Annotated in this window: 52 protein-coding genes (1 of these 52 only partly in view); 13 read left to right on the top strand and 39 right to left on the bottom strand. The window is 64.2% G+C overall.

Features of this window, described 5'->3' with window-relative positions; translation table 11 throughout:
- The 4 genes from U3648_RS07260 to U3648_RS07245 form a co-directional block, all read right to left on the bottom strand.
- Positions 1–587, bottom strand: the 5' portion of a protein-coding gene (locus U3648_RS07260) for an ABC transporter ATP-binding protein (protein WP_420858583.1). It extends 385 nt beyond the left edge of the window; 587 of the gene's 972 nt are visible here — the first part of the coding sequence; its start codon is at positions 585–587; the stop codon falls past the left edge of the window.
- Positions 587–1,465 (bottom strand): ABC transporter permease, encoded by an 879-nt coding sequence (locus U3648_RS07255; RefSeq protein ID WP_420858582.1) that lies wholly within the window; start codon positions 1,463–1,465, stop codon positions 587–589. Before U3648_RS07255 ends, U3648_RS07260 begins: the two co-directional genes overlap by 1 nt.
- Positions 1,466–1,475: 10 nt before the next feature.
- Positions 1,476–2,420: an ABC transporter permease gene (locus U3648_RS07250; protein ID WP_420858581.1), complete on the bottom strand. Its 945-nt coding sequence runs from the start codon at positions 2,418–2,420 to the stop codon at positions 1,476–1,478.
- Between the two features lie 76 nt (positions 2,421–2,496).
- Positions 2,497–4,065 carry an ABC transporter substrate-binding protein gene (locus tag U3648_RS07245; RefSeq protein ID WP_420858580.1) on the bottom strand — a complete coding sequence of 523 codons (1,569 nt, stop codon included), beginning with the start codon at positions 4,063–4,065 and terminating at the stop codon, positions 2,497–2,499.
- 174 nt (positions 4,066–4,239) lie between these two features.
- Here U3648_RS07245 and U3648_RS07240 point away from each other — a divergent pair, with 174 nt between their 5' ends.
- The 4 genes from U3648_RS07240 (at position 4,240) to U3648_RS07225 (ending at position 9,074) form a co-directional block, all read left to right on the top strand.
- Positions 4,240–5,019 (top strand): helix-turn-helix domain-containing protein, encoded by a 780-nt coding sequence (locus U3648_RS07240; protein WP_420858579.1) that lies wholly within the window; start codon positions 4,240–4,242, stop codon positions 5,017–5,019.
- Positions 5,020–5,206: 187 nt separating this feature from the next.
- Entirely contained in the window at positions 5,207–6,556 is a 1,350-nt protein-coding gene (locus U3648_RS07235) for a glutamine synthetase family protein (protein ID WP_420858578.1), read from the top strand.
- On the top strand, positions 6,553–7,932 hold the full coding sequence (locus U3648_RS07230; protein WP_420858577.1) for an aldehyde dehydrogenase family protein: 1,380 nt from the start codon (positions 6,553–6,555) through the stop codon (positions 7,930–7,932). The genes U3648_RS07235 and U3648_RS07230 overlap by 4 nt, the downstream gene beginning before the upstream one ends.
- Entirely contained in the window at positions 7,929–9,074 is a 1,146-nt protein-coding gene (locus U3648_RS07225; protein WP_420858576.1) for an iron-containing alcohol dehydrogenase, read from the top strand. The genes U3648_RS07230 and U3648_RS07225 overlap by 4 nt, the downstream gene beginning before the upstream one ends.
- A 39-nt stretch (positions 9,075–9,113) precedes the next feature.
- On the opposite strand, the gene U3648_RS07220 is transcribed toward U3648_RS07225, so the two are convergent.
- From U3648_RS07220 to U3648_RS07190, 7 genes are all read right to left on the bottom strand, one after another.
- The gene (locus U3648_RS07220) at positions 9,114–9,458 is read right to left on the bottom strand and encodes a RidA family protein (protein ID WP_420858575.1); all 345 of its coding nucleotides are present in this window, start codon (positions 9,456–9,458) and stop codon (positions 9,114–9,116) included.
- Positions 9,459–9,468: 10 nt separating this feature from the next.
- The gene (locus U3648_RS07215) at positions 9,469–10,860 is read right to left on the bottom strand and encodes an FAD-dependent oxidoreductase (RefSeq protein WP_420858574.1); all 1,392 of its coding nucleotides are present in this window, start codon (positions 10,858–10,860) and stop codon (positions 9,469–9,471) included.
- A complete protein-coding gene (locus U3648_RS07210; RefSeq protein ID WP_420858573.1) occupies positions 10,853–11,149 on the bottom strand; it encodes a (2Fe-2S)-binding protein in 297 nt (98 codons plus the stop codon). The genes U3648_RS07215 and U3648_RS07210 overlap by 8 nt, the downstream gene beginning before the upstream one ends.
- Positions 11,130–12,224 carry an NAD(P)/FAD-dependent oxidoreductase gene (locus U3648_RS07205; protein ID WP_420858572.1) on the bottom strand — a complete coding sequence of 365 codons (1,095 nt, stop codon included), beginning with the start codon at positions 12,222–12,224 and terminating at the stop codon, positions 11,130–11,132. The genes U3648_RS07210 and U3648_RS07205 overlap by 20 nt, the downstream gene beginning before the upstream one ends.
- 61 nt (positions 12,225–12,285) lie before the next feature.
- Positions 12,286–13,284, bottom strand: a complete 999-nt coding sequence (dctP, locus tag U3648_RS07200; RefSeq protein ID WP_420858571.1) for a TRAP transporter substrate-binding protein DctP — start codon at positions 13,282–13,284, stop codon at positions 12,286–12,288.
- A gap of 53 nt (positions 13,285–13,337) precedes the next feature.
- Positions 13,338–14,648 (bottom strand): TRAP transporter large permease, encoded by a 1,311-nt coding sequence (locus U3648_RS07195; RefSeq protein ID WP_420858570.1) that lies wholly within the window; start codon positions 14,646–14,648, stop codon positions 13,338–13,340.
- Positions 14,645–15,115 (bottom strand): TRAP transporter small permease, encoded by a 471-nt coding sequence (locus tag U3648_RS07190; protein WP_129680452.1) that lies wholly within the window; start codon positions 15,113–15,115, stop codon positions 14,645–14,647. The genes U3648_RS07195 and U3648_RS07190 overlap by 4 nt, the downstream gene beginning before the upstream one ends.
- Before the next feature lie 109 nt (positions 15,116–15,224).
- On the opposite strand from U3648_RS07190, the gene U3648_RS07185 reads away from it, so the two are divergent.
- A complete protein-coding gene (locus U3648_RS07185; RefSeq protein WP_420858569.1) occupies positions 15,225–16,154 on the top strand; it encodes a LysR family transcriptional regulator in 930 nt (309 codons plus the stop codon).
- Here the strand turns inward: U3648_RS07185 and U3648_RS07180 are convergent.
- Both U3648_RS07180 and U3648_RS07175 read right to left on the bottom strand, forming a co-directional pair.
- Positions 16,151–17,764 (bottom strand): alkaline phosphatase family protein, encoded by a 1,614-nt coding sequence (locus tag U3648_RS07180; RefSeq protein WP_420858568.1) that lies wholly within the window; start codon positions 17,762–17,764, stop codon positions 16,151–16,153. The two genes, U3648_RS07185 and U3648_RS07180, sit on opposite strands and share 4 nt — an antisense overlap.
- A 20-nt stretch (positions 17,765–17,784) precedes the next feature.
- On the bottom strand, positions 17,785–18,564 hold the full coding sequence (locus tag U3648_RS07175; RefSeq protein WP_420858567.1) for a class II aldolase and adducin N-terminal domain-containing protein: 780 nt from the start codon (positions 18,562–18,564) through the stop codon (positions 17,785–17,787).
- Between the two features lie 122 nt (positions 18,565–18,686).
- On the opposite strand from U3648_RS07175, the gene U3648_RS07170 reads away from it, so the two are divergent.
- Positions 18,687–19,181, top strand: a complete 495-nt coding sequence (locus U3648_RS07170; RefSeq protein WP_420858566.1) for a flavin reductase family protein — start codon at positions 18,687–18,689, stop codon at positions 19,179–19,181.
- On the opposite strand, the gene U3648_RS07165 is transcribed toward U3648_RS07170, so the two are convergent.
- The 7 genes from U3648_RS07165 to U3648_RS07135 form a co-directional block, all read right to left on the bottom strand.
- Positions 19,167–20,141, bottom strand: coding sequence for a nitroreductase family protein (locus U3648_RS07165; RefSeq protein ID WP_420858565.1), 975 nt, complete (start codon positions 20,139–20,141; stop codon positions 19,167–19,169). The genes U3648_RS07170 and U3648_RS07165 overlap by 15 nt on opposite strands.
- Positions 20,131–21,330: a hypothetical protein gene (locus U3648_RS07160; protein ID WP_420858564.1), complete on the bottom strand. Its 1,200-nt coding sequence runs from the start codon at positions 21,328–21,330 to the stop codon at positions 20,131–20,133. Before U3648_RS07160 ends, U3648_RS07165 begins: the two co-directional genes overlap by 11 nt.
- Positions 21,327–22,199, bottom strand: a complete 873-nt coding sequence (locus tag U3648_RS07155) for a ThiF family adenylyltransferase (RefSeq protein ID WP_420858563.1) — start codon at positions 22,197–22,199, stop codon at positions 21,327–21,329. Before U3648_RS07155 ends, U3648_RS07160 begins: the two co-directional genes overlap by 4 nt.
- The gene (locus U3648_RS07150) at positions 22,200–23,174 is read right to left on the bottom strand and encodes a hypothetical protein (protein ID WP_420858562.1); all 975 of its coding nucleotides are present in this window, start codon (positions 23,172–23,174) and stop codon (positions 22,200–22,202) included.
- 78 nt (positions 23,175–23,252) lie between these two features.
- Complete coding sequence (locus U3648_RS07145; protein ID WP_420858561.1) at positions 23,253–23,744, bottom strand: Imm63 family immunity protein; 492 nt, start codon at positions 23,742–23,744, stop codon at positions 23,253–23,255.
- Positions 23,741–24,946: a DegT/DnrJ/EryC1/StrS family aminotransferase gene (locus tag U3648_RS07140; protein WP_420858560.1), complete on the bottom strand. Its 1,206-nt coding sequence runs from the start codon at positions 24,944–24,946 to the stop codon at positions 23,741–23,743. The genes U3648_RS07145 and U3648_RS07140 overlap by 4 nt, the downstream gene beginning before the upstream one ends.
- A gap of 68 nt (positions 24,947–25,014) precedes the next feature.
- The gene (locus tag U3648_RS07135; protein ID WP_420858559.1) at positions 25,015–25,677 is read right to left on the bottom strand and encodes an HAD-IA family hydrolase; all 663 of its coding nucleotides are present in this window, start codon (positions 25,675–25,677) and stop codon (positions 25,015–25,017) included.
- 139 nt (positions 25,678–25,816) lie between these two features.
- Between U3648_RS07135 and glmU the strand changes: the two genes are divergently transcribed.
- Genes glmU through U3648_RS07120 form a run of 3 tightly spaced genes read left to right on the top strand, consistent with a single transcriptional unit; the run spans position 25,817 to position 29,670 of the window.
- Positions 25,817–27,172 carry a bifunctional UDP-N-acetylglucosamine diphosphorylase/glucosamine-1-phosphate N-acetyltransferase GlmU gene (gene glmU / locus U3648_RS07130; protein WP_420858558.1) on the top strand — a complete coding sequence of 452 codons (1,356 nt, stop codon included), beginning with the start codon at positions 25,817–25,819 and terminating at the stop codon, positions 27,170–27,172.
- 3 nt (positions 27,173–27,175) lie between these two features.
- Entirely contained in the window at positions 27,176–28,993 is a 1,818-nt protein-coding gene (gene glmS / locus U3648_RS07125; RefSeq protein ID WP_420858557.1) for a glutamine--fructose-6-phosphate transaminase (isomerizing), read from the top strand.
- The gene (locus U3648_RS07120) at positions 28,993–29,670 is read left to right on the top strand and encodes a DNA alkylation repair protein (protein ID WP_420858556.1); all 678 of its coding nucleotides are present in this window, start codon (positions 28,993–28,995) and stop codon (positions 29,668–29,670) included. The genes glmS and U3648_RS07120 overlap by 1 nt, the downstream gene beginning before the upstream one ends.
- Here the strand turns inward: U3648_RS07120 and U3648_RS07115 are convergent.
- Entirely contained in the window at positions 29,667–30,599 is a 933-nt protein-coding gene (locus U3648_RS07115) for an autotransporter outer membrane beta-barrel domain-containing protein (RefSeq protein ID WP_420858554.1), read from the bottom strand. The genes U3648_RS07120 and U3648_RS07115 overlap by 4 nt on opposite strands.
- 76 nt (positions 30,600–30,675) lie before the next feature.
- Positions 30,676–31,170, bottom strand: coding sequence for a D-galactarate dehydratase (locus tag U3648_RS07110; protein ID WP_420858553.1), 495 nt, complete (start codon positions 31,168–31,170; stop codon positions 30,676–30,678).
- Between the two features lie 85 nt (positions 31,171–31,255).
- On the opposite strand from U3648_RS07110, the gene moaA reads away from it, so the two are divergent.
- Together moaA and U3648_RS07100 are read left to right on the top strand one after the other, a co-directional pair.
- On the top strand, positions 31,256–32,260 hold the full coding sequence (moaA, locus tag U3648_RS07105) for a GTP 3',8-cyclase MoaA (protein WP_420858552.1): 1,005 nt from the start codon (positions 31,256–31,258) through the stop codon (positions 32,258–32,260).
- 99 nt (positions 32,261–32,359) lie between these two features.
- On the top strand, positions 32,360–32,599 hold the full coding sequence (locus U3648_RS07100) for a DUF2934 domain-containing protein (protein ID WP_420858551.1): 240 nt from the start codon (positions 32,360–32,362) through the stop codon (positions 32,597–32,599).
- 97 nt (positions 32,600–32,696) lie between these two features.
- Here the strand turns inward: U3648_RS07100 and U3648_RS07095 are convergent, their stop codons facing one another.
- From U3648_RS07095 to U3648_RS07085, 3 genes are all read right to left on the bottom strand, one after another.
- Positions 32,697–33,290: an SAM-dependent methyltransferase gene (locus U3648_RS07095; protein WP_420858550.1), complete on the bottom strand. Its 594-nt coding sequence runs from the start codon at positions 33,288–33,290 to the stop codon at positions 32,697–32,699.
- On the bottom strand, positions 33,290–34,453 hold the full coding sequence (locus U3648_RS07090) for a M20 aminoacylase family protein (RefSeq protein WP_420858549.1): 1,164 nt from the start codon (positions 34,451–34,453) through the stop codon (positions 33,290–33,292). The genes U3648_RS07095 and U3648_RS07090 overlap by 1 nt, the downstream gene beginning before the upstream one ends.
- A 268-nt stretch (positions 34,454–34,721) precedes the next feature.
- Entirely contained in the window at positions 34,722–36,068 is a 1,347-nt protein-coding gene (locus U3648_RS07085) for an NAD(P)/FAD-dependent oxidoreductase (RefSeq protein ID WP_420858548.1), read from the bottom strand.
- 270 nt (positions 36,069–36,338) lie between these two features.
- Between U3648_RS07085 and U3648_RS07080 the strand changes: the two genes are divergently transcribed.
- The gene (locus U3648_RS07080) at positions 36,339–37,391 is read left to right on the top strand and encodes a YeeE/YedE thiosulfate transporter family protein (protein ID WP_420858547.1); all 1,053 of its coding nucleotides are present in this window, start codon (positions 36,339–36,341) and stop codon (positions 37,389–37,391) included.
- On the opposite strand, the gene U3648_RS07075 is transcribed toward U3648_RS07080, so the two are convergent.
- From U3648_RS07075 to U3648_RS07020, 12 genes are all read right to left on the bottom strand, one after another.
- Positions 37,327–38,607, bottom strand: coding sequence for a DUF3422 family protein (locus U3648_RS07075; RefSeq protein WP_420858546.1), 1,281 nt, complete (start codon positions 38,605–38,607; stop codon positions 37,327–37,329). The two genes, U3648_RS07080 and U3648_RS07075, sit on opposite strands and share 65 nt — an antisense overlap.
- A gap of 186 nt (positions 38,608–38,793) precedes the next feature.
- Complete coding sequence (locus U3648_RS07070) at positions 38,794–39,966, bottom strand: type III PLP-dependent enzyme (RefSeq protein WP_420858545.1); 1,173 nt, start codon at positions 39,964–39,966, stop codon at positions 38,794–38,796.
- A 304-nt stretch (positions 39,967–40,270) separates the two neighbouring features.
- A complete protein-coding gene (locus U3648_RS07065; RefSeq protein WP_420858544.1) occupies positions 40,271–40,864 on the bottom strand; it encodes a thioredoxin family protein in 594 nt (197 codons plus the stop codon).
- 70 nt (positions 40,865–40,934) lie between these two features.
- On the bottom strand, positions 40,935–42,017 hold the full coding sequence (gene mraY, locus U3648_RS07060) for a phospho-N-acetylmuramoyl-pentapeptide-transferase (RefSeq protein WP_420858543.1): 1,083 nt from the start codon (positions 42,015–42,017) through the stop codon (positions 40,935–40,937).
- 4 nt (positions 42,018–42,021) lie between these two features.
- Positions 42,022–43,473 (bottom strand): UDP-N-acetylmuramoyl-tripeptide--D-alanyl-D-alanine ligase, encoded by a 1,452-nt coding sequence (locus U3648_RS07055; protein WP_420858542.1) that lies wholly within the window; start codon positions 43,471–43,473, stop codon positions 42,022–42,024.
- Positions 43,470–44,981 carry a UDP-N-acetylmuramoyl-L-alanyl-D-glutamate--2,6-diaminopimelate ligase gene (locus U3648_RS07050; protein WP_420858541.1) on the bottom strand — a complete coding sequence of 504 codons (1,512 nt, stop codon included), beginning with the start codon at positions 44,979–44,981 and terminating at the stop codon, positions 43,470–43,472. Before U3648_RS07050 ends, U3648_RS07055 begins: the two co-directional genes overlap by 4 nt.
- Positions 44,982–45,002: 21 nt before the next feature.
- Positions 45,003–46,787 carry a peptidoglycan D,D-transpeptidase FtsI family protein gene (locus U3648_RS07045; RefSeq protein WP_420858540.1) on the bottom strand — a complete coding sequence of 595 codons (1,785 nt, stop codon included), beginning with the start codon at positions 46,785–46,787 and terminating at the stop codon, positions 45,003–45,005.
- Positions 46,784–47,140, bottom strand: coding sequence for a cell division protein FtsL (ftsL, locus tag U3648_RS07040; protein ID WP_420858539.1), 357 nt, complete (start codon positions 47,138–47,140; stop codon positions 46,784–46,786). Before ftsL ends, U3648_RS07045 begins: the two co-directional genes overlap by 4 nt.
- Entirely contained in the window at positions 47,140–48,120 is a 981-nt protein-coding gene (gene rsmH / locus U3648_RS07035) for a 16S rRNA (cytosine(1402)-N(4))-methyltransferase RsmH (RefSeq protein WP_420858538.1), read from the bottom strand. Before rsmH ends, ftsL begins: the two co-directional genes overlap by 1 nt.
- A 3-nt stretch (positions 48,121–48,123) precedes the next feature.
- The gene (locus U3648_RS07030; RefSeq protein WP_242494283.1) at positions 48,124–48,564 is read right to left on the bottom strand and encodes a division/cell wall cluster transcriptional repressor MraZ; all 441 of its coding nucleotides are present in this window, start codon (positions 48,562–48,564) and stop codon (positions 48,124–48,126) included.
- Between the two features lie 681 nt (positions 48,565–49,245).
- Positions 49,246–49,734, bottom strand: a complete 489-nt coding sequence (locus U3648_RS07025) for a GNAT family N-acetyltransferase (RefSeq protein WP_420858537.1) — start codon at positions 49,732–49,734, stop codon at positions 49,246–49,248.
- Positions 49,731–50,819: an Mrp/NBP35 family ATP-binding protein gene (locus tag U3648_RS07020; protein ID WP_420858536.1), complete on the bottom strand. Its 1,089-nt coding sequence runs from the start codon at positions 50,817–50,819 to the stop codon at positions 49,731–49,733. Before U3648_RS07020 ends, U3648_RS07025 begins: the two co-directional genes overlap by 4 nt.
- 314 nt (positions 50,820–51,133) lie before the next feature.
- Between U3648_RS07020 and U3648_RS07015 the strand changes: the two genes are divergently transcribed.
- A complete protein-coding gene (locus U3648_RS07015; RefSeq protein WP_420858535.1) occupies positions 51,134–51,349 on the top strand; it encodes a DUF1127 domain-containing protein in 216 nt (71 codons plus the stop codon).
- Positions 51,350–51,676: 327 nt separating this feature from the next.
- Here U3648_RS07015 and U3648_RS07010 read toward each other — a convergent pair whose 3' ends face one another.
- On the bottom strand, positions 51,677–53,614 hold the full coding sequence (locus U3648_RS07010) for an acyltransferase family protein (protein ID WP_420858534.1): 1,938 nt from the start codon (positions 53,612–53,614) through the stop codon (positions 51,677–51,679).
- Positions 53,611–56,628, bottom strand: coding sequence for a trifunctional glycoside hydrolase family 18/polysaccharide deacetylase/glycosyltransferase family 2 protein (locus U3648_RS07005; protein ID WP_420858533.1), 3,018 nt, complete (start codon positions 56,626–56,628; stop codon positions 53,611–53,613). Before U3648_RS07005 ends, U3648_RS07010 begins: the two co-directional genes overlap by 4 nt.
- Between the last annotated feature and the right edge of the window lie 45 nt (positions 56,629–56,673).

Genomic DNA, 56,673 nt, shown 5'->3' with positions numbered 1-56,673 from the left:
CGCAACCGCTTGATGATCTGCACCTCCAGCGTGGCATCCAGCGCGGTGGTGGGTTCGTCCGCGATCAGCAGGGATGGGCGCGCCATCAGCGCCATGGCAATCGCGATCCGCTGGCGCATCCCGCCGGAAAACTCAAAAGGATACTGATTCAGCCGTGCCTGCGCGTCAGGTATACCGACTAGGGCCAGCATTTCTGCCGCGCGCTTGCGTTTTGCGGCCCTCGACAGCGGGTCACGATACTGGATGTCCATCATCTGGCGGCCCACGGCCAGGACCGGGTTGTGGGTCTGCATCGGGTCCTGAAAGACCATCGAAATCTCGGTACCGCGCAAGGCACGCATCTGCGCATCGGTCAGCGCCAGCAGGTTGTCGCCCTTGAACGCTACGCTGCCCGCCCCGACCCGCGCATTGGGAGCCATCAACCGGATGATCGCGGAAATCAGCGTGGATTTCCCGCAACCGGATTCACCGACGATGCCGACGATGCTGCGCTCTGGCACGGTCATCGACACGTCGCGCAGTGCCTTCAAGTCCCCGCGCGGGGTGGCATAGCTAACCGACAGGTTCTGAATTTCGAGAACAGCCATCATTTGCCCCCCTTGGCGCGCAGCTTCGGATCGACCACATCGCGCAGCGCCTCGCCCAGAAAGGTGAACCCGATGGTGGTCAGGATCAGCGGAATGCCCCCCGCGATGATCAGCCACGGCGTGTTGCGGATCAGGTTATACCCGTCGTTGAGCAGCGACCCCCAGGACGGTGTCGGCGGCTTTACCCCCATCCCAAGAAACGACAGCCCCGCCTCCAGCCCGACGACTGTCGGAATATCCATCGCCGCCAGAACCGCCAGCGGCCCCAGCACATTGGGCAGGATGTGAACCGCCATGATCCGCGGCGTCGATGCGCCCAGAGACTTTTCGGCGGTGATGAACTCTGCCTCTTTCAGGGATTGGGTCAGCGTGCGCACGACCCGGCCATAGGTGGGGATCGAAGTGATCATGATCACGACGATCACGGTGTTCAGGCTGGGCCCGACCAGTGCCACGACCGCCAGCGCGAACATGACCGTCGGGAAGGACCGGATGGTGTCGAACAACAGCACGATCAGATTATCAAGCCATCTTGGCCCATAGCCCGCGATCATCCCCAGAAGCAGGCCGAAGAAGATCGCCCCGCCGATGGTGGGCAGCGCCACCTGAAGCGCCACGCGCCCACCCCAGATGACCCGGCTGAAGGTATCGCGGCCCAATTGGTCGGTGCCCATCAGGTGCGCCATGTTCGGCCCTTGCAGCCGGTCGGGCACGTTCAGCGCAATCGGATCATAGGGCGCGATCCAGGGCGCGAAGATGGCCGAGGCGAGGATCATCAGGACAATCACCAGCCCCGTCAGCCCCAAAGGGTCCCGGATAAGGTGATATAGGATTTCGCCCAGTTCCGACCGGGGCTTTGGCATGGTGGTATCGGTCATCTCCCGGCCCTCACTTTCCGGCGCGGATCCGGGGATCCAGGATGGCGTTGATGATGTCGGCCAGCGTGGTCGAGGCCACGAAAATCAGGGTAGAGAACAGGACGGACCCCATCACCACCGGGTAGTTTCGGGTTGTGATGCTGTCGATCACCAGCTTGCCCAAGCCGGGCCGGGAAAAGACGATCTCGGTGAAGACCGCCGCCGACAAGAGGAAGCCCATGCCAACGCCAATCACCGTGACCGTCGGCAGAATAGCCAGCCGCAGGGCATAGCCAAAGACGATCCGCCGTTCGGGAAGGCCAAAGGCGCGGGCGGTGCGGATATGCCCTTCGCCCAGCACTTCCAGCATCGAGGCCCGCACCAGCCGCGCGATATAGCCGACCCAGGACAGACCGATGGCAAGGCTGGGTAGCACAAGGTGATGAAGCTGATCCCCCCAATTGCCAGCGTCCCCCGCCCCGATGGCCGGAAACCATTGCAGTTTCACCGCGAAGATCAAAAGCGAATAAAGCGCGACTACAAAGGCTGGAACCGCGATGACCGACACCGACAGGATACCGGTCAGACGGTCGCCCAGCGAATTGCGGTTGACGGCGGAATAGCAGCCCAGCGCGATCCCCAGCGCGGCGGACCAGGTGATTGAAAACAGGATCAACGCCAGCGTATGGGGCACCTGCCCCAGAACGATATCCGTCACCGACCGGTTCGAAAACACGTCCATCCCCAGATCGCCGCGCAGCATATTGGCAAAGAACAGGCCGATCTGCACGATCAGCGGCCGGTCTAGGCCCATCCGCGCCTCAAGCGCTGCGCGCATTTCCGGCGTCGCCCGCGGGCCAAGCATGGTCGACACCGGATCGCCCGGGATCATATGCACGATCAGGAACAGCGCGGTTACGGCCAGAACCGTGATCAGCGCGGCCAGACCGATCCTGCGGACAATGTAGGACAGCATGGGACGCCCTTTGTTCGGGGGAGGGTAAGGAAGGGGCGCGGATCATTGCCGCGCCCCGGTGCCTTGGGCAAATGCCCTAGGCTGCGCCGAAATAGCGGTAAAGCGGCAGGCCATCGGGACGCAGCGCCGGGGCGATACTGTCGCGATAGATGACCGGCGTCGCCTCGTGGGTGAGGAATTTGTAGGCGCCGCTTTCTTCCATCAGGTCCTGTGCCCGGGCATACATCTGCGCCCGCGCCGCCGGATCGCTTTCGGACTGGGCCGCGACATGCAGCGCGTCAAACTCTTCGCTGCGGAAACGTTCCCAGTTCCAGATGCCGGCCTGTTCGGAAATGAACCACGACGTCGCGTAATAGGGGTCGGGCGTCATGGAGTAGCGGTTCAAAACCAACTCCAGATCGTCGTTTGACCCCAGTTCCCAGAAGGTCGCGCCTTCGTGCAGGCGGATTTCAAGGGTGACGCCAATCGCGGCAAGGTTGGCCTGAATGATCTGCGCCGCAGTCACATTGGCGGATTTGTTCAGCACATCAATGGCCAGCGACACATTGGTTTCGCCCGATTCCGCCATCAGCGCCTGCGCCTTTTCCAGATCGGCAGATACGCCTGTCAGGGGTGCGTCGCGGTGCCCGGCCAGACCCGGCGCGATGATCCCCGTCGAAGGCTCTGCCGCGCCGAAATAGGCTGCCGCCATGATCGTGGGCACGTCGATCGCGTGCTGAATGGCCTGGCGCAGTTTCAGGTTGCCCAGCTTCGGGTTGTCCAGGTTCATCCCGACCCAGACATAGTAAAGCGACGGGTATTCATCCAGCGTCGCCCCGGCGATCGGGTTCGACTTGAGCCGCTCCACGCTATCAAGGCTGACGCGGGTAAAGTCGATCTCGCCCGCCTCGAACGCGATCTCGGCTGCCTTTTCATCGTCAATGTGGTAAATCTGGATTTCATCGAAAGCCGCCGGATCGCCCTGCCAATCTGGATTGCGGCGCAGGGTCGTTTTCTGTTTCTGTTCCCACCCGGCATGAAGATAGGGGCCAGAGGTCGCCACCGGCTGGGTGTCGATCTTGCCACCGACACTTTCGAACGCGGCCTTGGACACGATATTGCCCGCGATATAAGGCAGCGTGATCGACCAGAGCGGCTGGAACGCGTTCTTCAACACGATGGTGCCGGTCCGTTCGCCGGTCACCTCGACATGATCCAGCGGGCCCCAGTCGGGTTTATTGGTGGATTCCAGCGCATCGTCGATGATCCGCTCGAACGAGAATTTCACGTCTTCGGCGGTCATCGCGCCAAATCCGTTGGTGAACCCGATGCTATCCTTCAGCGCGAAATTGATGTGGGTGTCATCCACCTGTTCAATCATTGCGGCGGCGTCCAACTGCCAGCCCCATTCGCGGCCCGGCTTGTACTGGATCAGCTTGTTGTAGATCGCCGCGTGAATCTCCTCGTCCACGACCCCCTGACTGAATGCCGGGTCCATCGACCGGATGTCCGCATAGGTGCGGGTCTTGAGCGTGCCTCCGGCGGCATAGGCGGCACGGGGCAGCATCATGCCGGTCGCGGCAAGCCCCCCAAGCGCGGTTGCGCCCTTCAGAAACGACCGGCGCGGCAGGCCGACCTTGGTCCAGGATATGTTCGGTTTGTTCATTGGGTGTCTCCCTGACTGAAAAGCGTCTTCCAAACGCATTTGTTGCCAGGAACTTCACGCCAATCCCAAAGACGCTGCAAATGCGCGACTTTTAGCGTTATTTTGCGACTTTAAGCTACTAAGGTGACAAAGAGCATAATAGATTCGCCAGATATCCTGTGGATTGGTCCTTTGATGCAAGCTGATGATTTCGCCAACAACCTTCGCCTTCTGTGTTCGACCGAGTCGTCGGTGTCGGCGATCTGCCGCCAGATTGGCGTAAACCGGCAGCAATTCAGCAAATACCTTAGCGGCGCGGCGCGTCCCTCCCCGGCCAATATGCGCAAGATCGGCGTGCATTTCGGTGTGCGCCCAGCCGAGTTTCTATTGCCCACCGAAGAATTCGAGGTTCACCCCCTTGTCGCCAGCAAACTGGCCGGTCCGCAGGTCGCCGCCCCAAACCAGGGCGGGTTCGAAACCGCCTTTCGCGGTCAGACGATCCCGCTGCGCCGCTATCTGGGCTACTACCTCAGCTACTTCCTGACCCAAAGCTGGGAAGACTCGATAGTCTGCGCCGTGGTTCGCCTGGACGAACACAACGGTATGGTGCGGTGCCGGTCGATGGAACGGTCGGTCGATCCCGAAGATGGCAGCCTGTATCTGTCGAAATATGACGGGCGCGTCGCGCTTCTTGGCAACCGCATCTTCGTGATGGAGTATCAGGCGCTTGCGCGGGATGCATTGGTTGAAACCGTCCTGAACCCGGTCGGACGAGGGCAATTGCAATACCTGCGCGGAACGACCTTTGGCATCACCAGCCGCCAGCGGACGCCCTTCATGTCCCCTGTCGTCTGGCGCTACTTTGGCGATATTTCGTCCTTGCGGGACTTGATGAGGCAGGTCGGACGCCATGACCTCAATTCCGACCGGGTGGACCAGCGCGCAAAATCGATCCTGTTGGGCGCCCGCCCCTAGGACTGGCCTGATCGCCACCTTCATTCGGGCAAAAACACGCAAAACCGCCCGAAATTCGGTCATAATCGGTCAATGAGGCTGGTCAAATCCGAAGACTCGGCAGAAGCTTTGCCGCAGAACGCCCCCGTGGCGACTGATTCCATTGGCCGGGTGCCAGCGGCGCGCCCCACAGCAAAACCGGTGACAGATGACCTTTGACGAGCTTAAGACACAGATCGCCGCAGGCCGGATCGACACGGTCCTGACCTGCATCGTGGACATGCAAGGCCGCCTGATGGGCAAACGTTTCCATGCCGAGGCTTTTCTGGAAATGGCCGAGGATGAAACCCATTGCTGCAACTACCTGCTGGCGACCGATCTGGCGATGGCCACGCCGGACGGCTATGCCTCGACCAGCTGGCGGGGCGGCTATGGCGACTATGTGATGAAGCCCGACCTGTCGACCCTGCGTCCGGTGCCCTGGCTGGACGGGACCGCCATGTGCCTGTGCGACGTGCAGGACCACCACAGCCACGCCCCGGTTCCCCAGTCCCCGCGCGAGATGCTGAAGGGCCAGGTCGCCCGCGCCCGCGCCATGGGGTTCGACCCGATCATGGCGACCGAGCTGGAGTTCTTCCTGTTTCAGGGCACCCATGACGAGATCGCCCGAAACGGGTTCAGGCTGCAGCCGATTTCGAACTACAACGAGGATTACCACATCTTCCAGACCTCCAAGGAAGAGCCGATCATGCGCCCGATCCGCAACCACTTGCGGGCCATGGGCATCCCGGTCGAGGGGTCCAAGGGCGAGGCTGAGGCGGGTCAGGAAGAACTGAATATCAAATACGCCGATGCACTGGCGACCGCCGATCACCACACCATCGCCAAGCATGGGATCAAGGAAATCGCGCATCTGAACGGCGCGGCGGCCTCCTTCCTGCCCAAGTGGCACCATGACCGCGTCGGCAGCGCCGCCCATGTGCACCAGTCGCTTTGGTCGGATGGCAAGAACGCGTTCCACGACCCCGACCGCCCGCTTGCCAAGTCCGAACTGATGGATCACTACATGGCGGGCCTGCTGAAATACGCGGCCGATTACACCTATTTCTTGGCCCCCTATGTCAACAGCTACAAGCGCTTCGCCAAGGGCACCTTCGCGCCAACGCAGGTTGTCTGGTCGGTGGACAACCGCACCGCGGCCTTCCGCCTGTGCGGCGACGGGACAAAGGGCGTGCGCGTGGAATGCCGGGTGCCGGGGGCGGATATGAACCCCTATCTGGCACAGGCCGCCATGCTGGCCGCGGGCTTGAAAGGGATCGAGGAGAAACTGCCCCTGCCCGCCCCCTTCAAGGGCGATGCCTATGAAGACGGCGCGGCGGCCCGCATCCCCCTGACCCTGCGCGACGCACGCGATGCGATGATGGGATCCGAAATGCTGAAAGAGGCCTTTGGCGAGGCTGTGATCGCCCATTACACCCGCGCCGCCGAATGGGAGCTGGAAGAGTTCAACCGCGTGGTCACCGACTACGAAATTGCCAGAGGGCTTGAAAAAGCATGACAACGCTTCGCTGCATTTCCCCAATCGACGGATCGGTCTATGCCGAACGGGACACCCTGTCCCCGGATCAGGCCCGTGCCGCCGCCGACCGCGCCCGCGCCGCGCAGGCCGAATGGGCCGCCCGCCCCCTGACCGAGCGGATCAGGCTGGTTCTGGCCGGGGTCGCCGCCGTGGGCGCGATGAACGACGAGATCGTCCCCGAACTGGCGCATATGATGGGCCGCCCTGTCCGCTATGGCGGCGAATTCGGTGGCTTCAACGAACGGGCCGCTTATATGGCCGAAATCGCGGAAAGCGCGCTGGCGGATATCGCGGTGGGCGAGGACGCGACCTTCAAGCGCTACATCCGCCGGGTGCCGCATGGGGTCGTCTTTGTCGTGGCCCCGTGGAACTACCCCTATATGACCGCGATCAACACTGTCGCCCCGGCCTTGATCGCGGGCAACACGGTGGTGCTGAAACACGCGACCCAGACCCTTCTGGTGGGCGAGCGCATGGCCCGCGCCTTCCATTCCGCGGGCGTGCCCGAGGACGTGTTCCAGAACGTCTTCCTTGACCACGACACGACTTCGGCGCTGATCGCGGACCGGGCGTTCGATTTCGTCAACTTCACCGGGTCGGTCGGGGGCGGGGCCGCGATGGAACGGGCGGCGGCGGGCACCTTCACCGGGGTCGGCACCGAGCTGGGCGGCAAGGACCCGGGCTATGTCATGGACGACGCAGACCTTGACGCCGCCGTGGACACGCTGGTCGATGCGGCCATGTATAACGCCGGGCAGTGCTGCTGCGGGATCGAGCGGATCTATGTGCACGAAAGCCTGTATGACGCCTTCGTGGAAAAGGCCGTGGCGCTGGTAAAGGGCTACAAGCTGGGCAACCCGCTGGACCCCGATACCACCATCGGCCCGATGGCCAACACCCGCTTTGCTGCCGAGGTCCGCGCCCAGATCGCCGAAGCCGTGGCCGATGGCGCCGTGGCCCATATCCCCACCTTCGCCGAAGACGACGGCGGGGCCTATCTGACCCCGCAGATCCTGACCAATGTCACCCACGACATGCGGGTCATGCGCGACGAAAGCTTTGGGCCGGTCGTCGGCATCATGAAGGTGTCCTCGGACGACGAGGCCATCGCCCTGATGAACGACAGCGACTACGGGCTGACCGCCAGCCTGTGGACGGCAGACGTAGACCGCGCGGCCCGCGTCGGCGACCGGGTTGAGACCGGCACCGTCTTCATGAACCGGGCCGACTACCTTGATCCGGGCCTGTGCTGGACCGGCTGCAAGAACACCGGCCGGGGCGGCGGATTGTCCGTCATCGGCTACCAGAACCTGACCCGACCGAAATCCTATCATCTAAAGAAAGTCACGAAATGAGCCCCACCGCGAATTGGTCCTATCCCACCGCGATCCGCTTTGGCCCGGGCCGGATCAAGGAATTGGCCGAGGCCTGCAAGGCCGCCGGGATCAGCCGCCCGCTTCTGGTCACCGACCGGGGGCTGGCCGCCCTGCCCGTCACCCAGACCGCGCTTGACGTGCTGGAGGGCGCGGGGATGGGCCGAGCGTTGTTCGCCGATGTGGACCCGAACCCCAATGAAAAGAACCTTGCCGCCGGGATCGCGGCGTTCCGCGACGGCGGCCACGATGGCGTGGTGGCCTTTGGCGGCGGGTCGGGCCTCGACCTTGGCAAGATGATCGCCTTTATGGCCGGTCAGACCCGCCCAGTCTGGGATTTCGAGGATATTGGCGATTGGTGGACCCGCGCGGATGCTGGCGCGATCTATCCCAACGTCGCCGTGCCGACCACCGCCGGGACCGGATCGGAAGTGGGCCGCGCCAGCGTGCTGACCAATTCGGAAACCGCCGAGAAAAAGATCATCTTCCATCCCAAGGTCCTGCCCTCGGTCGTCATCGCCGACCCGGAGCTGACCGTGGGCATGCCCGCCTTCATCACCGCAGGCACCGGGTTGGATGCCTTTGCCCACTGCGTCGAAGCGTTTTCCAGCCCGCATTACCACCCGATGAGCCAGGGGATCGCGGTGGAAGGGATGCGGCTGGTGATCGACAACCTGCCCCGCGCCTATGCCACCCCCACCGACCTTGAGGCCCGCGCCAATATGATGTCTGCGGCGATGATGGGGGCCACGGCCTTCCAGAAGGGGCTAGGGGCGATCCACGCGCTGTCCCACCCTATCGGCGCTATGCACCACACCCACCACGGCACCACCAACGCCGTCTGCATGCCTGCCGTTCTGCGGCTGAACGCGGATGCGATCCGGAGCCGGTTCGACGCGGTCGCGGGCTATCTGGGGATCGACGGCGGCTTTGACGGGTTCTGCGCCTTCGTGGACCGGTTCAACGACAGCCTCGGCATCCCGAAACGGATGTCGGACCTTGGGGTCACGGATCCGGACATGGACCGGCTGGTCAAAGGGGCGCTGTCCGACCCAAGCTGCGGCGGAAACCCCGTCACCCTCACCGAAGCGAACGTCCGGGCCCTGTTCGAAGAGGTTCTCTAGGCCAACGCGCGCCTGCCCGGATTACTGCGGGCAGGCGGTCTACCTGTCGCAGGCGGCGGTGACGATGATTTCGACCTTCAGGTCGGGGCGGGCCAGCTTCGCCTCGCCGCAGGCGCGCGCCGGGGCGTGGCCCGCGGGCACCCAGGCGTCCCAAACCGCGTTCATCTCGGCGAAGTCCGCCATGTCGGCCAGCCAGACAATGGCCTGCAACATCCGGTCCGGGCCGGACCCGGCCCGCGCCAGCAAGGCCTCGACCCGAGACAGGCAATCGCGGGTCTGCTCGGCCACGTTGTCGCCCGCCCCGACCTGCCCGCAGAGGTAGGCGACGCCGCTATGCTTGACGATCTTGCTCATCCGTTCGCCGGTGTCGATCCGTTCGATCATCGCGAAACTCCTATTCTGCCGCGTCCTTGCGCGGGGTATCCATTGCCGCCAGTTCGGCCAGCGTCACGGGCTTCAGGGGCGGGCGGATACGGTAGTATCCGGTCTCGTCCTCGGTCTGCCCCGTCGCCTCGGCCAAGAGCGCCGTAACCGTCAGCCCGCAATATCGGCCCTGACAGGGACCCATCCCGGCCCGGCCAAAGGCCTTGGCCTGATTGGGGCCGGTGCAGCCCAGCTTGGCATAGCCCCTGATCGCCCCGGCGGTGACCTCCTCGCAGCGGCAGACAATGGTATCATCGGCAATCGGCGCGGCGGCGGGGGGATAGGTTGCATCCAGAAATGGGCGCACCGCCCCTTCGGCCCGGCGCATGGCCAGCAAGGGCGCGGCGGCGCGGTCCCGCTCTGCCGGGGTGATCCGCCCGGCCTCTGCCGCGATGGCCAGCGCCGTGATCCGGCCCGCGACCTCGGCCAGTTTGGCGCCGCCGATCCCGGCCCCATCCCCCGCAAGAAAGACGCCCGGCACCGTGGTTCCGCCCCAAGTATCGACGACCGGCGAAAAGCAGCGTTGCTGATTGTCCCACAGATGCGGCACGCCGATCGACCGGGCGGCCTGCGTGTTTGGCACCACCCCCTGATGCAGCAGGACTGTGTCGCAGTCGATCCGATGGTTCTGCCCGCCGGCGCGGAACCGGACCGCCGTGGCCCGATCCGTCCCTTCGATGGAAACCTCAGTCGCCGCGCGATAGCGGGGCACACCCGCCCGCCGGATCGTGGCCAGAAGCCCCGCGCCCTTCATCAGGTATCGCCAGCCGCGCAATGCGCCCCCCAGATGCCGCAGCGCGCCCGCGAAATCACCCCGCGTCTGGGTTTCGACCAGCGCCAGCGGCGGGGTGCCCGCCCGCACCATCTGCGCCGCGATCAGGTACAAAAGTGGGCCAGAGCCGACCAACACCGCCCGGTCCGCCACGATCCCCGATTGCTTCAGCAGGATCTGCGCCGCCCCGGCGGTCATCACCCCCGGCAGGGTCCAGCCCGGCAGCGGCATGGGCCGTTCCAGCGCCCCGGTCGCCAGCAGGATGCGCCCGGCCCGGATCTGCGCCGCCGCCCCGTCGCGGGTGTAGTTGACGGTGAACGCCGCGCCGTCCGGTTCGATGGCCCAGACCACGGCACCGGTCACATGCCGGGCGGCGCTGTCGCGCAGCGCCCCGGTCAGGGTCGCCCCATGGGCATAATCCGGGCCAAGGATCGCGCCACGCACCCCCGCGGCCCGATCCACATCGCGATAGATCTGGCCCCCGGCCCGGGGCTGTTCGTCCAGCATACAGACCGAAAGACCCCGGCCCGCCGCCTCTACCGCGGCGGCCATACCGGCCGGACCGGACCCGATAATCGCCAGATCAATCATCTGCCGCCTCCCGTGTCGGGCGGGCTATCTCCATCCCCTCGGAAACCTCGGTCATGCAGGCCTGCCGGGTCACGCCGTCGATCTGCACAAGGCAATCGAAACAGGCGCCCATCATGCAATAGGGCGCGCGGGGCGCCCCGCTGACCGGCGTGTCCCGCAAGGACACGACCCCCGCCGCCAGAAGCGCAGCGGCGAGGTTCGCGCCTTCGGGCAGCGACAGGTCCTGCCCGTCGAAACGAACGGTGACCCGCACCGGCGCGGGGTCGATTTCACGAAAAGCGGGCTTCACTGAAGACCTCCAGATCCGGGGCGGCGGCGGTGCCGTCCAGCCAGTCGGGCAAAAGCCGGGCGTGTGCCGCCGACAGGGTGATGCCGCTGTGACAGGTGACAAGATAGGCCCCCGGCATCTCGGCGCTTTGCTGGTAGATCGGCAGGCCATCGGGCGACAGAACCCGCAACGCACCCCAACTGCGGACCAGTTGGGCGCGGCCAAGGATCGGATAGGCCGCGATGGCTTCGGCGGCGAGGCCCGATAGGCCCTTTTGTGTCACGCTGTCGTCCAGCCCGACCTCTTCGTTGGTGGCACCGATCTGGATGCCGCCCTCGTCAACCTGACGGGCAATCAGGGACGGGCGATTGATGATCTTGGGCAGTTTTTCGGTGATCAGCACCTGCCCGCGCTGCGGCCGGATCGGCGCCTTGAAGCCAAGTTTGGGCCCCAGTTGCATCGCCCCCAGCCCGGCGGATAGAACCACCTTGCCGCCTTCGACGATCGTCCCATCGGCACAGGTCACACGAAACCCATCCGGTTTCGAGACGTCGGTGACGGTCTTGCCGGTCAGCACCCGACCACCCATGCGCCGCACATCGTCGGCCAGAGCCAGCAACAGGCGTAGCGGGTTCGCGTGCCCGTCCTGATGATGCAGGATCGCGCCGACGACCTTAGGCCCGATATGCGGTTCTTCCTTGCGCAGGGCATTGTGGCCCAGAACCTCGTAGGGATAATCCCCGCCCAGTTTGGCCTTCAGCACCTCGTATTGGTCGATGGTCTCTTGCAGGGTTTCTTCGGAAAAATGCAGATCAAAGCCGCCGCGCTGTTCCAGCCCCAGATCGCGGCCGGTGGCATCCTGCAATTCGGCGGCATAGTCGGCCCAGGCGGCGGCAGAGGTCTGCGACCATTCCGCATAGCGGGGCTGCTTCATCCCTTTGGATTGCACCCAGACCAGTCCAAAGTTCCCGCGGCTGGCCCGGAACGACCCATCGTCGCCATCCAGAACGGTTACCCTGTGGCCACGCTTGAGCAGCCCCCAGGCAACCGAGAGGCCGACGACCCCTCCTCCGATGATGACGTAATCGGTTCCCATGCCCTGCCCCGTTTGTTGTCGCGCGTGGGGCGGCGTAATGGCCGCCCCAGCGATTGTGCAATCAGTTGGCCGCAGCCGCGACCTGATCGAGGATCGACTGACCCCATTCGACGCCCACGTCTTCCAGAACGGCGGGCCAGACATCGGCGCGGACCTTTTCGGCCATCGCGGCAAGTTCGGCGTCCGAAAGCGCAACCACGGTCGCGCCCAGTTCATCGACCAGCCGCTGTTCGTTGCGGCCCTGATCGGCCTCGGCCACATCCCAGCGTGTCGCCTCGAAGGCGGCGGCCTGTTCGATCAGCGCCGCCTGATCTTCCTCGGACAGCCCGGCAAGGCTTTCGTTCGAAATGATCATGTACCAGACTTCAAAGTGGGTGTTGGCGGGGATGTAGGTCTTGGTCACGTCGCGGAAAGAGGCATAGTAGCCTTCCGCACCGGACCCGATCACCCCGTCAACCACACCGGTCTGCACGGCGGTGAAGGCTTCGGAGAAGGGGATCGGCGCGGGGATATAGCCCAGCGCCTCGCCGGTCAGCTGAAAGCTCTTGATCCCCGGCACGCGGACCTTGATCCCGTTCGGTTCAACCGACCCGGCATTGGGGTTTTCGACGTTCAGGGAGATGCCGCCGAAATAGACTGGATAGGCGGCCAGCATGGTGATGTCCTGTTCGCTGTAGAGGCCAACCATGGTTTCACGCACGACCCCACCGGGGCCATAGACCGCGCGGGCCTGATCCCAGTTCCCGGCAAGATAGGGGAAGGACGAGATTTGCATCCGGCGGTCGGCGGCAGTGGCGGCAGGCTGGGTCGCCATATCGATGGCGCCAACGCTGATCCGTTCCTGCACGGTGGTGTAGTCGCCCAGTGCCGAGGCCGGGAAGATTTCGATGTTCACATCGCCGCCGGTCGCATCGGCGACGGCTGCGGAAAAGGCGCGCAGTTCGACGTCAATGGTGGCGTCCTGCGGGCGCACGTGGCTCATCTTCAGGTCCTGTGCCTGGGCCACGGGGGCCAGCGCCATCAGGGCCGCGGTCGCGGTGGCAAGCATTGTATATTTCATTTGAGTTTCCTCCAGTTGATCAGTTGGTTACGGGATGTTGTTCAGGTCTTGGATCAGGGGGCAACGTCGTATCCGAACAGGCGCGGCAGGTAGAGGGACAGGTCGGGCCAGAGCGAGGTCAGGAAGACCACCGGGACATAGCCGAACAGGATCAGCTTCATCGCGGGCGGGATCACCTTGGTCACCTTCACTTTGCCGATCCGTGCGCCCAGATAGAGGATCGAGGCATAGGGCGGCGTCACCCCGCCCATCGCGGTGTTCACGCCCATGATCGCGGCGAATTGCACCGGGCTGACCCCAATTGCCTGCATCAGCGGCAAAAGAAGCGGCGCAATCAGGATGATCGCGGTCACGTCGTTGACGACCATGCCCACGAGAAACAGCAGGATGTTGATCAGGATCAGCAACACTACCTTGTTCTCGGTGATCGAGAAGATGCCCTGCACCAGCTGCTGCGGGATGCTTTCATAGACGAACATCTGGGACAGGATCATCGAGAAGAGGATCATCATCATGATCGCGCCGACGGCGGTCGCGGCCTCTTTCCCGGCGGACAGGAAATTGTGCCACTTCAGCCCCTTGTAGATCAGGAACCCGACCGGCACCGCATAGATCACGGCCACGGCGGCGGCCTCGGTCGGGGTCATGACCCCGCCATAGATACCGCCAAGGATGATCACCGGCATCAGCAACGCCGGGAAGGCATGGATACCGCGCTTGGCCACCTCGCCTGACAACTCGCTGAAGCTCGGCTTGTCATCGAGGATCAGGTTGAACTTGCGGCTCATCCACAGATTGATGACCGAAAACGAGGTCATGATCAGCAGGCCCGGCCCAAGCGTGGCAAGGAAACAGGCAAGGATCGAGGTATCCGTGACCCAGCCATAGACGATCATCGTGACCGAGGGCGGGATCAGCAGGCCGAGGATGGACGAGTTTGCGATCAGCGCGGTGGCGTATTCACGGGGATAGCCCCGCTTTTCCATCTCGGGGATCAGAAGCGGGCCGATGGCCGCGATCCCGGTCAGGCCCGAACCGGAAATGGCCCCGATCACCGCGCAGGACACCGCCGCCACCACGCCCAGACCGCCCCGGATATGGCCGATGAAGGCATTGACGAACCGCAGAAGCGACGCCGCGATCCCGCTTTCGGACATGATTGTCCCGGCAAGAACAAACAGCGGGATGGCCAGAAGGACCGGGTTGCCCATCTGTTGCATCCCCCAGAGCATCATGCCCTTCATCGTCACGTCGCCGATGAAATACATCACCATCAGCGCCGCGCCGAAACAGTAGGGCAGCGGCACGCCCAGCGTTAGGGTGATCACCAGAACGGCAATGGCCAGAAGCGCGATCTCGATCATGCCGGGGCTCCGTCACGCAGGGCCCGGACATGGCGTAGCAGGTGCCAGGCGGTGTAGATCATCATCAGCGCAAGGCCCACAAGCAGCGCGATGTCGGAATAGAAGGTCGGGATGTAGAGGGTCGGGCTTTCGCGCCAGACCCGCCAGGCGTAGCGGGTATAGTCCCAGGCCCAGCTGAGCAGCCACAGGCCGACAGTCAGGCTGATGATCTCTCCGACAATGGCAAGGATCGTGTGCCCCCGGTCGGTCTTGATGAAGATCTCCAGCACGTTGGCCCGGATATGTGTGTTTTCCCGCGAGGCGTTGACCGACCCGAGGATGTAGAGCCAAAGCGTCGGGTAGAGCATGGTTTCCTCGAGCCCCATCACCGGAATTTCCAGCACATAGCGTGTGATCACCTGAACGAATTGCCCAAGTGCCACGATGCAAATCAACGCGGTCAGCGTGTATTTTGCGAATCTGTCCAATTGTCCCTCCGTCGGGGCGGTCCCCGCTCTTTCGGAAAGCATCGCTGGACAGGTGCCATCAAATCAATTTAAAAATATCTCTGATTTCATAAATTGGATTTATGGACAGATGAACCTTTCGATCCGTCAGATCACTACCTTCCGCGAGGTCATGCGGTCGGGGTCCATCAGTCAGGCCGCGCGCACGGTCGGGCGCACCCAACCCGCCGTCAGCACGATGATTGCCACGCTGGAAGATGAACTGGGGTTCAAGCTGTTCGTGCGCGAACATGGCAAGCTGAGCCCCACGCCAGAGGCGCAATTCTTTCTGGAAGAATGCGATGGCATCCTTGACCGTCTCGAACGGACCGAACGGACGGTCAGCCGCATCCGGGCGCTTGAGGCGGGCAAGCTGCGGATTGCCTGCCACCCCGCCGCCTCGGGCATCTTCATGCCCCGGCTGTTGACGGACTTCCTGCGCGGCAAGGACGATCTGGAGGTGGCCCTCATCATGCGGTCCTCGGACGTGATCGAAGACCTGATCGCCTCGCAGCAATATGATATCGGCTTTGCCGAAACCCCGGCGCGGCGGTCGTCCATCGACCAGATCGACTATGAACTGGATTGCGTCTGTGTGCTGCCCGCCAATGACCCGCTGGCCGACCGGGACGAAATCACTCCCGCCGATCTGGATGGCAGACCAATGGCGGTTCTGTTCGATGAACATCCCACCGCAACCCAGACCGAGGCCGCCTTTGTCCGGATGGGATGCAAATTCACCAAGCGTCTGGAACTACGGACTTTTCTGCCCGGCCTGCAATTCGTCTCGGCCGGGATGTGCTATATGGTCTGCGACATGATCTCGGCCTATGGCTACCTGCTTCAGGGGGCGGCGCCACAGGGGCTTGCAATCCGCCGTTTCAGCCCGAGGATCACCAACAGCGTCTCGATCCTGACGCCGGGCTATGCCACCCAATCGCTGACCGCGCGGGCCTTCATCGAGCAACTGGACGCCGGCGTCCGCCGTATGCAGGACGAAATTGAAAAGGTTCTGGCCTAGTTCCCGCTTTCCCCATCCGCCCGGGCGGCATCCAATTCCGCCTGATCCCAGAACCCGATGATATAGCCGCGCCGCAGTTCTCCACCCGACCTTGCGTCAATCTCGGCATCGCTGATCGTGACCCGGTTGTGGTGCGCCCGCGCCCAGCGGTTCATCGCATCGGTCAGCCGGTCTATGGTCGCCGCCTGTCCCGGATCCTCCCCCAGATCGTGCAACTCTTCAGGGTCGGTTTCCATGTCGAACAGCATCGGTCGGAACCCTTCGGCATGGGTCATCTTCCAGCGCCCGTCGGTCACCATGACAAGGCGGCAATCGGGGATCGGCTGGCCCAGCATCTTGCGGGCCTTGCGGGCGGAATAGTCATATTCGCTGATTGCGTAACGCCGCCAGTCGCCCCCCTGCCCCCGGATCAGCGACAAGAGCGACCGTCCTTCAAGAATATGCGCGGGCGGCGTGCCCCCGGCCCAATCGACGAAGGTCGGCGCAAGGTCGATCGCCTCGACCAGATCGCCGTTGACCGTGCCCCGCGTGGCATCCGCGCCCTCTGTTGGGTCAACTACGATCAGCGGAATTCGAGACGAAGCATCGTGGAACAATTCCTTCTCGCCCAGCCAGTGGTCGCCCAGATAGTCGCCGTGATCCGACGTAAAGACGATCAGCGTGGACTCTGTCAGGCCCCGGTCATCCAGAAAGGCCATCAGCCGCCCGATCTGATCGTCGATCTGGGTGATCAGCCCCATGTAGGCAGGGATCACGCGGTCGCGCACCTCGTCCCGGGCGAAAACCTGGCTGAAACGGTGCTGCTGATAGGCGGCAAAAACCGGATGGGCGCCGTTCTGTTCCGCCTCGGACCGATTGACCGGGATCACATCCCCCGGCCCATACATGTTGTGGTAGGGGGCCGGCACGATGTATGGCCAGTGCGGCTTGATATAGGACAGGTGCAGGCACCACGGGGTATCGCCCGCATCCGCGATAAACTCCATCGCGCGGGACGTGGCATAGGGGGTTTCCGAATGCTCCTCGGCCACGCGGGCGGGTTTATCCGCATGTTCCATCAGCCAGCCGGACAAAAGCGCCCCGTCCGAGTCCTCTGCGGCATTGGCCCAGTCGTGCCAGGGGTTGTCGCTGTCAAATCCTTCGGCGCGCAGGTGATCCTGATAATGGGTCGGTTCCTTGCCGCCCGGCGGGTGCAGCCCGTCCAGCCTGTCCCAGACCTCGAACCCGCATTCGGAAATCAGGCACCCCATTTCCGAGGCCGGGTCGATCCCCAGCCGCCGCATCCCTTCGACATCGGCGGCCATATGGGTCTTACCGCATAGCGCGGTGCGCACACCAAGCGGGCGCAGGTGGTCGCCGATGGTCATCTCGCCCACACGCAGCGGAAAATTGTTCCACGTCGATCCGTGCGACCGCACATAGCGCCCGGTGTAGAACGACATGCGCGACGGGCCGCATATCGGCGACTGCACGTAGGCCCGATCGAACCGGACACCACGGGCGGCAAGCGCATCGATATGCGGTGTCTTGATATACGGATGCCCGGCGCAGCCAAGGTAATCAAACCGCAACTGGTCGCACATGATGAACAGGATATTCTTGGCGGTCATGCCGTCCCCCCAGCGGGCCCCTAGCGGGCGTAGTCCGACCCCTCATCGTCAAGGATCGCCATCAGTTCGGACAGGTGCCGCTCGGCCTGATCGGGGTAGTCGTCCAGTTCCTGCGCGGTCTTCTCAGCGATCTCATGGCTGAGAACCCGCAGGGGCTGTCCGGTTTGCAAGGCACGGATATAGGTCTCTGCCGCGCGTTCGAAATAGTAAAGGCGGTTAAAGGTATCGGCGACCGAGTCCCCGATCACCAGCACCCCGTGGTTGCCCATGATCATCACCTTCTTTTTCGGGTCCGACAGCATCCCGGCGCAGCGGGTGCCTTCCTCTTCGAAGGCCAGCCCGCCGAACCCTTCGTCCACGACGTAGCGGTTGTAGAAGGCGGCGGTGTTCTGGTCGATCGGCGGCAGGGTGCTGTCGGCCAGACAGGCCAGCACGGTGGCGTGGATCGAATGGACATGCATCAGGCAGCGGGCATGGGGCACCAGCCGGTGGATCGACCCATGCAGCCCCCAGGCGGTCGGGTCCGGCGCGTCGGGCTGGTCCATCGTTGTCGGGTCGTTCGCGTCCAGAAGCAGCAGGTCCGAGGCCTTGATCCGCGCGAAATGCCGCTGGTTGGGGTTCATCAGGAACTTTGTGCCATCGTCATTGACCGCAAGGCTGAAATGGTTGGCCACCGCCTCGTGGAAATTCAGCCGCGCGGTCCAGCGGAAGGCGGCGGCAAGCTGGGCGCGTTCCGGCCAATGGGTGACGTTGGGAACGGGGGCAAGGTTCGACATGGCGCGGCCTTTCTTGGTTGGCATCTTGGGCGCAGCATGGTCCGGGCCGGGGGCGGCTGGCAAGCCCTGTCGACGGGCGACACCGTTGCCCTATCTGTGCGAACATGCCATTCCGGGGCAGCCCCGGCCATGAACAGGACAGCGCCATGACCCACAGCTTCGACCCGGCGGGCGAACCGCTTGCCTTCCGCCATGCGCTGGGGGCCTTTGCGACGGGGGTGTGCGTGGTGACCACGATTGGCCCGGACGGCCCCGTGGGGATGACCATCAACAGCTTCGCCTCGGTCTCGCTCGACCCGCCATTGGTATTGTGGTCGGCGCTGAAATCCTCGGGCCGTTACGCGGCCTTTGCGGGGGCCGAAAACTTTGCCATCAACGTCCTGACCGCCAGTCAGCGCGATATCGCAGCGGGGTTCTCCAGGCCCGGCGACGCCTTTGACGGGCTGGACTGGACCCTGTCCGACAATGGCCTGCCGCTGGTCGACAAGGCGCTGGCCGCATTTGAATGCCGGCTGCATGCGCAGCATGAGGGCGGCGATCACACGATCCTGATCGGCCACGTCCTGCGCGCCCATCATGGAACCGGCGCGCCGCTTGTCTTTCAGGGCGGCAGTTTCGGCGGGTTTTCAACCGGGGATTAGAACCTCGGTCAGAGGCCTGCGGGCACGGGGCGGCATCGCCCCCGCAGGTTTGCCCAGCCGCATCACCTGCACCAGACGCCGATCCGGCCCAATCCCGGCCCTGTCGCAAACCTCGGCCCGCGTGGCCGGGTGATCCGACAGCGCCGCCATCGGCCAGCCCGCATAGCCCAGCGCCGTTGCCTGCAACCACATCCGCAGATAGGCGCGGCCGGATGCGACCGGGCTTTCACCCGCGGGGCGATGGAAACAGGCGATGACCTGCGCGGTGCGGGTTGCGCCTGCCTCTGCCGTCAGCCCTTTGGTCAGGCCCAGCAGGTGCAGCACCGGCCACAGCGGGCCAAGGGCGATGGGCGCGCCAAGGGCCTCTGCGCCGCTCATCCGCATCGCCGCCCGGTTCATCCCGTCGAAGTCGTGGCGCGGGTGGCTGGGCGACAGGCGCATCCAGCGCAGCAGTTCCCGCCGGAACGGACGGGCTTTCATGATCTCAAGGCTGGCCCAATCGTTACGCTCCGCGATCCAGCTCTTGTCCGCCGCCTCGGTCAAAAGGACTGCATCGTCACGGTCAAAGGTCTTGACCCGACCCTCGGCAAAGGCCCCGCGAAAGGTGAACCGCTTTTCAAGTTGGAGGTTCAACTGGTCCGCCTCTCCGCCCGCAAAGGTCAGCCTTGCGGCGATCCGGTGGCCGGGCCATGTGGTGCGGTCGTCCCCGGCCCAACGGTCTTCGACCTCGGCCGCGATGCCCAGCGCCGACAGGGCCAGCACCAGCGCCTCTGCCGCAGCGCCGCAGGACAGGCCCGCGTCCGTCCCGTCTGGGTCGCCCACGGACAGGCCCACGGACAGGTCACAGCCAAGCAGCAACCCCTCGCCCTCGCGTCGCCAGCGGGCGGGCTGGGTGTTGTGCACCGACGGGGCCAGCGCCGCGCGGGCCAGCGCGGTTTTCAGAACCGTTTCAGTCAGCATCGGCGCCCTTTCCGATCAGCAAGGCCATGCGCTGCACGGCGGCAAGTTCCAGTTCCGCCCGTGGACTGCTGGCAAGGCTGGGCAGGTTCAGCGCCACCAGCCGCAGGGGCGCAGTTCCGACCAGCAGGATATGCGAGGCATCGAAACGGGCAAAGAGATGAGCGACGATCTCTGCCTGATCTGCCGCGACGGGTGGCGGGTCGGCGCGGCGCAGAACCGGGCGGGTCCGCATCAGCGCGGCCACCGCACCGGAATCAAGTTCGGCCAATTGCTCCGCGTCGATCAGGGCCGCGCCGTCGACCATCGGATCGCCTTGAAGACCCTGCAGGAAGGCAACCGGATCGTCCGGACCCGCCGCCAGATGCCGCAACAGGCTGGCCGACCGGTCCGCGACGCGCAGGTTGCGCGCCTCGTTAACGACCGCGCCAACAAGGGCCGCCGAAAGGGCCAGCGACAGGGTGATGATCCAGCCGTCCCGGTCCATCCCGGCCATGAAGGCGATCAGAACCGCCGCGCCCCCGGCAGCAGCAAGAACGACCAGCAGGCCGCGCAGCGCCGTCCGGTGGCCGATGCCCCCCTGCCCTAGCCCGATGGCCAGCCAGCACAGAACCAGCACCCCGATGGGCGAGGCCTGCACCGGCAGGTCCGCCCGGATGATCGCGAAGTCGGCCACCGCCAGCGGCGCCAACACCAGAAGCGACAGGGACAGGCGCACGACCGTTGTATTCTCTGCCGCGCTCAGCCCCGCCCGGTCGCGGCGCCAGACCATCCAGCCGACCATCGCAAAGGTTGCCAGTTGAAAGACGATCAGCCCCCACAGTCGCGCCGGGTCGACCAACCCGCTGCCCATGACCGACAGGATCAGGAACAGCGCGGTTCCCAGCCCGACGAAACTCTTGATGCTCGCGGGTGCATGGCGGCGCAGCAATCCTTCGGTCAGCAGCAGTGCGGCCAGCGGCACCAGTGACGCGCCGATCATCATCACGAAGCGGAACCCGGCCCCGCCCGTGACAACCGCCAGCGCCCGCCCCGCGAACAGCACCACCAACACCCGAACCCCGAACAGAAACCGACGGGTCAGCGGCCCGTCCGGATCGCGCCCGGTCAGGACTCCGTGCAGCGTGGCAAGCCCGATCAGGGCCAGAACCGACAGGATCAGGTCGGACAGATAGGGCGCGGCGGCGATCATCCGGCGGCCAGCCCGTTCAGGAACCGCCGCACCAGCGGGCGCAGCATCGCCGCGATGATCGCAGGACGGGGGTGTTCAACCCGCCCCCGGTAGGGATTGAAGAACCAGCCCCGGTTGTCAGCCCCGCGCGGGCGACCCAGAGCCGCGTTCACTACCTCATAGGCCATCAGCTGCCCCGTGGTGATCACCATCGGCGCAAACGACATGCGGCTGCGCCGCCCGGCCACCACATCGCCCACCATCTCCATGTCGATATAGCGGCGCGACGAGGAATGGATCACCACCCATTCCGCCTCGCGCAGGAAGGCCGTGGCGCGCTGATCCTCGGTCAGCTTGTCCCAGTCGGTGCTGACGGTGGGATAGCCCATCCGCGCCTCGTGCGGGGGGTCATCAGGGGCGGTGACATAGACCGACGGCAAGGGCGAAGCGTAGGCGTCGATCACCGATTTCGCCAGCCTGCGCGCGGTGCGGTAGAGCAGCAGCGAGGCGCCCAGATCATCGGTTCCATTGACCACCACATCGGCCTGCGTCACCCAATCTTCGACCCCTTCCGCCCAGTCGCCATGCAGCACCGTGACCTCCATTTCCGGATTGATGCGGGCGCAGACCTCGGCCGTGGCCTCTGCCTTGTGACGGCCAATCGTGTCGGAAAAACAGAACACCTGCCGGTTCAGGTTCGACACTTCAAATTCGTCCAGATCGGCGATGATCAGATGGCCGACCCCGATCCGGGCCAGCGCAAGGATGCACGCCCCGCCCATGCCGCCGGTGCCGCAGACAAAGACCGTCGCGCCGCGCAGGCGGGCCTGTTCCTCTTCACTGACGAACCCGATGTTGCGGGTGGTCATTTCGGCGTAGTCGAAGCCCATTCACCTGTCCTTTGCCGGGCGCAACACGCCCCATTGCCGGCCACTGTCCGACCAGTAAAGAAGCGGCAGAATCAACCGGCGCAGCGCCACCATGCCGCCCGTGATCAACAGGCCCGGCACCTGCCCCTTTGGAACCTCGCGCGACAGGTAGCGACCGATGGCGGCAAGGTCCATCTGCCCCAACTGGATCACGTCGTCGCCCCGGTCGTAATCAAGCTGTTGGGCGCAAAACGCGTTGAACCGCTCGTCGCGGTGCTTGGGCGCATCGTCAAAGGTCTTTTTCAGATCATCCGACCCGCCCGTATAGGCATTGGTGATCACGAACCTGTCCTCGTCAAACCCGGCCTCCGACCCGACGCCGAAGACATGGCGGTGGCCCTCCATGATCCGGCGGGCAAGGATCAGGTGGGTCAGGGTCCGGCGGCCGCCATCAGGCACAGGCCAGACGTTCGAAAACATGCCCGACACCATGCCAACCACGGCAGGCACCTGGGTGACGTTTGAAATCCAGACGGGCCGGAACTGTCGGCGAAAAAAGATCAGGAAACAGGTCAGCCCGTAAAGCACCCAGGACAGGGACCGGGACCGCTCGTCAGGGTCTACCATGACAAGGCCAAGGTGCAGCACCTCGGTCGGGCGCGGCTGGGTGTCCAGCTCCATCACGGCCAGCGCGTTGAAGGCAACAGGAGTGCCATCGGCGCGGGTGACCAGGGTGATGATGCTTTGGCCCATCCGGGCACGGTCGGCTGCAAGAACGCCGTAGGTCAGCCCGCCTTCGGATAGGGTGCGCGAGGCGACCCGGCGCAGGTCGGCCGACAGCGCCTCAAGCGCCGCTGCCTCCATCCAAAGGCCCGGACGTTCCAGGATGCGCACACGCAATCCCGGCCCGGATTTCAGGCTGACATCCATGTACCGCTGCGACATCGCCGCCAGAACCGTGCGGATCACGCCAAACTCTCCCTGCCCCTCGGGCACCAGCCTAGGTTGCGCCCAACCCGCGAACAAGGCTGGAAAACCGGACCCGGCCTGCTGCGGCACTGGTGCAACGGCGGCTCAATCCAGTCCGAATTCCGACAGATCAAGCCGCCGGGCATGTGTCACCTCGTCCGGGGTCAGGGGAAACCGGCGCAACAGCGCGTCGTTATGGGCCCGCACCCGGGCCTCCCAATGGGGGCGAAGATGGCCCATCAGGCGCGCGTGCCCCTCCATCCAGGTCTGGCGGCTGTAGTTGTCGCGGACAGGGCGGCCCATCGCGCGCTGCACGGCGCTCCGGGGTAGCTTGGTCCGGCTGCGCAGCTCTGCGTCCTGCGCCATGCGCCGGGTAATGCTGTCCAGGGCCGTGAACAGCAATTCCGGCCCGCTCACCCGGCGGCGTTCGTATTCCCGCCCGCGTTCAGAGATGACCCAGTCAAATTCCGGCCCCTCCCCTTCGACATGGGGTGTGGCATCACCAAACGGGATACGATCGAACCGGAAATCGGGAACCGGATGGCACAGCCGAGCCAGCGCCGCGCGGATTTCCTCTTCGACCTCTTCCAGCGTCACCCGGTCGCCGCCTCCGCCTGCCAGACGGTGGAAACCTCGTCACGAATGATCCGGCCAATCAACGCGCACTCATCAAGGCTGAAGGTCAGCGGAAGACGCATATCGACGATGGATTTCAGGATCGCATCCGATTTCGGCATCCGCTCGATCGGGGCATAGCGCCAGCTGTCATAGCGCGAGGTAAAGCCGACAGGTTCCGCCGATCCGAACCATTTCAGCTCGACACCGCGACCGGCACAGCGGGCAATGACCTCGACAATGGCTTCCTCGGACCAGTCCCGCAAAAGGAACTGGAAGGACGAGGCGACAAATCCCTCCTCCTCGGGCCGGTCGATGAGGGTCAGGCCGGGCGTGTTGCGCAGCCCCGCCTCGACCACGCGGTAACGGGCGTTCCACTTGCCGCATTGTTCCGACAAAAGGCGCAACTGCGGGCGCAGGATTGCGGCGCGCAGGTTGTCCATCCGGCCCGAGATATTCGGGGTCTCGTATTTCACCCGCTCGAACACCTCCGGCGGCGGCGCGGCACGGTGCCGGTCGTAGAGCATGTAGCTGCCAGACAGGATCGTGGCGCGGGCCATCGCCTCGGCGTCGTCGGAAATAAGGAACCCGCCCTCGCCCGAATTCATATGCTTGTAGGTCTGGGTGGAGTAGCAGCCGAACCGACCCCAGCGGCCCGATTGAGTGCCGTTCCAATGCGCCCCCATCGTATGCGCGCAATCCTCGATCACGGTGATCCCGGCGCGGTCGCAGATTTCCATCAGCGCGGCCATGTCGCAAATGTGGCCCCGCATATGGGACAACAGCAGAACCTTCGCCCGGCCCGCCTTGGACGCAAGATCGTCAAGGTCGATGACCAACCCCTCCGTCACGCCGACAAAGACCGGCACGCCGCCGACGCTGGCAATCGCGCCCGGCACGGGGGCAAGGGTAAAGGCATTGGTCAGGACAGGATCGCCGGGTCGCACCCCCGCGGCCCGCAGCGCGGTGGCGATGGCATATCCGCCCGAGGCGACGGCAAGGCAGTATTTCGCCCCTGTGGACTGCGCGAATTCCTCCTCCAGTAACGCCGTTTCGGCGATCTCTCCGGGGGCGGTGTTGTAGCGATGCAACCGCCCGCTTTGCATCACGCGCAGCGCCGCCTCGATCCCCTCGTCCGGGATCGGTTCCTGCTGGGTGAACGAACCTGTGAATACCTCTGTCATGGCGCGATCTTGGGCGGGGCGGGATGCCGCGTCAACCATCCTGTAATGGTGGGATTCACCCCACCGCCCTAGGACAGCAGGCGGGCCGCGACCGCGGGCAATTCGGCGAAGTCGTCGATCAGCGCCTCTGGCCCGAGGTCTTCAACCGCCCGCCCCAAGGGCCCGAAGGTGACCAGCACCGACGGCACCCCCGCCGCCCGCGCGGTTTCGCGGTCGGTCACGGTATCGCCCACCAGCAGGGCGCGGGATGGATCGCCCCCGGCCCGGCGCACCGCTTCGAAGAAGGGTTCAGGGTCGGGTTTGCGGACGGGCAAGGTGTCCGCCCCCACCAGCGACCCAAAGTCATCGCGCACGCCGAGGTCGCGCATCAACCGCTCGGCCAGCCCTTCGGGTTTGTTGGTGCAGATGCCCACCGCGAACCCATCGCCGCGCAGCGCCCCGACCGCCGCCATGGTGCCCGGAAACAGGGTGGTGTGGCGCGACAGGTCGCGCCCGTAGGCCTCCAGCAGGATGGGATATTGCCGGTCGATCTCATCCTCGCCGTGGCTGCCGGTCCGGCCGAACCCAAGGGTCAGCATCGCCCGCCCGCCCCGCATCGCGGTCGGGGCATCGGCGGGATGGGTCAGCACATCGCCCAGTCCCAAACCACGAAAACAGTGGTTCGCCGCATTGATCAGGTCGCGGCTGGTATCGGCCAGCGTTCCGTCCAGATCGAAAATAACCGTGCGCATGGGCGCCGCCCCCTGAATTTCCCCATTGATCGGGTCTGGTGTAACGATCCGAAAACTGTTGTGAAGCCCCCAAAACTTGCGCCCCGGCCAAAGCCGGGTAGAAGAGGCGCAGAAGGCCGGGCAGAACAAGGAAACAGGCATGGCAACCGCATTGATCGTATTGGCCGCCGGACAGGGCACCCGGATGAATTCCGATCTGCCCAAGGTCCTGCATGAGGTCGCGGGTGCGCCGCTGCTGGTCCATGCGTTGCAATCGGGCGCGTCGTTGTCGCCGTCCCGTGTGGTGATCGTCGCCGGACATGGGGCCGAGGCGGTGACAGCCGCCGCGCATGACTGGACACCCGAAGCCGATGTGGTCATTCAAGCCGAACAGTTGGGCACTGGCCATGCCGTGGCGCAGGCCGCCCCGGCGTTGGAGGGATTCGAGGGCGAGGCGATTGTCCTTTACGGCGACACCCCCTTTATCCGCCCCGAAACGCTGGAGGCGATGATCGCCGCCCGCGCTGCCCACGACGTTGTGGTTCTGGGGTTTGAACCCGGTGATCCCGCCCGCTATGGCCGTTTGGTCATGGAAGGGAAAAGCCTGACCCGGATCGTAGAATTCAAGGACGCATCGGACGAAGAACGCGCGATAACCCTATGCAACAGCGGCGTTCTTTGTGCATCCGCACCCGTTCTGTTCGACCTCTGCGCGGCGCTGGAAAACAACAATGCGTCGGGTGAATACTACCTGACGGACGTGGTCGAACTGGCGCGCGCCAAGGGCCTTTCCGCCACCGCCGTCACCTGCGCCGAGGAAGAGACGCTGGGCGTCAATTCCCGCGCCGATCTGGCCGCGGCCGAGGCCGCCTTTCAGGCCCGCGCCCGGGCAGAGGCACTGGACATCGGCGTGACCCTGACCGCGCCGGACACTGTACATTTCGCCTTTGACACGGTCATCGGGCGGGACGCGGTGATCGAACCCAACGTGGTGTTTGGCCCCGGCGTGACCATCGAAAGCGGCGCGCGCATCCGGGCCTTCTCGCACCTCGAAGGCTGCCATGTCAGCCGCGGCGCGACCGTAGGCCCCTTCGCCCGTCTGCGCCCCGGCGCGGAACTGGCCGAGGACGTGCACATCGGCAACTTTGTCGAGGTGAAGAACGCGCAAGTGGACGAAGGCGCCAAGATCAACCACCTGTCCTATGTTGGGGACGCACACGTCGGCGAAAAAACTAACATCGGCGCCGGCACCATTACCTGCAATTATGACGGGGTGTTCAAGCACCGGACGACCATTGGCAAACGGGTCTTTGTTGGCTCGAACACCATGCTGGTGGCCCCGGTCACGATGGGCGACGATTCCATGTCGGCCACGGGCACGGTTGTCACAACTGATGTCCCCGAGGGCGCCATGGCGATCAGCCGCGCCAAGCAGGAAAACAAGCCCGGACTGGCCAAGCGCCTGTTCGACAAACTGCGCGCCCGCAAGGCTGCGCAACAAAAGAAGGACAGCTAACCCATGTGTGGTATTGTCGGCGTTCTGGGCACGCACGAAGCCGCCCCGATCCTTGTCGAGGCGCTCAAGCGGCTGGAATATCGCGGCTATGACAGCGCGGGCATCGCCACCGTCAACGAAGGCGTGCTGGACCGCCGCCGCGCGGTGGGCAAGCTGGTGAACCTCTCCGATCATCTTGTGCACAACCCGCTGGCGGGCAAGGCCGGGATCGGACACACCCGCTGGGCCACCCATGGCGCCGCGACCGAGGCCAATGCCCACCCCCACCGTGCGGGCCGCGTGGCCGTTGTTCATAACGGGATCATCGAAAACTTCCGGGAACTGCGCGCCGACCTTGATGCCAGGGGCATCCCCCACACAACGGAAACCGATACGGAAACCGTGGCCCTTCTGTGCGAAGACTATATGAATCAGGGGCTTACACCCCAGAAGGCTGTCGAGGCGACCCTTGCCCGGCTGGATGGGGCCTATGCCCTGCTGTTCCTGTTCGACGGTGAAGACGACCTGATGATCGCCGCCCGCAAGGGCAGCCCGCTGGCCATCGGTCACGGCGAGGGCGAGATGTTCGTGGGCTCCGACGCGATTGCGCTGGCCCCCATGACCGACCGGATCACCTATCTTGAAGAGGGCGATTGGGCGGTGGTGACGCGCTCTGGTGTCGAGATCCGTGATGCCGCAGGCAAGCTGGCTAACCGGCCGGTAAAGACCGTTCAAGTCGATGCCGCGGCAATCGACAAAGGCGGATACAAGCACTTCATGGCCAAGGAAATTGCGGAACAGCCCACCGTGTTGACCGGGGCGCTGAACCACTACGTGTCGGGCGGGGCTGTCTCCCTGCCCGCCCCCGGAATCGACTGGGCCCGCATCGACCGGATCACCATGGTTGCCTGTGGCACCGCCTATTACGCCTGCGTGGTCGCCAAATACTGGTTCGAACAGGTCGCCCGTTTGCCCGTCGAAGTCGATGTGGCGTCTGAATTCCGCTATCGCGAACCCCCGGTATCGCCCGGCACCATGGCGGTTTTCGTCAGCCAGTCCGGCGAAACTGCCGATACGCTCGCCGCCCTGCGCTATTGCCGGGATAAGGCCGACAGTATCGTCTCGGTCGTGAACGTCGCCGAAAGTTCGATCGCGCGGGAAAGCGACCTGGCCCTGCCGATCCTTGCCGGGGTCGAGGTCGGCGTTGCCTCGACCAAGGCGTTTACCTGCCAGTTGACCGTTCTGAAAATGCTGGTGCTGGACGCGGCCAAGGCACGCGGCATCATCGGGGCAGAGGACGTCGCGGAACGGCTGGCGGCCTTGACGACCCTGCCGGGCCTTTTGAACCAGGCACTGGGGATCGAAGAGGAATGTCGCAGCATTGCCCGCCAGCTGGCAGAGGCACGGGATATCCTGTTTCTTGGCCGCGGCCAGATGTATCCCCTCGCCCTCGAAGGCGCATTGAAACTGAAGGAAATCAGTTACATCCACGCCGAAGCTTATGCATCGGGCGAACTAAAGCACGGCCCCATCGCGCTGGTGGACAAGACCGTTCCGGTGATCGTCATGGCTCCGCGCGACGCCCTGTTCGACAAGACAGTATCGAACATGGAAGAGGTCATGGCGCGGGGTGGCAAGGTGCTCTTGATCTCGGACCGGACCGGTATCGCACAGGCCGGCGATGGGGTCTGGCAGACGATCACCATGCCCGAAATCGCCGCTGACCTTGCACCGATCCTCTATGCGATCCCGGCGCAGCTTCTGGCCTATTACACCGCTGTCGCAAAGGGCACGGATGTGGACCAGCCGCGCAACCTTGCCAAATCCGTGACGGTCGAGTGATGCAGGTTGCTGAGGCCCTTGCCGCGCTGGAGCAGCACATCGAGCCCGGGCGCGCCGAAGGGTCCGCCGCCTATCACAAGGTGGACCGGCCCTATCTGGGCGTCACCAACCCATCAATCAACGATCTGACCAAGACCTGGCGGCAGACCCAGTCGGTTGAAGACCGGATGCGTTTGGCCGATGAGCTTTGGCAAACCAACATCTATGAGGCCCGTCTGGCCGCAGCCAAGCTGTTGACGCAGGCCCGGATCAGGCCGGATGACGCGGTTTGGGCGCTGATCACCAGTTGGGTTCCCGATTTCGATTGCTGGGCCATCGCCGACCATGTCTGTATGGCCGGGATGAAGCGGCTGGTCGCGGACCCCACCCGCATTGACGAGGTCGAAGGCTGGACCACGTCCGAACTCAAATGGACCCGCCGCGCCGCGCTTGTCATTACCCTGCCCTGGACCAAGCAAAACAACCCGAAACCCGAAGATCTGGCGATCCGCGACAGGGTGCTGGACTGGGCCGCGGGCTATGTCCCCGACCGGGACTGGTTCATTCAAAAGGCAATCGCGTGGTGGCTGCGTGATCTGTCGAAACACGACCCGGACCGCACCCGCGCCTTTCTTGCCGAACACGGGGCGGCGATGAAGCCCTTTGCCCGCAAGGAAGCCGGGAAATACCTGCCCTAGAACTCGAACCGGTACATCGCCTGCGCGTTGAGAATTGCGGTCTTGTCCGACGCAGCGGTCAGCCCGACCGTCACACCGAAGACGGCACCATTGTCCTGCGCAAAATTGGCGCCAAAGGCGACCCGGGGCGCGACATAGCTAATACTGTTACCGAAACTGTCCGCGTAGTGGCCGATGTCCAGCTCCAGCCGGCCGAAATTCATCCGATAACCGTTGCTGGTCCGGACAGGCGTTTGCTGCGCGGTTGTCCCAAGGGTCAGCACCGTCGCGTCGATCCGGCTGCTGCCCGTGGGCCGTTCCCGCTTGACCGACAACCCGGCCAGCGGAACCACCATAAACCCATCCCGCTCCATGACCCGCGACCATGTCAGCGCTGCGGTGGTGCTTTCGCCTTGCGACGGCACATTCGCGACCGTGTAATTTGGACGGCCATACAGAAGATACCCGTCCAGATAGTCGCCATTGTTCAACTGGGTCGAGAAATAGGGCCCGAACAGCACCTCTTGCCGGGTCACAACGGGCGATGCTGGCGGGGTGATCGACGAATTTCCCGCCAGAACCATGAGCCCGATCAGACCGCGGCCCGACGGCCGGTCCGCGCCAAGGATCAGGTATTGGTTGTTGCCGGTAAAGCTGCCAAAGGTCGCCTGCGCCGCAACCATCGCCCGCCCGGCATAGGGTTGCACGCCGCCTCGGGTCGAAAATGTCTCGCTCTGCCCCGAGGTGGGGAAGGTCACGCCGCCGTGCAGCGACAACAGACTGTCGCGGATCACCGCCGCCTGCCCGCCGAATTCCAGCGCCGTCGTACACAGGAAGGGATCATTGTTGCCGGGCAGATATTCGCAGGTTTCCAATTCGTTTGCCTGCCCGGCCCCCGCCACCGCGGCCCCAAGGCCAAGTGCCAAAACCATTCGCTTCAAGACCGTCATCGTACCCTCCATAACCTGCAACGTTGCAAGTCATCCTAGCAGGTTGGAGATTTCGCACAGGTGGGGGAAACCGGACCTAGAGCCGGGTCACATCAACCTCGATGATCGCGGTCAGGGGCGCGCCCAGAAGGCGCATCGCGGCAAGGCTGATCTGACTGCCCGATCCGGGCTCTCCACCCGAAGGGCGCAGTTCCACCGTAATCTCCTGCCCCTCCCAGAACAGGCGGCCCTGCGCGACCTCGGACACCAGCGGGGTTTTCAGCCAGATGCCGGGATCGGCCGGGTCGCCCAACGTGGCAGAGGTGCGGCCAAGGATCGCCTGTTCCACCGTCGCCGGTTCAGAAAGGGCGGCGGCACGGTCTTCGGCGCTGGTGGTGTCAAATTCTTCGGCCGTGGTGGCGCCCACCGGGGGTGGCGGGGCAATCGGGGCAGGCTCCTCCGTGTCGGGGGCCGGCGCCTCTGCGGCGGCCTCTTCGGCGGGTCGTTCAAACAGCCCGCCAAAGATTGGTTGGGAACACCCGGTCAGGACCAGACCGGCGGACAAAAGCACAAGGGGACGCAAATCATACATGATCACAGGCTAGGCTGTCGTTCTTTGGTCTGCAATGGCCGCCTTCCCCCTTGCGCGCCACATTGCCCAACCCTAGGTTCCCAGCATGACCCCGATGCTTGTCGATCCTTTCCAGCGGGCCATCCGCTATCTACGTGTGTCCGTCACGGACCGATGCGATTTCCGCTGCGTCTATTGCATGTCCGAAAACATGACCTTCCTGCCCAAGAAAGACCTTCTGACGCTGGAAGAACTGGATCGGCTGTCGACGGCGTTCATCGGGCTTGGCGTGGAAAAGCTGCGGATCACCGGGGGCGAACCCTTGGTGCGCCGTGGGATCATGACCTATTTCAACGCGATGGGGCGGCACCTTGAAAGTGGCGCGCTGAAAGAACTGACCGTGACGACCAACGGCTCGCAACTGGGCCGTTTCGCGCAAGACCTATTCGCCGCCGGGGTGCGCCGGATCAACGTGTCCCTCGATACGCTGGACGAGGCGAAATTTGCCGAGATCACCCGCTGGGGCCGCCTGCCGCAGGTCCTGAAAGGGATCGAGGCCGCCCGCAACGCGGGCCTGCGCGTCAAGATCAACACCGTTGCCCTGAAGGGGTTCAACGAGGACGAGTTGTTCTCCATCGCCGACTGGTGCGCCCGCGAAGACATGGACTTGACCTTTATCGAGGTCATGCCGATGGGCGACATCGGCAACGAGGACCGGCTGGACCAATATTGGAAACTGACCGACCTGCGCGCGCGACTGGCCGAACGGTTCACCCTGACCGACCTGTCCGAACGCACCGGCGGCCCCGCCCGCTATGTCCGGGTCGAAGAAACCGGCCAGAAAATCGGGTTCATCACACCGCTGTCGCATAACTTCTGTGAAAGCTGCAACCGGGTGCGGATCACCTGCACCGGCGAAATCTACACCTGCCTTGGGCAAGAGGGGCATTCCGACCTGCGCGGCCCGCTGCGGGCATCGGAGGACAACGGCCAGCTTGAAACCGCGATCCGCGCGGCCATCGCGCTCAAGCCCAAGGGGCATGATTTCGACTATTCCCGCCAGACCGTCGAAGGCCGGGTCAGCCGCCACATGAGCCACACCGGCGGCTAGAGCCATTCCCTAGCGTCAATGCCGCATTGCAGCAAGCCCCCTACCTGAGCGGCACTGATTGCGCTAACAGCGTTCAGATCAGCCGCAAAGGACCCTGCCATGACCACCCAAACCATCCCCACCGACCAGATCGCCGAAGCCGCCTATCACATCTGGATGGCCGAAGGCTGCCCCGCTGGCCGCGATCAGGACCACTGGCTTGCCGCCGAGGCACAGCTGACCACCACGAAACCCGCGCCGAAAAAGCGGGCTGCTGCCAAGAAGGCCGCCCCGAAAGCGACCGAGGCCAAGGCCCCGGCCAAGCCGCGCGCCCGCAAGGCCGCCGCAAAGACCGCTTAGGGCGTCTGTCGAAAACCCAAGGCGTCACGCATCACGTAGCGCGTTGAAATCTCTGATTTCAGGCAGCGCTAGGTGATTCAGGATTTTCGCATGACGCCTAAGGCTTGCGCGCCACGAAATCGACAAGGGCGGAGCGGCCGGAATGCCCCCGCCCTTCCTGCACGTCGCGCTCATAGCTGGCGATCCGTTCGATCCGCCAATTCGGGAAGGCGTCGCGCAGCAGCGCCTCGGTATACATGTTTTCGATAAAGGGCGGGCCGCCAGTTCCTAGCGCGACCTGCTCCGGCGCATAGCCGTGCAACACGATACGCCCACCCGGCTTTAGCGCCTGCGCCATGTCGGCGAATTGCCGCGCCCGCGCCTCTGGCCCCGCGAACTGAATGAAGATGCCGACGACCAGATCGGCCTGTTCGGACCAATCCCAGCCTTCCCATGTCGAGACATGATGCGCAACAGACACCCCGCGCCGCGCGGCCAGATCTCGGGCGCGGTCAACGGCGGTCGGTGACAGGTCAAAGGCCGACACCGCCATCTCCTGCCCCGCGAACCAGGCGCTGTTGCGCCCCTCGCCGTCGGCCACGCAAAGGCAGCGCCCCTTTGGCACGACGATCCACGGGTTTTCCGTCAGAAACCGCGCCGGCGCCTCTCCGAACAGGTAGCCGCCTTCGGCCTTGTAGCGATCTTCCCACATTAGGCGGCAGGCATCCGCTGTTCCACGATCCCGGCCCACCAGCTGCAGCCTGCCGGGATCGCCTCGTCGTTGAAATTGTATTCCGGGTGATGGACCATCGCCGTGTCGCCATTGCCGACAAGGATATAGGCGCCGGGGCGTTCTTCCAGCATATAGGCGAAATCCTCGCCGCCCATGATCAACGGCGCCTCGTCACATTGGCCCGAGATCGACCGGGCCACTTGGGCCGCGAAATCGGTCTGGGCGTCGTGGTTGATCATCGGCGGATAGCCCTTGAAATAGGTGATCTCGGGCGTGGCGCCCATGGCCGCGCAGGCCTGTTTGACGACCTGATGGAACCGCGTTTCCGCCAGCGCCCGCATCTCGACCGTCAGGGTGCGGATCGTGCCCCGGATCATCACCTGTTGTGGGATCACGTTAAAGGCCTTGCTGTCGCTTTCGATCGAGGTGACGGACACCACGATCTGTTCGACCGGATCGGCGTTGCGGCTGGCGATGGTCTGCAGCATCGACACCACCTGCGCCGAGGTGACGACCGGATCTATGGTCTCATGCGGTTTGGCGGCATGGCCGCCCTTACCCTTGATCACCACCTCGAACTGGTCCGTTGCGGCAAAGAACGGGCCGGGCCGGATCGCGAAACTGCCGACCGGGCGTCCGGGCCAGTTGTGCATCCCGTAAACCTCTTGCACCCCGAAGCGGTCCATCATGCCATCCGCGCACATCTCGCGCCCGCCGCCGCCGCCCTCTTCGGCGGGCTGGAAGATGACAACGACGGTGCCGTCGAAATTGCGGGTCTCGGACAGGTATTTCGCCGCCCCCAGCAGCATCGCAGTGTGGCCATCATGGCCGCAGGCATGCATCGCGCCCGGGGTCTTCGAGGCATAGTCCAGCCCCGTCGCCTCCTCGATCGGAAGCGCGTCCATATCGGCGCGCAGCCCGATCACCTTGCCCGACCCGGTGGATTTGCCCCGGATCACCCCGACAACACCGGTCCGTCCGATGCCCGTCACCACCTCGTCACACCCGAAGGCCCGCAGCTTTTCGGCCACAAGGGCGGATGTACGGTGGGTCTCGAACAGGATTTCGGGGTGTTCGTGGATGTCGCGGCGCCAGGCGGTGATTTCATCCTGCATTTCAGCGAGGCGGTTTTTGACGGGCATGGGAGTGTCCTTGTCTGGGGTCGGGCAAACCCTGCCGGATTCCGCCACGACCGGCAAGGGAGTGGTGGGTTGAAACCCACCTTACCCGGGGGCGCTTCGCCCCCCACCAAATAATTCATGGCCCCCAGAGGATATTTCGAACCCAAAGAAGACTGGACGCTCAGTCCATCCCCCTTCTTTGGGTCAACAAATATCCCGGGGTGAATGGCCCGTCAGGGCCAGAGGGGCAGAGCCCCTGAACGTAAGGTGGGTTTCAACCCACCGCCCGTCACAGCGCGGGGCCCAGATCGATCTTTGATCCGTCCGAAAACCGCGACAGTCGGAACCGGTGCAGCGCATGGCCCGGATCATTGCACTGCACCAGATCGGCCACCACCCGGCCCACGCCGGGGCCGATGCCGAACCCATGGCCACTCATCCCCGTGGCGATGGTCAGGCCGGGAAGGCTTTCGGCCCGGTCAATCACCGGCACCACGTCCGGCATTGTGTCGATCATCCCCGCCCATGCGGTGTGAAACCGGACCGGCGGCAGGTCGGGATACATCCGCGCGAACAGGGACCGAAGCTGGAACAACTTGCCCATGTTCGGTTTCGGGTTCAGCACCCGGATCGCCTCGAAGGGGCTGGATCTGTCCGCATCCCACCGGCGCGGAGTGCCCCATGCGTCGGGATACCCTGTCGGCGCGGCTGGGCGATAGGAGGTTCCGAAAGGGTTGCCCTTCAATTGGGTGACGAACTTGGGCAGGGACCGAAACGCATCCGGCCCGATGAACAATTCATGGAACGACGAGGGCGCAAAGGTGTATCCCCCATCCGCCCGCCGCCGGAAGGCCAGTTTCGATCCCGCCACCCCGCAGTCCGCCACCAGTGGCAGCGGATCAGAGGCCGCAACCGAGGCCCGGACCGACAATTGCGGGATCTGCACCCCATGCGCCTGCAGCAACAGTCGCGACCATGCCCCGCCCGCGACGACCACTGCCGGGGCCTTGATCCGCCCCGCCTCTGTCACCACGCCCGCGACCCGGCCAGCTGCCACGTCGATCGCCCGCACGGCGCAGTTTTCGGCGATCACCGCCCCCTCTTTCGCGGCCAGCCGCGCCAGCGCCGGCACCGCCAGCCAGGGTTCGGCCCGCATGTCGGATGGGGTATAAAGCCCGCCGTGCCACACCCCCCGCGCCCCCGGCAGCAGATCGGCCAGCCCGGCCCGCGATAGAACCTGAGTATCCACTCCATGGACCTGCGCATGGGGCATCCAGCCCTCAAAATCGGCCATGTCCTTTTCGGTTTCGCCCAGATACAGCACCCCACCCTGTTTCAGACCGATATCCCTATCCAACTGCGGGGCCAGGTCGCGCCAGTGCCGGTTCGCCTCGACCATGATCGGCAATTCATCCGGGTCGCGCCCCTGTTGCCGGATCCAGCCCCAGTTGCGGCTGGATTGTTCCCCCGCGATGCGCCCCTTTTCGGCCAGAACAACCCGCTGCCCCGCCCGCGCCAGCCAATAGGCGGTCATCACGCCGGTCACACCGCCCCCGACAACGACCACGTTGGCGCTGTCCGGCAGGCCGCTGCCATGTTCGATGGGTGAGGTTTCAGAGATGGGAAAGGGGGTCATGGCGGGCCTGTGCACTGCGGATTTCAGGGCCGAGCCTGTGCCGCCCCGCGGGCAAGGTCAAGCACCCTCAGGCCCGCCGCAAAACATGGAAAATAGGACCGGAATCGGCGGCCAGCGCCCCGCGCATGGAACAATTTCCCGGCCCAGTTCCTGACCGGAAACGCCCGTTCCGCTTTGACGGCCAGCCCGCAACCCCGTCCCGCCCCACCGGTTTGCAGGACTCGGCCGCCCGATCTATGGCCCACCTCATGCAGACAGGAGAATATGCAGATGTTTGAATCCTTTGGCTTCGAGACATTGACCGCGCCGCAGGCGGCGGTCTGGTTCGGCGGGCTTCTGGGCCTTGCCTTTGGCGTGCTGGCACAGCGCAGCCGGTTCTGTCTGCGCCGCGCGGTTGCGGGCGATCCTGGCGAGCGCGCCAGCGCCGGGGCGGTCTGGCTGATCGCGCTGGCCGTGGCCCTGTTGGGCACCCAATGGGCCGTCTCGCGCGGCTGGGTCGATTTCGGGGCGCATCGGTTCATGGCCTCCGATCTTCCGATCGTGGCAATTGTTGTCGGTGGTCTGCTGTTTGGCGCGGGCATGGTGCTGACCCGGGGATGTGTGTCCCGGCTGACCGTGCTGGGCGCCTCGGGCAACTTGCGGGCGCTGACGGTCATCGCCGTCTTTGCCATCACCGCCCATGCCGCGCTCAAGGGGCTTCTGGCCCCGGTCCGGACCACGCTTGGCAGCGTCACCGTCGCGCTGGACCCTGCCCTGCCCGGCCCTGTCGCGATCTGGGTCGCTGTCGTGGCCGTGGCCGCCATCGCACTGGCGGTGCGGGTGCGCCTGTCGTGGAAACTGGCGCTTGGCGGGCTACTGATCGGGGCGCTTGTCCCGCTGGGCTGGGCCGGAACCGGCTTTGTCCTTTATGACGATTTCGACCCCATCGCGCTGGAAAGCCTGTCCTTCACCTCACCTTGGGCCGAAACCCTGTTCTTCACGGTTGCCTCCACCTCGATCCCGGGCAGCTTTGGCACCGGGTTGGTCGGTGGGGTTCTGGTGGGGGCGCTCGTGGCCTCTGTGATCTTCCGCGACTTCCAGTGGCAAAGCTTCACCACGCCGCGCGAAACCGGGCGCTATGTCCTTGGTGGGGCGCTGATGGGTCTGGGCGGCGTGCTTGCCGGCGGCTGCACAGTCGGCGCGGGTCTGGCCGGGGTGCCGACCCTGTCGATCGCGGCCCTGCTCGCGCTCGCCTCGATCATCGCGGGTGCCCGCGCGGTCAGTGCAGTTTCTTCCGGATCTGCCGCACCATCCACCACACGGCCGCTACAACCGGCAGAGTAAGCCCTGCCGCCAGCCACCCCTTGTCAAGGTGAACCGCCTTGGCAAGGGGGGTCAGCAGGTAGATGCACAGGTTCAGCGCGTAGTAGCTGATCGCCACCACCGACAGCCCCTCGACCGTCTGCTGCAGACGCAGTTGCAGTTCCGCGCGCTGGTTCATCGCCTCCAGCAGCGCCTTGTTTTCCGCAGATCGTTCCACATCAACCCGTGTCCGCAAAAGGTCGCTGGCCCGGACCGCGCGGTCGGTCAGCGCCTGAAGCCGGTATTCGGTGGATTTCACCGTGCGCATCGCCGGGTCGAACCGGCGCATCATAAACTCGGCAAATGTCTGACGGCCCTGAAACCGGTCCTCGCGCAGGATCTCGATCCGCTGGTTGACGATGGTCTCATAGGCCCCCGTCGCGCCAAATCGGAACGAGGCTCGCGCCGCCACGCTTTCCAACTCGGCCGAGACTGCAAGAAGCGCGTGCAGTGTTTCCGCGGGCTTGGTCGCGTCGTCCTGCATTCCTTCCACCAGATCGGTCAGCCGCCGGTCCAGCGCCCCCAGACGGCCCGACAGGTCGCGGGCCTTGGCAAGGCCCAGCATCGACATGGCCTTGTAGGTCTCGATCTCGCACAGACGTTGCAGGACCCGGCCAATGCGGCGGGCACCGGTCTGGGGCCGGGCGAAGATGGCGAACCGCATGTGGCCGCCATGGTCGATCCGGAAATCCGAGGCCACAACCAGTTCATCCTCCAGCACCCGGCTGATGGCAAGGCTTTCGGGGACGAACCAATCGGCCACCTTGTCGATGATCCCCTCGTCGCCCTCTGCCACCTCGACCCGGATCAGGGCCGATGTGACACGGGTGCCGGGCGCGGCGGCCAGCCAGTCTTCGGGGAACAGGCCAAAGGTTGCGGCGTCAAAGGGACGTTCCGCAACACCTTCGCCAAGGATCGTGTAGGTCACGAATTCCGTATGGCTTTCCCATTTCAGGAAATGCTTGCCGATCTGGCCGAAGTAATGGGTCGCGCCGGGCTGCGGGTGCTGCGCCCCGAACCGGTCCAGCAGGGCAATCAGATGGGCGCGGTCCGCGTCCCTGTCCCGTGCCGCCGCCCTTTCGGCAGGTTTCAGCGCCAGATAGGCCGCGCGCCCCGGCGCCTTCATCGACGGGAAGGGACGGGCGTGCAGTTCATTGGCAAGCTGATAGCGCAGCGGGTGTTCGGTGATCACAGCCATGGTCGGACCTAGGGGTAACGTGGCGGCACCCTAGCGCCCCACACGCATATGTCCACAGGAAAAATCGTTTCCTTTAAGACACTTAGCGGCACACGATTGCATACCGTCGCGGTCGGGCATGCTCAGAAACGAGCAGCGCCGCCCGCGTTCGCGGACGGCGCAAAGTGATCGGATTTCAGGGTCAGCTTAGATACAGACCACAGCCAGCGGCGGGAAGCCGTTGAAATTGACCGAAGAATAGGTCGAGGTATAGGCCCCGGTGTTGCGGATCAGAACCCGGTCACCGGCCTTCAGCGTCAGCGGCAGCGGCATCGGGCGCTTTTCATACAGCACGTCGGCGCTGTCGCAGGACGGGCCTGCCATGATGCAGGGGCCCATCTGGTCCGCATCGCGGGCGGTTTCGAACCGGTAACGGATTGCTTCGCCCTCGGTTTCGGCGAGGCCCGAGAAACGGCCGATCGACAGGAAAACCCAGCGGTGCAGGTCGCGGGTCGACTTGCGCGACACCATCAGCACCTCGGCGACGATGGTCCCGGCCTCGGCGACCATGCCCCGGCCCGGTTCGGCCATGATACGGGCGACATCGCCGAAACGGTCAGTGACCATGCGCATCACGTCGGCAGCATAGGCTTCGGGCGCGTCCACCTCTTCATCGTAGAAGGCCGGGAAGCCACCACCGATGTTGAGAAGGGTCAATTCGTGGCCTGCGGCGCGGGCGGCGTGCCAGGTGCGGGCGAGCGCGTCCAGCGCCGGGGCCCACATGGTGGCCTTGCGGGTCTGCGAACCGACGTGGAAGGAGAAACCGATGGGCGACAGGCCCAGCGATTTCGCCACGTCCAGCAGGCGTAGCGCCTCGTCGGCATCGCAGCCGAACTTGCGGGTCAGCGGCCAGTCGGCTTCGGACACCTCAACGATCAGGCGGATGTAGACCTGCGCGCCGGGGGCGTTTTCGGCGATCTTTTCCAGCTCTTCCTCGGCATCGGCGGCGAACAGGGAGATGCCCTGCGCAGCGGCCCAGGCGATATCGGCCGGGCGCTTGATGGTGTTGCCAAAGGAAATGCGGTCCGGGGTCGCCCCGGCCTCAAGGCAGGCCTCGATCTCGGCGCGGGAGGCGGCATCGAAGTTCGAGCCAAGCCCGGCCAGACGGCGCAGGATCGCCCCCGCCGGGTTCGCCTTGACGGCATAGTGGATATCGGCACGGCCAAGGCCAGCCTTCAGGGCGCGATACTGGGTTTCCACGCGGTCCACATCGACCACCAGCGTCGGGCGATCAAAGTCGGCGGTCGCGATGTAGGCATCAAGGCGAGAGGTATACTCGACCGGCAGAGCCGTTTCGGCCCCGGTGAACACTGCAGTCATATTCATCTCCAACTAGACCCGGCCATCTATGACCGCTCACTTCCAAAAGGAGACGTTACCGTCGCTACGTAAACACGTGTCAGCGTGACTGCATGACCGGCCAGAGGCGCGTGCGTTGGCGTCTGTGGAGGCGCATGTGGGGCATCGCATGAGTCGTTGCAAGAGAAGATTTTTCGCAAGATGCGAATATTTCGCTTTGCAGGGGTCGCTGACCCCCGCCGTTGTTCCCATGCAACAGAATTTGCGTCTGTTTTGATCAAATCACCCCGAAAACCCGTTATTTTTCAATGGATTTGATCAGATTTCACCAAACGTCCGGGTCGATGCCCTGTTCGGCCAGCGCCGCGAACTTGTCCTGCAAATATCGTTGGAACGGCTGGTTGAGGTATTCGCCAGTCGCCACGTATTCGAGGCCGGATAAGTGATGGAAGGGCTTGAAATATCCGGGCATCCGGAACGCCTCCGCCGCGCGCAGGTCCGTGGTGCCCGCGTTGGCCGCCGGGAAAATCACCTGCGTCGGGGTGAAGTTCACGAACCATTTACGGGCAAGGTCCCGCTCTTCCAGCTCTTCCCCGTCAAAGTCGATGACCGCGCGTGATCCCCAAAGATCAAGCTGAACAACATCGAAATGCGCGGTCAGATAGTCGGTGATCTCGGTCCGTTCGAAATTCACAGCGTGAAGTTCCCGGCAATAGGGACACCCACGCTGTTCGAACAGGACGATCAGACCGCGGCCCTGCGCGGCGGCCTCTTCAAGGTCCGGTCCCATCTCAAGGAAACTGTCCAGAAAGAACGGCTGATCATGCAACCCGTCGTCCCGAAGGACCGGTTCGGCACGACCCGCCTGCGCGGCGGCCAGCCCAAAGGCGGTTGCGGCAAGAAAGGCGCGTCTGTCCATGGTCTCCTCCCTGTTTGCAGGAAAGATAGCACGGGCCGACGCCCTGTCCAAAATCACGTCTTCGCGGGGGTCAGCGCACCTTGAGCGTGGCCAGCCCGATCATCGCGAGGATCAGCGAGATGATCCAGAACCGGATCACGATCTGCGGTTCGGCCCAGCCTTTTTTCTCGTAGTGGTGGTGGATCGGGGCCATCAGGAACACCCGCTTTCCGGTCCGCTTGAAGTAGAGCACCTGAATGATGACCGACAGCGCCTCGACCACGAACAGCCCGCCAACGATGGCCAGAACGATCTCGTGCTTGGTGGCGACCGCAATCGCCCCCAGCGCGCCACCTAGGGCCAGCGACCCGGTGTCGCCCATGAAAACAGCGGCCGGCGGCGCGTTATACCACAGGAACCCCAGCCCGCCGCCGATCAGCCCAGCACAGAAGATCAACAACTCGCCGGTATCGGGGACATAGTGCACGTCCAGATATTCGGTAAAGTCGACCCGGCCCACCGCATAGGCAATGACCCCAAAGGTCGCCGCCGCGATCATCACCGGCATGATCGCCAGCCCGTCCAGCCCGTCCGTCAGGTTCACCGCGTTCGCCGCGCCCACGATCACGATCATCGCGAAGGGGACGAACAGGACCCCCAGCGGCAGCAGGTATTCCTTGAACACCGGGAAAGCCACCTGGCCCGTCAGGTCCGCCGGATGCAACCACGCTGCCCAATACCCGGCAATCGCCGCAATCAAAAATCCCAGCAATAACCGGACCTTACCGGACACGCCCGCGGTCGTCTGCTTGCGCACCTTGGCATAGTCGTCGGCGAACCCGATCAGCGCATAGCCAAGGGTCACGAACATCACCAGCCAGACAAACCCGTTGTCCAGACGCGCCCAAAGAAGGGTCGAGGTGGTCAGCGCCGCGATGATCAACAGCCCGCCCATGGTCGGGGTCCCGGCCTTGGAAAAATGGCTTTCGGGGCCATCGTCGCGGATCGGCTGGCCCTTGCCTTGCTTGCGCCGCAGCACGTTGATCAGCGGCAGCCCGAACACGAAGCCGAACAGAAGCGCGGTAAAGAACGCCCCCCCGGCCCGGAAGGTGATATAGCGGAAGAGGTTGAACACATCCCCCCCGTCGGACAGCGCGGTCAACCAATACAGCATATACTCAAGCCCCTTCTTCGGAAGTTCTGCGGCCTTGCCCCAATTTACGCAGCGCGTCAACGACAAGGGAAACCTTGGACCCCTTCGATCCCTTCACCAGCACGACATCGCCCGCGTCGATCAGGCGGTGGGACTGGGCGGCCATGTCCTCGGCGTTTTCGGTCCAGCGGCCGCGCTTGCCTTCGGGCAGCGCCTCCCACAGGGATTTCATCCGGGGACCGGAACAATGGACCGTATCGACCGCCTGAAGCGACGGGTCATTTGCTACGCCCGCGTGCAGGGCCAGTTCTTCCGGTCCAAGTTCCAGCATGTCGCCCAGCACGGCGATCCGCCGCCCCTTGTGCACGCGGCCCACCCCGTCTCGCGGCGCGGTGGCGGCCAGCACCTCAAGCGCGGCGGACAGCGACGTGGGGTTGGCGTTGAAGGCGTCATCCATCAGGTCGAACCAGTCGTCGGACCGCGCCGGGTCCAAGGCCACCTTTTCCCGCGTCCCGCGCCCTTCGGGCGGCAGCCAGTGGACAAGATCATGGGCCGCAAGGATCGGGTCTGCCCCCAGCGCATCGACCACGGCCAGCACGCCCAGCGCATTGACCGCGAAATGCCGCCCCGCGACCGAAAGTTTGAACACCAGTTCCCCGACCTCGGGCAGATGCGCCCGGACCACGGTGCAATCAGCCCCCGCCCGCACGTCCAGAAGGTGCCAGGGGTTGTCATCCTCTGTCCCGAACCAGCGGCGCGGACCATCGGTATAGGTTTCGATGTCGATGACCCCATAGACATTCTCCGGCAGGTCGGCGGGCACGACGACGGTGCCGTCCTCGTCCAGCCCGGCGATGATCGACGCCTTTTCGCTGGCGATGCCTTCGATCCGGCCAAAGGCCTCCAGATGGGCGGCGGCAACGGTGGTGATCATCGCCACGTGTGGCCGGGCCATCCGCGACAGGGGCGCGATTTCGCCGGGATGGTTCATCCCGATCTCGATCACCGCATAATCCGTGTCGACCGGCATCCGCGCCAGCGTCAACGGCACGCCCCAATGGTTGTTGTAGGAGGCGACAGAGGCATGGGTGCGACCCTGCCGCGACAACACCTCGCGCAGCATTTCCTTGGTCGAGGTCTTGCCGACCGATCCCGTCACCGCGACAACGCGGGCCTTGCTGCGGGCGCGGCCCGCCTGCCCCAGCCGTTCCAGCGCCGATTGCACGTCGTCCACGATCAGCAGGGGCGCATCTTCGGCCACGCCTTCCGGGCGGTGTGTGACCATCGCCGCCGCCGCGCCCTTGGCCAGCGCCTGCGCCACGAAGTCATGCCCGTCCCGCGCGGCTGTCAGGGCCACGAACAGATCGCCCGGCTGGATCGTGCGGGTGTCAATGGACACGCCTGTTGCGGCCCAGTCGGTCGTCGCTGTCCCACCTGTTGCGGCTGCGGCCTCGGCTGCGGTCCAAAGCGCGGTCATATCCGGCCCTCCAGCGCGGCCACGGCGATGCTAGCCTGTTCGGCATCGTCAAAGGGCAGAACCAGATCGCCGACGATCTGCCCGGTTTCATGGCCCTTGCCCGCGATCAGCAGCGCGTCACCCGGTTGCAGGGCGTCCACGCCCCGCAGGATCGCCTCGGCCCGGTCGCCGACTTCTGTCGGCTCTCCACCCGCCGCTATTGCGCCTTCCATGACAGCCGCGCGGATGCTGGCCGGGTCTTCGCTGCGCGGGTTGTCATCGGTCACGATCACCACGTCGGCAAACTCTGCCGCCGCCTTGCCCATCAGCGGGCGCTTGCCCGCGTCACGGTCGCCGCCCGCGCCGACGATGGCAACGATCCGGCCCATGACATGGGGGCGGATCGCCTTGAGCGCGGTTTCAACCGCGTCGGGCGTATGGGCATAATCCACATAGACTGCCGCGCCATTGGTCCGCGTGGCGGCCAGTTCCATCCGGCCCCGGACGGTTGTCAGATGCGGCAGGGTATCAAAGACATGCGCCGGATCTTCGCCGGCCCCGATCACCAGCCCCGCCGCCAGAAGGACGTTCTGCGCCTGAAACCCACCAATTAAGTTCAGCCGGGCAGTATACACCTTGCTGCCCCAGGAAAACCGCAGGTCCTGCCCGGTCGCATCGAACCGCTGGCCCAGAAGCCGCAGATCTGCCGCCTCGTCACTTCCGACCAGTATCGTACGCTGACCCCGATCCTCGGCGATATTGGCCACCTCCAGCCCCTTCGGGTCGTCGATATTGATCACCGCCACCCCATCATCGGGCAGAACGCGGGTAAACAGGCCCATCTTCGCGTTGAAATAGGCATCGAAGGTCTTGTGGTAGTCCAGATGATCCTGGGTGAAGTTCGTGAACCCCGCCGCCTTCAGAACCACCCCATCCAGCCGCCGCTGATCCAGCCCATGGCTCGACGCCTCCATCGCCAGATGGGTGACACCGGCCTCTGCGGCCTCGGCCATGACCCGGTGCAGGGTGATCGGATCGGGCGTCGTGTGTTTCAGCGGATTGGTCCAATAGCCTTCGACCCCGGTGGTGCCAAGGTTGACAGCCTTGCGGTCCAGTTCTTCCCAGATCATCCGGCAAAAGGTGGACACCGAGGTCTTGCCGTTGGTGCCGGTCACGGCCACCGCCGTCCCCGGCTGCCGCCCGAACCACAGCGCGGCGGTCTGGGCCAGCGTCTGGCGCGGGTCCTCGGCCACGACGATCGCGGCGGTTGTCCCTTCCAGCACGTCAGCGGCAATGCGTTCGCCTTCGAAATCGGTCAGGATGGCGGCCGCCCCCATGGGCAGGGCGTATTGGATGAATTCGGCCCCGTGGAATTTGATCCCCGGCAAGGCGGCGAACAGCGTGCCTTCGCGCACCTCGCGGCTGTCAGCCGTGATCCCGGTAATGATCGCATCCGCCCCACCGCGCGCCGTAAGCCCAAGCGCGCCGAGGGTTGATCGTTTCTGTCCTGTCGCGCCCGTGCCTGCCATCTCTGCCCCGCCTTGCCGGTTCTAGTTCGAGGTGAGTGTTACACCCGTCACCGTGGCAGGTTCAATCTGTGGCCGTAACCCCAACAGCGGCGCGACGCGACGGATGATCTCTGCCGCAACAGGAACCGCGGTCCAGCCCGCAGTGCGGCGCGGTTCATCGCCGCTGGTTTCGGTGGGTTCATCCAGTGACACAACCAGCACATATTGCGGGTTGCTAGCGGGGAACAGGCTGGCAAAGGTCGCGATCACCTTGTCATCCATATAGCCACCGCCGCGCGGGTTGGGTTTTTCCGCCGTGCCGGTCTTGCCCGCCACTTCGTATCCCGCCACCTCGCCGAAAGACGCGGTGCCGCGCACCACGACCTGCCGCAGCATGTCGACGGCGGCGTCGGCGACCTCGGGCGACAGGACACGTTCGCCCCGTTGCGGTCCGTCTTGCACCAGAAGGGTCGGCGCCACGCGGGTGCCGCCATTGGCAATTGTCGCATAGGCCGCCGCAAGGTGCAGCGGAGAGGTGGACAGCCCGTGCCCATATGAAATCGTGACCGTATTCACCTCGCGCCAGGTCTGCGGGAAGATCGGGCGGCCTGTCGGTGCCTCGACCATCTCGACCGTGGTTGGGTCCATCAGGCCAAGCTCGCGCAGGAAGTCCTGCTGCCGTTCCGCCCCGATTTCCATCGCGATCCGGGCGGTGCCGACGTTCGACGATTTCACGATCACATCCGTGACCGACAGTTGCGGCCCGTAGTAGTGGAAATCGTTAATCGGAAAGCCGCCGACCCGCAGGGGCATGGTCGTATCGATCATGGTCGATGGGTTGGTCAGCCCCAGTTCCATCGACTGCGCAACGGTGAAGATCTTGAAGGTCGACCCAAGTTCATAAAGCCCCTGAACGTTGCGATTGAACAGCGGGCTGTCGGACTGGTCGCCTTCGGTCAGGGGACGGGGCCGGTTGTTCGGATCGAAATCCGGAAGGCTGGCCATGGCGATGATCTCGCCCGTGTGCACATCCATCAGAACCGCCGAGGCGCCCTTGGCGTTCATCAGCATCATGCCGCCCTGAAGCACCCGCTCCAGCGCCGCCTGAATGGTCAGGTCGATGGAGAGTTCAAGTGCCTCGCCTTCATTGGCCGGGTCGCGCAGGTAATCGTCGAACTGGCGTTCAACCCCGGCGACGCCGATCACCTCGGCGGAATCCACGCCTTCGCGGCCATAGCCCGCACCGCCAAGGATATGCGCCGCGATGGACCCATTGGGGTAAAGACGCATCTCGCGCGGGCCGAACAGAAGGCCGGGGTCACCGATATCATGGACCGCCTGCATCTGTTCGGGGCTGATCTGACGCCGAATCCACAGGAACTTCCGCGAACCGGTGAAATCTTCGTAAAGGTCGTCCGCGTCCAGTTCCGGGAAAATCGCCGCAAGACCGTCGGCAGCGCCGCGCGGGTCGATCATCTGCGGCGGTTGCGCGTAAAGCGCGTGGGTGTCGAAGTTCGTCGCGAGGATGCGGCCATTGCGGTCCAGAATATCGGCCCGCTGACCGATGATCGGGTTGCCGACGGCCGCTGTGCGCGGCTCTTCCGGCTCTGTAGCGGCAATTGCCCCCATGCGCAGGCCGATGGCCCCGAAGGCCGCGAAAAAGCACAGGCCCAGAACCAAAAGACGGCTTTCGGCGCGGTTTCGGGCGCGATCGCGCATCTGCTCATGCCGCTGGCGGCGGTTTTCGGCCTCGATCTCGGACGGGTTTTCGCCGTTGGCGCGGGCACGCAGAATGCGGGCAAGCGGGCGCAGCGGTGTGCGGATCATAGCGGCTCCTCCCCGGCGCGGGCATCACTGGAAACCTCGATCGGGTTGACGACAGGGAACAGCGGTTCCGGCGGATAGGTCACCTGATCCACCCGGCCAAAGCCGTCAGGCATCAGCGGCAGCAATCCCAGCCGGTCAAAATTCAGTTCCGCCAGATCCCGCAGCCGGTCGGGCCGGTTCAGATAGGCCCATTCGGCGCGCAGAACGCCCAGTTTCTCATGCGCCTCGCCGATCTCGCGATGCAGGCCCCGCACCTCGCGGATGGCGGTCTGCGTGGTATAATTTTCGTGATAGGCCCAATAGCCAAGGGCCATGACGACCAGTGCAGAGAAGACGTATAGCAGCCCCCGCATCACCTTTCCCCCTTCAACAGCGGCATTCCCAGCGCCGCCCGGTCCACCGTTCCCGCAGGCGCATCCGTGCGCCGCGCCACCCGCAGCTTTGCCGACCGCGACCGCGGGTTTTCCGCCAGTTCCTGTTCGTCCGGGCCAACGGCTTTGCGGGTCAGGATCTCGAAGGCGGGTTTGTCCTGTTCAAGCTGCGGGGCATAGCGGTTGGCGTTGCCGGTGCCGCCCGCCCGCGCCTGCATGAAGCGTTTGACCATCCGGTCCTCGACCGAATGAAACGTCACGACCGCCAGCAGGCCGCCTGGCTTTAACGCCCGCTCGGCGGCGGTCAGCCCCATGTACAGCTCGCCATATTCGTCATTCACCGCGATCCGCAGCGCCTGAAAGGTCCGGGTCGCGGGGTGGCTTTGGCCCGGCTTCTGGCGCGGCAGGCAGGATTGCACGACCTCGGCCAGTTGCAGGGTGGTGGTCAGCGGACGCGCCTTGACAATCGCCTTGGCGATCCGGCGGCTGGCCCGCTCTTCCCCGTAAAGGTAAATGATATCAGCCAGTTCCGCTTCGTCCGCCGTGTTGCACAGATCGGCGGCACTGGGGCCGGACTGGCTCATCCGCATGTCCAGCGGGCCATCCTTCATGAAGGAAAACCCACGTTCGGCAAGATCCAGCTGCATCGACGACACGCCAAGGTCCAGCACCACGCCGTCAAGATCGGTGCCGTAGTCATCCAACCGCGAAAACGTGCCCTCGACCAGTTCCAGCCGGTCGCCATAGTCACCAACCCAGGGCGCGGCCATTTCAAAGGCCAGCGGGTCGCGGTCCACGCCGATCACCTTTTCGGCCCCGGCGGCCAGCAGGGCGCGGGTATAGCCCCCGGCCCCGAATGTTCCGTCGAGCCAGACGCCGGACACCGGCGCGACCGCCTTGATCAGCGGCCGAAGCAGAACGGGGATGTGGGCGGTTTGGTCAGGCGTGGCAGCGCGTTCCATCCCCTATCCTCCCAACAAGGACAATGGATCGAAGTCGTCTGGCTGTTCGGCCAGCCAGTCGGACAATTCCTCGCCGACCGTGGCGCCGAAGGTCTCGGCCTTCCAGATCTCGAAATGATCGCCAACGCCCGAGAAATAGACCTCGCCCTCGGTCAGGCCAAGTTTCTGACGCTGGCGGATCGGCATGACCACGCGGCCATCCTTGTCCACGTCCAGTTTGATCGACTGACCAAGGAACAGGCGCGACAGGCGCTTGCGGTTCGGGTCGCCCAGCGGCATCGCCTTGATGCGGCCAGCCAGGGCGTTGAATTCCTCGACGGTATAGACGTGCAGCTGTTCTTTCAGGTGGTCGCCGTACAGCAGGTAAAGCGCGGGGGTCAGCCCCTCGGTCCAGGCGGGATCGCCAGATTCCAGCACACGGCGAAAATCGGCCGGAATGGACATCCGACCTTTCCCGTCCACTTTCTGGACGTATTCGCCTGTGAAACTCAGAACCACTGTCCCGCGGCCCTTTCCTTGCCCTGCCCCCGTTAAACCTGACCCCGGAAAGGAAACGGCGGATCGGACTGCTGCCACTGTCCGATCCGCCGCCCTCGTCCCTTTCGGGATGTCCGACTGCGCGCGCCACCTGGGGGGATGTCTGCTCGCTCGCGCGCCGGATCTCTTTGTTCGAAGGAAGCGGGTGCCTGTATGAAACCTGCGATTTTGCCGGTGGGGTTCTTTTGCCCCTTGTTCGATGTGCCCGTCTGCCTTTCGATGACCAAGGGATGCCATGGGATTTCATGGTAATCAACTGTTTTTTGCGCCACCCAGGCACAATACCTTGTCCGGAAGACGGGTCAAAAACAGCATCTTGTGTGAATTCAGTGCAAATGCATACGACCTATGGATGTCATTGTTGGACTAGGCACAATATATAGTGGCGACGTGAGGCATACGAAAAATCCCATGATTTCCCGGAAAATCGTAAAATTCTCATGCAGCATCGCAAAAAGTGGCCCGATACCCCATGATTCCATAGTTTCCCAGCACCCATTTCGCCCTTGATTCGCGCATCAAACCCGGCGGATTCCAGAAAATCCCGGAACCTGCTCGCGCCACGACGTTGTTGATTGGGTATTTGGGCTAGTCCGCCAGCCACTTGTACATGACAAGCGCATCGATCAGCCCCTTGGAAGGGTGATTGAAGGCGCGCGGCAGTTGCCCCACCACCTCGAACCCCAAACGCTGCCATAGGCCGACGGCGACGATGTTGGTGGACAGGACAAAGTTGAATTGCATGGCCTTGTAACCCAGTGCGCGGGCCTGATCCTGCGAGGCCTCGCACATGGCCCGCGCCAGCCCCCTGCCCTGCGCCTCGGGTGCGGTCATATAGCCGCAGTTGCACACATGCGCCCCGCCGCCCGCCTGATTGGTGCGGATGTAATAGGTGCCCAGCACCTGCCCCGCCTCTTCAACGACATAGCAGGCCGCGGGGCTGTCCATCCAATATGTCCGCGCCGCCTGTTCCGTGATCTCCGGGTCGATGGCATAGGTTTCGCCTGCCCGAAACGTGTCGCGCAGGATCGGCCAGATCTGCGGCCAATCCGCAGGCCGGGCCGGGCGAATGGTCACGCCACCCCCCCAGCGACGAGGCCGCGGGCCAATTGCGCGTAGGCCTCGGCCATCGGGCTGTCGCCGGCCGCGATGGGCGTGCCACCATCCCCGGCCAACCGGGTATCCAGATCAATCGGCAAGGCCCCCAGAAGCGGGACGCCCATCTTGTCGGCCTCGGCCCCGACACCGCCGTGTCCGAACAGATGCGCCTCGTGCCCGCAATTGGGGCAGACATAGGTGGACATGTTCTCGATCAGACCAAGGATCGGGGTCTTCAGGGTCTGGAACATGTCGATCGCCTTGCGCGCATCCAAAAGCGCCACATCCTGCGGGGTCGACACGACGATTGCCCCGGTTAGCGCGGTGCGCTGGCAGAGCGTCAGCTGCACATCACCGGTGCCCGGAGGCAGATCGATCAGCAGAACGTCCAGTTCTCCCCAGGCGACCTGCCCCAGCATCTGTTGCAGCGCCCCCATCAGCATCGGGCCACGCCAGACCACGGCCTTGTCCGGGTCCACCATCAGGCCGATGGACATCATGGTGACGCCATGCGCCTGCAATGGGATGATCGTCTTGCCATCGGGCGAGGCTGGGCGCTTCGACACGCCCATCATCCGGGGCTGCGACGGACCATATATATCCGCGTCCAGCAGGCCCACCTTGCGGCCCTGTCGGGCCAGCGCGACCGCAAGGTTGGACGACACAGTGGATTTCCCCACGCCGCCCTTGCCCGATCCGATGGCGATGATGTGTTTCACGCCCGGCACGCCCGCGGGACCGCCCTGTTGCGGGGTCGGGTGACCGCCGATCTTCAGGCTGGGCGGCTCTCCCGGCGGCGGCGCCTTGGGCGCGGCCGGACCATGCGCGGTCAGCACGGCCGATACCGTATCAACACCCGGCACAGCACGCGCAGCGGCCTCGGCGGCCTGCTGAACAGCGGCCATGCCGCGTGCGGCTTCGGGCGTCGGCGCCTCGATCACAAAGCGGACGGTGCCGCCATCTACCGTCAGGGCGCGGATCATGTCGCGGCTGATCAGATCGCCCCCATCCGGCAAACCGACCTTGCTCAGCGCGGCTGTGATCTGCTCTTTCGATACGGTCATGGCTGCGTTCCCTTCTGTCCGCGGCGGTGCCCGGAAGGATTGTCGAAGATTCCTGTCAAGTGCAAGCCCCCCGGATTCTCGCGAAAAATTTACCTTTACGCTGGGTCACTTAGCAGGACTGACCAATAGTTGTGCGCAGACATTCGCCGGACGCGAGTGACATGCAAATGCTGCATGGCAGCATTGATGAAAAGCCGGATTGTGCATCCGCAGCATTGGCCCCAAATTGACTTCAACGACGCGGCGATAGCGCAAACGGTCACAGACCAGCCTGCCGCGCCAAACCGAAGATGATGATGAAAGAGAGAATGAACATGGCATACGCAACTGATTTTCGCGCTGCCCGTTTCCCGCTGATGGCCCGCCTGTCGGGTCTGCGCGCCGAACTGGCCGAACGCGCCCGCAAGAACCGCGTCTATCGCGACACACTGAATGAACTGGCCGTGATGACCGACCGTGACCTTGCCGATATCGGCATCTCGCGCTCGATGATCAAGGGCGTCGCTTTGGAAGCTGCCAAGCGCGCCTGAGCCAAGACATCGGGGCTGCCTCCTCCTCCCTGCGGCCCTGACAGAACGACCCGCGCTTCTCCTCCTCCCTAGTTGCGGGCCGTGACAACGGCGATGGGGCCTCTCCTCCTCCCTGGCCCCATCGCCTGAAAATTCAGCCAGCCGCCGCGCTCCTCCTCCCTGCGGCCCCTGGCAGATAGGATCCACGCCGCTCTCCTCCTCCCTGCGGCAGGATCCGCACCGGCAGGCGCTTCCTCCTCCTCCCTGAGGTGCCTGCTCCAAAAAGAGACGGCGGTATCCCCCTCCTCCCGGGATACCGCCGTTTTCCGTCTTGGGGCCTGGATTGGTCTAACGGTCCGCCAGCCGTCGAACCTCGTCGTAGAACCGCAGTTCGGTACCAAGATAGCGCGAGCCTTCAATCGAAAGGTGCCCGGCGTCCCGATACATGAAGGTCGACCCGACCATCGTATCGCAAGCCCCGTTCGGACAGATCAGCCGGTCGAGGTAGAAAACCCGGATGTCCGGTTCGGCGCTGCGTAGGAAATCAAAGATGGTTTCATTGGCCGGGTGCACATCTTCGCGCAGGAAATCGCAGGAATCCCGCGGCAGATCCGACCGAAGCACCGAGACAAGGCACTGCCCAAGGTTTTCACCCGTCACAGGTGGCGGAGAGACATAGACCAGTGTCTTACCCTGCGCCTCAAGCCGCCTTGTCGTGTCGATCATCACTTGCCGGACCGCTGCCGCCTGACCTTCCTCCAGCATCTCGCCATTCGACTGTAGCAGCGAATGGTGGATCAACCCGAAGGGCGACGAGGCGACAACGTATTTGATCGACGGCTGTTCGGCTAGCCAATCCAGCACCTGATCATTGAATGCGATACAGCCTTCAGCCCAGGATTCCGGGTAGTCGGCCGTGACCACGGCAAGCCCCGGAACCGGCGCGCAGACCGATTTGGTGTGCTGGATCATCCCGTCCCATTGCGTCCCGACCGACAGGGCTGGCGCAAGATGCATGGCAAAGCTGTCACCCCAAAGCAGAACACCGGGCCGGACCGAGGTGCGGCAATTGGGCGACAGCGTGAACGCCCCTTCACAGTCGGGATGCAGCCCGTAGTTCGTGGCGATCTTCGCTTCGATATCCTGATCCAGGGTTGTCATGCCCGCACTGTCCGGCCGGGTCAGGCCCAACGCGAAGACAACCCCGACAAGGGCAATTGCGCCGCCAGCGACCGGCAGAAGAACCAACAGGCCGCGGGTCGAAACGACCGCCTCTGCCCCGCGCTTGCGGAACGGGCGTTCCACAAGGAAATAGGTCGCCGTCGCCAATACAAGCGACAGCAACACCAAGGCCCCAAGGTAGGTGGGGCTGGGCGGGGTCGCATTCCACAGGCGCGCGAACACCAGAACCGGAACATGCCAAAGATAGGCCCCATAGCTGATCAACCCGATCCCGACGAGCGGCCGGAATGACAAGAGCGCCACAAGCGGACCCCGGGCGAACAGAAGGACCGCCGCCGTGCCAAGAACCAGCGGCAGGGTGTAAAGCGATGGTGCCGGGACCGAGGCGTCGAAGGCCGCCAAGGAATAGAACACCGCCGCGAGTCCCGCCGCCGCAAGGGCATGCGCCACCCCATCCGGCACAGAGGCCGCGCGGCCCACGATCACCGCCGCCCCTGCCCCGATCAGCAATTCCCACGCCCGCGATCCCAGCAAGTAAAAGTTCGCCGATGGCCCGGCCTCTACCAGCCAAAGGCAGGTCAGGAAACTGGCCAGCACAAGCAGCAGGATCCCGGCCCCAGCAATCCGCCGTGGGAGCTTCCATCCGATCAGGACCAGCAAGGGAAAGACGAAATAGAACTGCTCTTCGACCGCAAGGCTCCATGTGTGCAGCAAGGGGTTCAGTTCGGCGTCGGCCATGAAATAGCCCGTGTTCATCCAGAACAGGATGTTGGAGGAAAACAGGGTCGTCGCCACGAGGCCCTGCCCGAATTCGGCAAGTTGCGACGGCAGCATCAAGACCATCGCGGCAGGGATCGTGGCGGCAAGGACAACGAACAGGACCGGCAGGATGCGCCGCGCGCGCCGTTCGTAAAACCTGCCAAAGCTGAACGTGCCGTTTTGCAGGTCGTGGACCAGCAGGCCGGTGATCAAGAACCCGGAAATGACAAAGAACACATCAACCCCAAGGAACCCCGAGGGCAGGATCCGGTCGTCGGCGTGGTAGGCAATGACGGCAAGCACCGCGATGGCCCTGAGGCCATCAATCTCGGGACGGTATCTCACGGGCTGGAAACTCCTGTGTCGTGTTCGGTCGGGCCCCTTCTGCGCCGCGTCGCGAAAAGCGCCTCGGGCATTGAAACCCTGTCTGGTGGCAGCCCAAGTTCGGCCGCGCGCCGTTGCAGTTTCTGCCAACCGGGAAGCCGCCCCGATGCCGCCCGGATAACCGCGTGGATCGACGAAATGTAGATCAGCTGCCGATACCCGAACCGAAGGATCGGGGTCAGCAACAGCAGCCGCCAGCTAAAGCGTCTTTCGAACCAGAACGCGGCAAAGGTGTTGACCAGATCAAGCGCCAGCAAAACGAAATAGCTTGCAATCACCGCTACCGGAAGCGGACCCATGGTTTCCATCCCGTCGGTGGCGGCGACGAACGCCAGTTTCACAAGGATGAACAAAAGCAGGATATCGACCAGTGGCGACAGAAAGCTGGTCAACAGGCTGAACCAGATGGCGTCCATGATGGAAATAATCCCGATCGGCTGAAACTCCGATATCGTTCGGCGGTGTTTCCATGATGTCTGAAGCATCCCAAGCGTCCAGCGCAGTCGCTGTTTCAGGAACGGCGCCACATGCGACGGTGCCTCGGTATAGGCGCGGGCGTTTTCCTGAAAACTGACCTTGTAGCCCGCCCTGTGCACTGCGACCGTCAGATCGGCATCTTCCGTGATCGTGTCGCCGGAATACTTGCCTGCCGCCTGGACCGCCGCAACCCGCCAGCCCCCGATCGCGCCGGGAACAACGAAAATGCCGTTAAAGACCTCGAAACTGCGGCGGGTGACGCTTTGACTGACCCGGTATTCAAGTGCCTGGCACCAGGTCAGGAAGTTGTGCGGGTTGCTGACCTCGACAAAACCTGCCACCGCGCCGACGCGTTCATCCTTGAACGGCTGGACAAGCCACCACAGCGCCTTCGGGTCCAGCACCGTATCGGCATCAACACCCACGAAGAACGGCGTCCGAACGTGATCGAGTGCACGGTTTTCAGCCTTCCACTTGCCGCCGTTGCGTTGCGCGATCAGCCGGACCCGCGGGTTCGACCCAAAGGCCCTGTCTACCACGGCAGATGTGTCATCGGACGATCCGTCATCGACGACCAGAACCTCGAAATTTGGGTAGTCGGATTCCAGGATCGAATTGATGCTGTGCACGATGACCTTGCTTTCATTGTAGGCGGGCACGATCACCGTGACTCCGGGGCAGAACGACCGATCTATCGGAGGGGTCGGTCGACGGATGAAAGCAAGCGCAAGGTAGATCAACGACCGGATGACCGCGAAAATCAGAAGGCACAAGAAAACGAAGGTCAGCTTGAAGTACCAGAATTTAAGAACGGCATAGGACACGGTATCGCGCCAGACAGCGGCCCGGCTGGATGGGGGCATAAGCGTCTGGTGCGCCAGCCCGGTCCCTTCGGCAAGCGACCGGATCGCGAAACCGTCCCGCCTGAGATCCAGCAACACCCGTGGCAGCGCGGCGACACTTTGGTCTGCGGTCGGGCTGGTCAGATCAAAGGTCAGAACCGCAGGGCGCCCGGACAGGTTCGCATCGCGCAACTGATCCATCATGCCGTCCCTATCGGCGACGATGTCGCGCACCGTGGCCCCCGATCCGATCGGCAGATAGCCCTGCTCGGTCAACCGCAGGGTCGCGTCCAGCTGCATGGGCGTTGACGGGCTTCCCAGCGGCCGGTGCCATGCCCGCGCCGCAGCCGTCCGGTTATTGGTCAGATGCGCAATAAGCTGCTGGGCACCGTTGTTGAACACATCCTCGACCCGCGCCTCGAACGTGCCGGGTTCGGCGTGGCTCTTGATCATCACGCCAATGGTATGGCCGCGCCCGATCAGGTCGTTCAGGGACTCCCCTTGCCCAAGTATCTGTTGATCGGTCATGAAGAACGTCGCGCTGATCCGGCTGTCTTCGAGGGTGCGCAAGAGGGTTGACCAATGGGGTTCCGCGATCGTGCCGTCAAAGGTCAACAACGCCGTTCCACTGGGAACCGCCATGGTGCGGACAACCGTTGCCGGGCGCGGCGCCGTCACCATCCGCTGGCCAATAACCCGCCCGGCGTCGTCCACGTCGATCTGGCGTTCCCCTGCAATGGCCGGATCAATCCGGGTCACGGCGATGCCGGACCCAACCTCCAGCACCCTGTCCTGCATCCCGATAGGTTCACGCAGGGCATCACGGGCCGCGGGGTTTCCTGACGGGGCGCGCAAGATCGGCCAGATCGACGGATCTTCGAACCCGAGGGGCCAGACGACCACCGCCGGACCATCACCGACTTCGGCAAGTTGATTGTAGAACGACACCCCGTCCAGCAGCCAGATCCGGTTCGGGCGCCGGGCCTCGTCCACATAGCTGATTTGTGAGGTTCCAAGGCGGCTGCTGTATCCGATCTGCCCATCGTTCATCGACATCAGCCAGGATGCTTCGGCAAAGGATACAGGGCGGCTTGTTGCGCTGCCGCTGGTCCAGATCGACCCGAAGGTCCCCAGCGCAATCCCGCGCCGGGCCGGGTCCATGACGCCGATCACCGGCATTACCCGTTCTTCGAACCACTGGGTTGGGGCCAGAGGTTCGAAGATGGTTGTCGTTTCCTGGAACCCGGTCACAATGGTCAGGTCAAAGGTGCCGGTGACAATGGACGACGTCCAGAATTCGGCCTCGGGCGCGGCAATCAGGCACAGCTTGCCGATGTCGGCCCGGTATTGCGCCATGTCGTTGGCCAGCGCCTCCATTTCCTCCGCACCCAGACCCGGCGCGCGCCTGACGTCCAGACAAACGCCCGCCGATGGACGGTCTTTGACCGCGGCAATCAGGCTTCCGGTCAAACTGTTTCGAACCCCCGGATCAGACAGGGAGGCCGCAATATCCTCTGCAGTCAGGTCGGGCGCGGGCGCCACGGCAAGAAACCGGTCCGGACCGGTTTGCCGGGGGTAGCCGAAGAAAGGATCATCCGACAGGGCGCGCAATCGCAGGACCGCGCCGGATGGAATAGCCCCCTGAAAGTGGTCCACCAACTGGGATAGTTTGTCCCGCAAATTGGAGGATCAGCGATGGCT

The sequence above is a fragment of the Marivivens marinus genome (assembly GCF_035969385.1).
GTDB lineage: Bacteria > Pseudomonadota > Alphaproteobacteria > Rhodobacterales > Rhodobacteraceae > SELP01.
This window is presented reverse-complemented; position numbering and strand designations above follow the sequence as displayed.

What these genes read in the sequence shown, in the direction of transcription:
- U3648_RS07255 (WP_420858582.1), bottom strand. Translation starts at nt 1,465, where the DNA reads ATGACCGATACCACCATGCCAAAGCCCCGGTCGGAACTGGGCGAAATC.
- U3648_RS07250 (WP_420858581.1), bottom strand. Translation starts at nt 2,420, where the DNA reads ATGCTGTCCTACATTGTCCGCAGGATCGGTCTGGCCGCGCTGATCACG.
- U3648_RS07245 (WP_420858580.1), bottom strand. Translation starts at nt 4,065, where the DNA reads ATGAACAAACCGAACATATCCTGGACCAAGGTCGGCCTGCCGCGCCGG.
- U3648_RS07240 (WP_420858579.1), top strand. Translation starts at nt 4,240, where the DNA reads ATGCAAGCTGATGATTTCGCCAACAACCTTCGCCTTCTGTGTTCGACC.
- U3648_RS07235 (WP_420858578.1), top strand. Translation starts at nt 5,207, where the DNA reads ATGACCTTTGACGAGCTTAAGACACAGATCGCCGCAGGCCGGATCGAC.
- U3648_RS07230 (WP_420858577.1), top strand. Translation starts at nt 6,553, where the DNA reads ATGACAACGCTTCGCTGCATTTCCCCAATCGACGGATCGGTCTATGCC.
- U3648_RS07225 (WP_420858576.1), top strand. Translation starts at nt 7,929, where the DNA reads ATGAGCCCCACCGCGAATTGGTCCTATCCCACCGCGATCCGCTTTGGC.
- U3648_RS07220 (WP_420858575.1), bottom strand. Translation starts at nt 9,458, where the DNA reads ATGATCGAACGGATCGACACCGGCGAACGGATGAGCAAGATCGTCAAG.
- U3648_RS07215 (WP_420858574.1), bottom strand. Translation starts at nt 10,860, where the DNA reads ATGATTGATCTGGCGATTATCGGGTCCGGTCCGGCCGGTATGGCCGCC.
- U3648_RS07205 (WP_420858572.1), bottom strand. Translation starts at nt 12,224, where the DNA reads ATGGGAACCGATTACGTCATCATCGGAGGAGGGGTCGTCGGCCTCTCG.
- dctP (WP_420858571.1), bottom strand. Translation starts at nt 13,284, where the DNA reads ATGAAATATACAATGCTTGCCACCGCGACCGCGGCCCTGATGGCGCTG.
- U3648_RS07195 (WP_420858570.1), bottom strand. Translation starts at nt 14,648, where the DNA reads ATGATCGAGATCGCGCTTCTGGCCATTGCCGTTCTGGTGATCACCCTA.
- U3648_RS07185 (WP_420858569.1), top strand. Translation starts at nt 15,225, where the DNA reads ATGAACCTTTCGATCCGTCAGATCACTACCTTCCGCGAGGTCATGCGG.
- U3648_RS07180 (WP_420858568.1), bottom strand. Translation starts at nt 17,764, where the DNA reads ATGACCGCCAAGAATATCCTGTTCATCATGTGCGACCAGTTGCGGTTT.
- U3648_RS07175 (WP_420858567.1), bottom strand. Translation starts at nt 18,564, where the DNA reads ATGCCAACCAAGAAAGGCCGCGCCATGTCGAACCTTGCCCCCGTTCCC.
- U3648_RS07170 (WP_420858566.1), top strand. Translation starts at nt 18,687, where the DNA reads ATGACCCACAGCTTCGACCCGGCGGGCGAACCGCTTGCCTTCCGCCAT.
- U3648_RS07165 (WP_420858565.1), bottom strand. Translation starts at nt 20,141, where the DNA reads ATGCTGACTGAAACGGTTCTGAAAACCGCGCTGGCCCGCGCGGCGCTG.
- U3648_RS07160 (WP_420858564.1), bottom strand. Translation starts at nt 21,330, where the DNA reads ATGATCGCCGCCGCGCCCTATCTGTCCGACCTGATCCTGTCGGTTCTG.
- U3648_RS07155 (WP_420858563.1), bottom strand. Translation starts at nt 22,199, where the DNA reads ATGGGCTTCGACTACGCCGAAATGACCACCCGCAACATCGGGTTCGTC.
- U3648_RS07140 (WP_420858560.1), bottom strand. Translation starts at nt 24,946, where the DNA reads ATGACAGAGGTATTCACAGGTTCGTTCACCCAGCAGGAACCGATCCCG.
- U3648_RS07135 (WP_420858559.1), bottom strand. Translation starts at nt 25,677, where the DNA reads ATGCGCACGGTTATTTTCGATCTGGACGGAACGCTGGCCGATACCAGC.
- glmU (WP_420858558.1), top strand. Translation starts at nt 25,817, where the DNA reads ATGGCAACCGCATTGATCGTATTGGCCGCCGGACAGGGCACCCGGATG.
- glmS (WP_420858557.1), top strand. Translation starts at nt 27,176, where the DNA reads ATGTGTGGTATTGTCGGCGTTCTGGGCACGCACGAAGCCGCCCCGATC.
- U3648_RS07120 (WP_420858556.1), top strand. Translation starts at nt 28,993, where the DNA reads ATGCAGGTTGCTGAGGCCCTTGCCGCGCTGGAGCAGCACATCGAGCCC.
- U3648_RS07115 (WP_420858554.1), bottom strand. Translation starts at nt 30,599, where the DNA reads ATGACGGTCTTGAAGCGAATGGTTTTGGCACTTGGCCTTGGGGCCGCG.
- U3648_RS07110 (WP_420858553.1), bottom strand. Translation starts at nt 31,170, where the DNA reads ATGTATGATTTGCGTCCCCTTGTGCTTTTGTCCGCCGGTCTGGTCCTG.
- moaA (WP_420858552.1), top strand. Translation starts at nt 31,256, where the DNA reads ATGACCCCGATGCTTGTCGATCCTTTCCAGCGGGCCATCCGCTATCTA.
- U3648_RS07100 (WP_420858551.1), top strand. Translation starts at nt 32,360, where the DNA reads ATGACCACCCAAACCATCCCCACCGACCAGATCGCCGAAGCCGCCTAT.
- U3648_RS07095 (WP_420858550.1), bottom strand. Translation starts at nt 33,290, where the DNA reads ATGTGGGAAGATCGCTACAAGGCCGAAGGCGGCTACCTGTTCGGAGAG.
- U3648_RS07090 (WP_420858549.1), bottom strand. Translation starts at nt 34,453, where the DNA reads ATGCCCGTCAAAAACCGCCTCGCTGAAATGCAGGATGAAATCACCGCC.
- U3648_RS07085 (WP_420858548.1), bottom strand. Translation starts at nt 36,068, where the DNA reads ATGACCCCCTTTCCCATCTCTGAAACCTCACCCATCGAACATGGCAGC.
- U3648_RS07080 (WP_420858547.1), top strand. Translation starts at nt 36,339, where the DNA reads ATGTTTGAATCCTTTGGCTTCGAGACATTGACCGCGCCGCAGGCGGCG.
- U3648_RS07075 (WP_420858546.1), bottom strand. Translation starts at nt 38,607, where the DNA reads ATGGCTGTGATCACCGAACACCCGCTGCGCTATCAGCTTGCCAATGAA.
- U3648_RS07070 (WP_420858545.1), bottom strand. Translation starts at nt 39,966, where the DNA reads ATGACTGCAGTGTTCACCGGGGCCGAAACGGCTCTGCCGGTCGAGTAT.
- U3648_RS07065 (WP_420858544.1), bottom strand. Translation starts at nt 40,864, where the DNA reads ATGGACAGACGCGCCTTTCTTGCCGCAACCGCCTTTGGGCTGGCCGCC.
- mraY (WP_420858543.1), bottom strand. Translation starts at nt 42,017, where the DNA reads ATGCTGTATTGGTTGACCGCGCTGTCCGACGGGGGGGATGTGTTCAAC.
- U3648_RS07055 (WP_420858542.1), bottom strand. Translation starts at nt 43,473, where the DNA reads ATGACCGCGCTTTGGACCGCAGCCGAGGCCGCAGCCGCAACAGGTGGG.
- U3648_RS07050 (WP_420858541.1), bottom strand. Translation starts at nt 44,981, where the DNA reads ATGGCAGGCACGGGCGCGACAGGACAGAAACGATCAACCCTCGGCGCG.
- U3648_RS07045 (WP_420858540.1), bottom strand. Translation starts at nt 46,787, where the DNA reads ATGATCCGCACACCGCTGCGCCCGCTTGCCCGCATTCTGCGTGCCCGC.
- ftsL (WP_420858539.1), bottom strand. Translation starts at nt 47,140, where the DNA reads ATGCGGGGGCTGCTATACGTCTTCTCTGCACTGGTCGTCATGGCCCTT.
- rsmH (WP_420858538.1), bottom strand. Translation starts at nt 48,120, where the DNA reads ATGGAACGCGCTGCCACGCCTGACCAAACCGCCCACATCCCCGTTCTG.
- U3648_RS07030 (WP_242494283.1), bottom strand. Translation starts at nt 48,564, where the DNA reads ATGTCCATTCCGGCCGATTTTCGCCGTGTGCTGGAATCTGGCGATCCC.
- U3648_RS07020 (WP_420858536.1), bottom strand. Translation starts at nt 50,819, where the DNA reads ATGACCGTATCGAAAGAGCAGATCACAGCCGCGCTGAGCAAGGTCGGT.
- U3648_RS07015 (WP_420858535.1), top strand. Translation starts at nt 51,134, where the DNA reads ATGGCATACGCAACTGATTTTCGCGCTGCCCGTTTCCCGCTGATGGCC.